Below are 57215 nucleotides of genomic sequence, written 5' to 3'. Positions count from 1 at the left end.
CATTGATCTGACGACCCAGGAACAGAACCCGGTCTTCTATACCAAGCCGCTTCACTAACTGGCACATTTCGGAATATTCGGGACCGTCGCCTACCAGCAGTAGTTTCGCCGGCACATTTTCCTGGATGATATGAAAAGCAGCAATCACGTCTGCCACACGCTTCACTTTCCTGAAATTAGAAACATGGATGATAACTTTTTCCTCGTCAGCAATGCCATAGTCCTGTCTAAGACGTTGATTATCCCGCTGATGATATTCTCGTTCATCGATAAAGTTGTAGATTACTTCTATTTCCCTCTCTACTCCGAGCATCTCTCTCGTCTGGGCGACAAGGCTCCGGGATACTGCTGTCACGGCATCGGATTGATCGATACCGTGTTTGATCATCTTGGTCAAACTATTATCGATCCCGAGGACCGTAATATCCGTCCCATGCAATGTAGTGACGATTTTAACATCGTGCTCTGCAATTTCTCTTGCCAATATAGCACAAATGGCATGTGGCATGGCGTAGTGAACATGAAGAATATCGAGTTTTTCCTGATCAATTACCTCTGCCATCTTATTAGCCAGCGCCAGGTCATATGGCGGGTATTGGAAGACGGGATAATGGTTCAGCTCTACTTCATGGAAATAAATATTAGAGTTAACTCCCTGTAAGCGGAACGGCAAACTGGAAGTGATAAAGTGTATTTCGTTCCCTTGCTTTGCCAGCAGTTTTCCTAATTCTGTCGCAATGACTCCTGATCCACCAACGGATGGATAACAGGTTATACCGATTTTTTTCATGATGGACTTCCTTAACTTATTATTTTCCTTTGACAATTTCTCTCCATTGAAAATCCCCGTGCTCCAAAGCCCGGACGACAATTTCCGCTGCTCCGAGATTAGTAGCCAAAGGAATTTGGTAAACGTCACACAGCCTCATCAAGGCACTGACATCTGGTTCATGGGGCTGAGCAGTAAGTGGATCACGAAAGAAAATGACGACATCCATGTCATTTTGCGCAATCATCGCTCCGATTTGCTGATCCCCGCCAAGCGGCCCCGATTGAAAACGGTGAATATCCATATTGGTTGCTTCAGCTATTTTGGAGCCAGTTGTTCCAGTTGCATACAGCTGATGTTTCTCCAGGATATGCGTATAAGCAATCGTGAATTCAATCATATCTGATTTCTTTTTATCATGTGCTATAAGAGCAATGTTCACCTAGATCCCCTCATTCCAATAGATTTTCCAAGCCGTACACCAACAAATCCAGTTTCATTACATGGTCAATCGCCAGCTTTACTCCTGACATAAAGGATTCTCTGTGAAAGGAATCATGTTTAATGGTAAGGTTTTGCCCGGAAGCTCCAAAAACGACTTCCTGATGAGCCACGAGTCCAGGAAGCCTGACACTGTGGATTTTCATGCCATCGACATCGGCCCCTCTCGCTCCTTCAATGGTTTCCTTTTCATCCGGGTGCCCTTGCCCCTTGCTCTCCCTCACTTCCTGGATTAACTGGGCGGTTTTCACTGCTGTTCCCGATGGAGCATCGAGCTTGTTATCATGATGACGTTCGATGATTTCCACGTCAGGAAAATACTTTGCCGCCCACTTGGAAAACTGCATCATTAATACAGCACCCAAGGCGAAGTTTGGAGCAATTACTACTCCTAATTGTTTATCTTCCGCCAATCTCGTTAACTCTTCAAGCTGCTCCTCCGTAAAACCGGTTGTCCCGACAACAGGACGGATGCCATGCTCCAAAGCCGCTTTTGTATGCTTGTATCCGTATTCAGGGGTGGTCAAATCCACCAGTACATCTGCATCCACATGCTGGAAACATTCTTCCACGTTTTCATAAATACGAGCGTCAAAAGCAGGCAATCCATCTATATCTTTTACGAGCATACCGTCGTTTTTCCAATCAAGACAAGCAGCTAATTCCAGATCATCTTGTCTGGCAATCATACGAAGCGCTTCACTCCCCATCTTCCCGCGCGGTCCTGCTACAATTACTTTGGTTTTAGTCATGGTCGTTCCCCTCTCCGTCTTTTCTTGTCCAACGATTTTTGTCTCTTGTTTCTATTTTGCTCATCGACCGCTCAAATGACTCTGACAGGTCGATATCCAATGAATTGGCAAAACATATGGCGACAAATAACAAATCACCTAATTCGTCTTCTATCGTTTTTTCCTGTTCAGATGCTTTTTTCGGTTTTTCTCCATGATAATGATTCACTTCCCGTGCCAGCTCCCCAACTTCTTCCGTGAGCCTTGCCATTAGGCTTAATGGAGAAAAATATCCTTCTTTGAATTGTCCTATGTAAGCATCCACTCTTTTTTGCATTTCAGCGGTGGTATATCCTTTTTCGTTATCCATCTCTCATACTCCTTTTTCCTGCAAACCCATGCGGAGGAAAGCTTGGCTTTTTATGTTCAATCAATTAACATGTTAGCTAAAAGGAGGTCGTTTGACAAATTTTTAATACAGGAACGGTAAGGATTGTTACCTAACCGGGGATTGTCTATAATGGTTAAGGTAATTCTATTAGAAGAGGTGATGGAATGAGTTTTTTTGGGATAAAATTAAAAAATACATTGTTCATCTTGTTCGGATCTGCAGTGTTTGCATTCGGAATTGTCCATTTTAATATGCAAAATGAATTGGGTGAAGGTGGTTTTACCGGGATAACCTTGCTATTTTATTTCTTATGGGGATGGGATCCGGCCATTATGAATATTGTACTGAATGTACCGGCATTCATCGTCGGCTGGCGATTTTTAAGCCGCAATACTTTTATTTATACGATTATTGGAACGCTGGCTGTATCCTTGTTTCTAAGCATCTTTCAAGCACACCAATTTTATCTCCATTTAGAATCGGACATGACCTTGGTTGCGCTATTCGCAGGTGTGTCTATCGGAATCGGGCTTGGCATCATTTTTCGTTATGGCGGAACAACAGGCGGTGTCGACATCATTGCCAGAATTGTGCACAAATATGTTGGCTGGAGCATGGGTAAGACCATGTTTTTATTTGACGCAATTGTCATCTCCACTTCGATTATCGCCTATTTAGAGCTTGTCGAAGGGATGTACACGCTTGTTGCTGTCTATGTCGCTGCGCGGGTTATCGATTTTATCCAGGAAGGGGCATATGCTGCTAGAGGAGCAACGATCATTTCCAATCGCAGCCATGAAGTTTCCGAAGAGATCATGCGCAGGATGGATAGAGGTGTCACGGTCCTACAAGGTAAAGGAAGATATACTGGAGAGAATCGGGAAGTCTTGTATTGTGTCGTAGGAAGAAATGAAATTGTACGATTGCAAAACATCATCAACAGTGTTGACCCACATGCTTTTGTGGCCGTTACTTCTGTACATGATGTTCTTGGTGAAGGATTCACCCTCGATGAAAACAAGCAACCATTACAGGATTGAGGCTGAGATCGCAATGGAGGTTTTTGTGTTTTCAGGGAAAGATTAAGCCCATGAATAGCACAGTATCAAGGTATAGCATTGAGAAGCACTTATCGTACAACAGAAGAACAGGAAGTCTATAAAGGAGTTTATCTTATAATGAAAAAAACCGAACGAGTTCGAATTCCTAAGAATTCGAGTCATCGTTCGGTTTTTAGCTTTGGCCGCTAAACTTTTGGCCCAGCCATACATTTTGTCTTAGCTTTTAGTCATCATTGGATACGACAAACATCAAGATAAAGCGGATCAATTCTGCCACAGCGACCATTGCCGCAGCAACATAAGTTAATGCAGCTGCATTTAACACTTTCTTCGTTTGTCGCTCTTCATTATTGCGGATGATACCACTGGAAACCAATTGGCCCATCGCCCGACTTGAAGCATTGAACTCAACCGGAAGTGTCACCAGCTGGAACAACACAGCGAACGACATGAATACGATACCGACAAGTACTAGGTTCATCATACCCATGATCGCTCCAGCAATAATCAGGATAAAGGACAAATTGGAACCAAGATTAGCCATCGGAAACAATGAATGACGGAAGCGTAGGAACGCATAGGATTCCGCATCCTGAATTGCATGCCCTACTTCGTGCGCTGCAATCGCTGAAGCTGCCATCGAATGCCCATGGTAGTTGTCAGTGGACAACCGCACAACTTTTTTCCTCGGATCATAGTGGTCGGAAAGTGTCCCGCGTGTCTCTTCAACCCTTACATCGAAAATGCCGTTGTCATCTAATACCTTCCGGGCTACCTGTGCTCCGGTCATATAGGATGAAGTTGCAACTTGTGAATATTTTTTATAGGTGCGTTTTACTTTTGATTGAGCCCATAATGGGATGATCATTAAGAGCGCGATATAAATTAAGTAGCCGCCTAACGAAGCGAACATGCTCATTCCTCCATTGATGAAAATTCAGTACTTTCATTAAGGTCAATTTTAGTCAAAAATGAGCAAATAGTCAACTATTTTCTCTTTTGTTCTCCTGCTTGTTTCTTTCCCCTTTATACTTTTTCCAAGCTACATAGGAAAGCGTGATAATAATAAAACCGCCGACAGCCGCCACCATAAAAATCAGCGTTAAACTCCGTTTCAATTTGTCATCGTTCCCTGCCTCAATTTGCTGCAATTGATCGGAAGCAGTGATCATCTGTTCTTGCCACCTTGGGCTGTCCATCGAAGCCAGCAAATAACGAATGGAAGCGCTCGTTTGTATATAATCTTCCTCATCAGCAGCCAGCTTCAATGCCGGCTCCAGTATATTCCAATGTGTTTTCAGACGATTTATATCTTGCATGGCAAGTTCTTTATTGCTTATAGACAAATGCTCTATTTCGTTCTGCAGTTCCTGCTTCCAGGTCATCCAAAGCGGCTCCTGCTCGTTTTTTAGAGCATCAAACACCAGAAGCAATGCCATTGCATGTGTGTACAGCTGGGAGTCTTTATCTTTCGGGATCGCGACAGCTTGCAGGTTGCGTTCCAAAACAGCAGCAACGACATTCGCCTCTTCTGCATCAGCATGTTCGGAAGCATATTCCGAAAATTCCTGTGAATGGTGTTGCAGCAATGTTTCGGCCTCTTTATATCTTTCCTCCTGTACAAAGCGGACATACTGGTAGATGGAGGAATGTACATCCTGGTGATGTGCCAAAACAGCCTTCCCTGGTAAAAATATTCCCACACCCAGCAAAAAACAAAGAAATAAGTGCGCGTAACTTGTCCTATTCATCGAGATCCCCTCTCTAACCTATTCCTTTTTCAATGTATGAGAAGGAGGACAAGTTTAGACCATAAAGATAGTGATTTCTTAATGAGAGATGTTTTATGTTCCGTTGCCATAATGCGCTATCTTCAATCAATAAAAACCGAGTACCTTCATCTCCAAAAAAACAGCTCCATGCCGTTGGTATATAGCAGAGAACCAAGCGAAAATAAAGCGAACCATCACGATAAGAGATGGCTTTTTCTTTTCAGGTGAATAGTTAAGTAATAAGCGATGGCAATCGAAACGATACTCAGCCAAAAAGTGAAATAACCGATTTCATTCATGTAATCAGTTAACGAAGAATAAAACGGCATCATACCGAATACGTAGTCGATAATATCATTATGTAAAGTCCAGACGGCTGCAACCATGATGTGCCGCAGCTTTATTTTATAAAAAGGGGCATACAGCAAACCCTGAATAGCCATCGCACCATGTGAAGCCATCAGCATATACCCCTGCCAGACTAAATCGCCAGTGGTATATAAAGTAAGCAGGTTCATGATTACTGCCCATACACCATACTTAAATAACGTGATGATAGCAAGTGCTTCTATATAAGGGGCTTGCCTTCCAGCTAAATAGAATGCCAGAAACAAGCAAAAGAACAGACTTGCTGTCGGACTATCCGGTACAAACGGAAGAAAAATCGCTGGCGTGACCGCCAACTGGCTGCCATACCAATAGTATCCGTAAATCGTCCCCAATATATTGATCCCAAGCAATGTCCAAAGAAACTGTTTGTTGGTTAATAGATAGTTATACATTTCTTCCTTCCCTTCATCCCTCAATCAACAAGAATGCCAATTCAGCCTTCACTGAAAAACCCCCGCCTGCAAATGTCGGCGAGGGTTTTGTAGATGGAATTATTCTCCGCTTTCATTGACTTCAACAATAAACTCAGCCAATTGCTGCAGCTCTTCATCGGTTCCTTCAAATTGCCCTGGAGGCATATCCCCGATACCGTTTTGAGCGATATCTTTGATTTCATCTACTGTATGGTCAATGTCTGTTAATGGAGGAGCCGCTGCTCCGCCTTCCAGGCTTTCGCCGTGACATTGAATACAACTATTGTTTTGGTAAACTTCGTAGCCTGGATGATCTTCGTCAATTTCCACTTCGGTTGGTAGTTCAGGCGTGTTTTCCTCTGCTCTTTGTTCCCAATCCACGTGTTCTGCAGCTTCATATGTAAGCCAGAAAACACTTGCCATACCTAATAACATCAATGATACAGCAATTGGACGCTGAGATACCTTCCGGCCCGGCCTGTTGTCCAGAAACGGAGCCAGCAAGAGTCCGCCAAAAGCTAAACCTGGTGCGATGATGGCGCCTATGACAAAATACGGGCCACTGGCAAATTCATACTTTAAGAATTGGTATAAAAATAAGAAATACCAGTCTGGCAATGGTATATAACCTGCAGTAGTCGGATCGGCGATCCCTTCAAGAGGTGCCGGGTGAGCGGCAGTCAAACATAAGAAACCAACAAGAAATACCGCCCCAACCAACCATTCTTTTAATAGGAAGTTCGGCCAAAACGCTTCTGTTCTCCCAGGATACTCTGAATAGTCCTTCGGTATATTAGGCTTTCGTTCAGCAGTGATTCGAGAATCACCGACAAACTTCATCCCTTTCCCTTTATGCACAGCTTTCCCTCCTTTTTACGATGTCATCGTTGCTTATAGTGGTCCGGAAATACCTTGCTTTCGAATCAAGATAAAGTGGACGGCCATTAGGGCAAATAACGCAGCCGGCAGGAAAAACACATGGATAGCAAAGAAACGGGTCAACGTTTGTGCGCCAACGATATTTGGATCCCCTGCCATCAATGTCTTCGTGGCTTCCCCAATAAATGGCACTTTCTCGGCAATTTCCAGCGTTACCTGGGTTGCGAAATAAGCTTTGTTATCCCATGGAAGCAAATAACCGGTCAAACCGAGGCCGAGCATGATGAAGAACAACAATACACCGACCATCCAATTCAATTCACGCGGCTTTTTATATGCTCCCTGGAAAAATACACGTAAAGTATGTAGGAACAGCATGACAATCACGACACTGGCGCCCCAGTGATGCATTCCTCTAACGATTTGTCCATGGGCAACTTCTGTTTGTAGATAGTATACAGATCTCCACGCGTTTTCGATGTCTGGTACATAATACATGGTCAAAAACATACCCGACAAGATTTGGATGACTGTCACAAAGAAAGTCAATCCGCCAAAACAATATACAAACGCCGAAAAGTGATGCGCGGGATTAACATGTTCCGGCACCTCATGGTCGGCAATATCCCGCCACAAAGGCGTAATGTCAACGCGCTCGTCTACCCAATCATAAAGTTTTTGCAGCATAGATTACGCCTCCCCTCTCGGTTTTGTAGGGCCAAGCAATAAGGTCCCATCTTCAATTTTATATTCGTAGAAATCCAAGCCTTCTGGCGGCGGTGTGTTTGGTACATTTTCACCGCTCTTGTAATAACGGCCGTCATGGCACGGGCAATAGAATTGATCTGGATAATCATCATTACCGGCCCATGTGACCATACAGCCAAGGTGCTTACAAATCGGAGACAGTGCCACAATATCACCATTTTCATCTTTGTAGACCCAGGCAGTTTTTGTTACGGTTGACTCATACCAGGCATCGACCTGATCAATTTCCCAGTCAATCCTTGTCGGTTCTTCTGTAATGTTTTCCACATCTTCCACAGCTTTAAAATCACCTTTTGATGAAGCCTGCAATGCTGGATCGATGGCGAAACGCACCATCGGCGCAAGCATTCCGGCAGCCATAAACCCACCCACGCCTGTAAGCGTATAATTCAAAAACTGGCGACGGGACACTTGTTGTCTCTTTTCACTCATGGTTTACCCCCCTCTATGCTAAAATCCAACACATGATAATATCAAGTTTACTAGGACATATCCATGATAGCGCAATCTGTTTGTCCGGTCAATAAATTATAAGCAGGCGGACAAAGTTTCTATAAGTATGAGCTGAGTGGCTATGTGCCGGAAATCACACTGGCCATTCCCTTTTGATTCACCCAGCAATAACTTCCGACCACCATAGTCGATGTTACCAATACGTTTTAATCAAGCCGGTTAACTGGTTGACCTGATCTTTGATGATGGACTGTGTTTCTTTTGACTGTGTATCCTCTGTCTGGATGGCCGGCATCCATAACAAGGTTCCGTTCAAGTTCCGCTCCTGTTTCTTCCAATGCGGATCAAAACTGAAGAAGAACACATGCTTGAACGGCCGTTCGTTTGCTTTAGCCGCCCATTCATTCAGTCGGGAAACCTCTGCGCCCAAGTCCCCTGAAGCAAGATAATGATAGGCTGGCAATAAAAAGATTCTTCCCTTAAAGTGCTTTTCCATTTCTCTTACAAAAATCATTCCCGTTTCCTGCTGGGCCGCACTTTTTTCCATTTCCTTCTGATTTGTAAATGTAATGGGTATCAGCGGAATGAGCAACGTATCAATATACTCTTCTGCGGTAAAATACTGATCCAAGTCTTGTTTGTTCCATTGCATGGTCTGTCACCTTTCCTATTCTTTGTCACTTTACTAAAAATATCATAAAAAAGAGCGGATTTCATCTATTAAAAATGAAATCCGCCCTTTCTATCTGCATACCAGTTGTACGGAACCTACTTTACCTGCGCAAATCTATCCTCGAGTTCCCTCAATTCTTTAATCAACCGGTCAAAGCTTGATTGATCCCGGTTATCCAATGCCAAGTCAATCCCCTCTTGCAGTCTTTGTTTCTGTGTGTGATAAATGGATTTTTCCAGCATATCCTTCGCTGCCAGACGGTCTTTCTTTGTAATGAAGTAGTCATCCGGGAGGTATGGATTATCTTCCAAAACTGCTACATAAGAGGCTGATTGATTCGCATTTTTGAAATTGAGTTGAATATATACCGGATCCTTTCGGTTCAACCGTATGTCATGAAACGATTTTTCGGCATCGGTCGTGACAATATGGTTTTTATAAAAGCGAAAAGGAGCTTCCTCCGAGCAGAAGGTAGAGATGACAATTCCCCGCGGACAATACCTGGCTTCCCTGATAAAATGGACGCGCTCTAATAGGTTTTCATGATTGATTAAATAGTTCAAAATCCAGACACTTTCTCTTCTTTTCAACTGATAATTTCGCAAAAACCAACGAATAAATTCTTTTTTATCCTTAATTGAAATAGGCGTGTTCAACGCAATTGCTCCCTCCTTCTTAAAGAGAGTTAAAAATCCTCCGTCTCGGTCAAACGGCTGAGATATTCCTCGACCTCTGTATCGCTCGGCTCCAATTTTAAATACTTGGCAAACACCTCTTTTGCTTCCCGGATCCTCCCCTCTTCTACAAGAAAATATCCGAATTCTTTTAAGAAATCAGGGTCTTCTGTAAAGTTATTATATGCGGTTTGATATTGAATTAATGCATCTTGATAGGATTCCGTCTCCTGATATGCCCGGGCGAGTTCCCACCTGTAATTAGCATCCTCTTCCCCGTTCTCCAGCAGCCTTGATAGTAGTTCAATAATTGCTTCGTAATCACTGTTCCCTTTGTATGTTTCAATTAAAAACAAAACCGCTTCTTTGAAGCCTGGATCCATTGCCACTGCTTCTTCAACAAGTTTATAGCTTTCTTCCTGGTGACCCAATTTAAGTGCAAGGACACCCGCCAGATGATAAAGCTCCTTATTGAATTCATCAGCTTTCAAGCCTTTCTTCGCTGTTTCGTAAGCTTCTTCAACCATCCCTTCGGACTCATAGGTTTGGGCTAAATATAAATAAACAGACTGATAGTAAGGATCGCTTTTGATTACCTGTTCCCATATATTGATGGCAATGTCCGGCCTTTGAGCCCGGTATGCAGTGAAACCGTATTTAAATAAGTTGTCAGGATTCTCACTTTCCATTTCCTGATAGTGCTCTATCGCCTTTTCAAACTCTCCTGTGGCGGCATAGGCCTCTGCCAGTCTTGCTGCAATTTCGATATCACTGATGACAGGTTGTACCTCTGCCACTTTTTCATAATAAGGAATTGATTTCTGGTACTCTCCAGTAGAAAAAGCCAGTTCTCCCAAGGCGAAGTCGATTACCGGCTCAGTGGGATCGAAATTTTTGGCCTCCAGCAGTTTTTGCTCGGACACCTCAAATAGTCCTTGTGCCTGGTACAAATCCGCCAGTTGAACGAGTGCTTCCATATATTCTTCGTCTTCAGGAGAAAAACGGTTCAAGACATCAATTGCCTCTTCATCTTCATCAAGATCGATATGGATTTCCGCCAGCAAGATTTTTAGTTCAGCTTCCTTAGGATACTGTTCGGAAAGGGCTTGAAAAATAAATTTCGCCTCCTCCAGCATTCCCCATTGCATATAGAGTTCGCCGATGGTGTATTTTTCTTCTTCGTTCGCCAGAGGAAGATATGTTTCCAGTCTATCGATCGCTTCCTCTGTTTTATTTTGTTCCATCAATTTTATCGCTTCATGAATTTCCTGCATGCTAGGACATCCTTTCTCATTACCGCACAACGCTTTAAACAAAGTGACCAGGTATGGACACTTTCTTGTACATGCCGTTACCTTTCCGGCATTTAACGATATGGTTTACTTTGATTACTTTTCCTTTGGCGACTGTAACCTCCGGAATAGCTTTATGATATCGGAAATTGTGCGGTTCATCAATGGATTGGTTTTCTTGGAAGAGGAACAAATTATAGTCAGCACTGGCATGCGGTATTAATTCGCCTTTATACGGAGAAATTCCTGTCTTTCTTAACAGTTTTTTTGGCAAGGGCAGTTCTAACTCTGACGGATTGACGAGGGTGAGATCAAGCTCAGGAGCAACAGACGGCCAGCATGTGGATTGCTGCCTGTGATTCCGTTTGGAGGAAGAGAGCATGAAGAGCGGTATTTTGGTCAAACTTTGCGCCTGATGAATCCATTCCCATTTTATCTTTTGCACTTCCTTGACAGGATCCTGCTCGACAAGGATAAACGGTACTTTCTGCCTTCCGAAAAAACGAACCATTTCCGGACGTATTTGAGACAAGGGAATCCTTGGCACAATCATGTAATCGATTGGAGATTCTGTCAGCTTCTTCTGGAATGAGGCGAAATTTCTTTTATAATTACTATGACTGCGAATCGGCAGTTGGCACAACAGCAAGGTGCACCCACGATAAATAAACTTTCTTAGATTTACTTCCAGTGATGCCTGTTGATAAAAAGGCTCTTCTATATCTAAATACACCTTTCCAGGGCCAACCCAGAACTGTTTGGTATTCATTTCCCTTGCTGGAGCTTTGTCGTTAATCCGGCGGGTGAATTTCCCGTCTTCCACGATCATGCTTTTTGACTGCCATCCATCTTCGTCATACACATACTCATTGTAAAAATAATAAGCCCCCATGCTTGTACACCTCCTAACAGGATTTATACAAACTATGAAGGCAGTTGGACAACTATGAATGATCTTTTGTGACTTTTTCCAGGTGATCAAAAAAAGATGGATAAGAGATATTGATACATTCCGGATTTTTCAATGCGACAGCCCCATCTGTCACGAAGGAGGCTATTCCAGCCATCATACCGATCCGGTGATCTCCATATGAATCCACTGTTCCACCGTGCAGGGGGGTTTTTCCTTTAATAACCATGCCGTCTTCGGTCACTTCCACTTTAGCTCCCAATGCCTGAAGTGTTTGGGCAACAGCGACAATTCTGTCCGTTTCTTTGTAACGAAGTTCTTCCGCGTCGCGGATATGTGTTTCACCTTCCGCCTGGGTAGCCAACAAAGCCACAATTGGCAATTCATCAATTAAACGCGGGATTAATTCGCCGCCAATCGTGGTGCCTTTCAACGGAGCATAGTCGATCCGGATATCACCAATTGCCTCTCCGCCATTTACTTTTTCATCAAGAATCGTGATTTCTGCTCCCATGCTTGTAAGGACATCGAGTATCCCTGTTCTCGTCGGATTTAGACCAACCCGCTTGAGTATGAGTGAACTACCTGGCACTAAAGCTGCCGCAACAGCAAAAAAAGCAGCAGAAGAAATGTCGCCAGGAACTTCCACGTTTGCGCCTTTCAGCTTTTGGCCACCGTCAATGGAAATCCGTTCATCTTTAATATCAAGCATTGCACCGAATCCTTTTAGCATGGTTTCTGTATGGTCTCTGGTTGGAGTCTTTTCGATAACGGTGGTTCTTCCATCTGCCAATAAGCCCGCTAACAAAACACAAGACTTCACCTGGGCACTTTTTACAGGCGGTTCATAGTCAATAGACTGAAGCTTTCCTCCCCTAATTGCCAGGGGCAATAATCTGCCGCCTGTCCTCCCGTCAATTTCGGCTCCCATTTTTTTTAATGGAACCGTCACCCGATTCATCGGCCGGCCAGACAAAGAATCATCTCCATATAAAACAAAATGATAAGGTAATCCAGCCAGTACTCCTATCAGGAGGCGGGCAGTAGTTCCCGAGTTTCCTAAGTTGATAGGCTGAGAAGGTTCTTTGAGTGCATCCTTCCCCTTTCCATACACAGTTATTTTTTCTTCGTTCACCTCAATGTGTACACCCATCGCTCGAAAGGCATCGATCGTCCTTAAACAATCTTCTCCACGTAAGAAATTGGTAATCTCTGTAACTCCTTCAGCTAGTGAGCCGAAAATCACAGCACGGTGAGAGATTGATTTATCTCCTGGAACCGCCAATTCTCCAGTCAGCGGAGAGTGGGCAGCATGGAAAGTGCGCTTAGCCATTTTCTCTTCTCCTTTTACTCTTGTATAGTGGTTTCGTAACCTTTTCCTGATAAGATCCGATCACTGTCCTGCTGAGATTTTTTATCAGGGAAACTTAAGCGAAGAGCCCCTGTTATTCCTTCGCGAATCTCCAATATCTCAATATTGTTTATACTTATTTGACTGGAAGCCAACAGTTCTACTACCTTTAGCAAAGCTCCCGGTTGATCTCGAATAGCGACATAGAGATCGTAAAAAGCAGGGATTGCTCCTTTTTTCTTCGGCGCTAGTCCATCACGGTACTCCTTGGCTTGTGCTAAGTAATCATACATCGTTCCCCGATCACCATTTACCAGCAGTTCCTTTAATGAGCTCATTTCTGTAATCCAATCCTCCAGCAATTTGGCCATACCTTGACGATTGTGAAAAAAAATGTCCTGCCACATCTCAGGATTGCTGGATGCAATCCTTGTGATATCCCGGAAACCGCCGGCAGCAAGTTTCGGTATATACGGATGGGTTTCCTGCCAGTTCTTTGCCTGATGGACAAGAGAAGATGCGATCAAGTGAGGGAAATGCGAAATAACACTGGTCATTTCGTCATGTTCCACTGGATTCAATATCATGAATTTGCTTTTTGTTCCCTGCAACAAGGCTTGCAGTTCTTCCACCGCATCATCTGTAAAGTTATACATTGGCGACAATACGTATATAGCATTTTCAAATAGATGGACTCTGGCAGCCTCGATCCCCTTCTTATGCGAACCGGCCATCGGATGGCCCCCAATGAATCGAATGAACGGAGAAGTCAGTGACTCGGCAGCATCCATAATCGGCTGTTTGACAGAAGAAACGTCTGAAACAATCACTTGTTTGTCCAATGGAAAAGTGTTTAGACGCTGAATAAGATCGACCGTTTTCGAAACGGGAGCTGCCAAAATAATATAATCGGCTATTTGGGCAGCCTTTTCAAAATCCTCCAGCCCTTCCTCTATAATTCCATGCAGGATGCAATATTCTAAAACAGAAGAGTCGATATCATAGCCGATTATACGGTGCTTGCCAGCCTGTTTAATAGATAATGCAATAGAACCACCGATCAATCCGAGACCGGCGACCAGGACTGTTTTGTTCACTGTATCTTCCCTTCCTTTAAGAAAGTCAGATATTCACTGATATGTGACTCGATTTTTGTCATATCGTCCAGATTGCCGATAGTCACCCGGATTCCATTAGGATGGCCAAGAGCTTCACCGGAACGGACGATGAATCCTTTCTTCAATAAATATTCAAACATCTCATCACCGCTTACAGGCAGCTTGACGAAAAGAAAATTGGTCTCTGAATCATAATATTCCAGCCCCTTTTGGTCACAAAACGTCATAAACTGCTGCTTATTTTCTATATTTTTTTCGACAGACTCCCGTAAAAATTGGTCATCTTCCAAGGCAAGCAAGGCTGCTTTCTGAGCCGTGGAAGTTGTATTGAACGGCCCTCGGGTAATATTGAGCAGCATGGCAATCTCCTTGCTGGCAACACCATAACCAATTCGTAATCCTGCTAGCCCATACGCCTTGGAAAAAGTTCTCAGCACAATCAGATTAGCGTATGTTTCCAGTGCCTTGACGGAATCAGGAGCATCTTCTGTTTCGATATATTCATAGTAGGCTTCATCCACTACGACAAGGACATGGTCTGGACAATTCTCCATTACAAAACGGAAACCTTCCTTATTAATTAATGAACCTGTGGGATTATTCGGAGAACAAAGCCATAAAATCCTGGTCTTATCATCAATTTGGTTCAGCATTTCCTGCAGATCATGATACCCATTCGCTAACGGTACCTCCCGAACTTCAGCACCCTCAATCAAGGCATTGTGCTTATATTGCGGAAAAGTCGGATGAGCCATCACTGTATTGGTACCTTCGTCCAGGTAGGTTCGACAAATAATTTCCACTACTTCATCAGAACCGCAACCAAAAATCAGCTGTTCACCATCGATTCCGAGTCTTTCTGCCAATCTGGCACGCAAAACAGTGGAGTAACCATCCGGGTATATTTCCAGACTTTTGATCAGTTCGGGTAAGGCCTGTTCGACTTTTGGCGAGAAACCAAATGGATTCTCATTGGAAGCAAGCTTGGTTATTTTTTCGAGTCCATATTCCGATTTCACATCTTCTATTTGTTTACCTGGTTTGTAGGGTGCCATCCCTTTAAATACCTTTTTTGCTAACATTACTCCGTCTCCTCTCTAACGCGACAAATCTGGTCTCAGCTGCACTGCCTGATTATGGTAGATATGCTGAACTTCTTCCTGACGTGCGTGACTGTTAACAGTCATCATAACACGAATGCATTTTGGAAGACTATTTGGGACTTCCATTTCTTTCATACACATGACCGGTACATACTTCCATCCGTTTATTTCACGAAGTGCTTTAGCAGGGAAGCCTGCATTGATATCCGCTGTAGCAGATATTAGCACAGTCGCAATCTCATCGGGTGAAATTTGATTGACCTCCGCCATCTCCATGACCAGCTTCTTAGTATTAGCGACAATCTCATTTGCGTCATTTTCCACTACGGTTGTAGCTCCCCTGATTCCTCTGATCAATTCATCACCAACTCTCTAAAAAAATCTTTTACGATCTTGAGCAACAATTCATCATTTACTTCCCTTACCTCAAGCTGCCCTATTTTTTTCAACAATACCATTTGTATTTGTTGGTTTTTTGATTTTTTATCTATTTTCATGCGATTAACGAGTCTCACCGTGTCAATATCTTGAAATTCCATTGGGTAGCGATTTTTCTTCAGCCAGCCGTGCAGTTTGTTTATCGGCGAAGTGTTACCAAAAACAACCTCACTCACTTTCATTGCAAACAGCATTCCGACGGCGACTGCTTCACCATGGGTAATGCGGCCATAACCGAGTTCTGCCTCCAGTGCGTGACCGAGTGTGTGGCCAAAATTCAAATATTGCCTGATTCCGTGTTCTTTCTCATCTTTTTCGACAATTTCTGCTTTTACTTTTATTCCTTTAAGCAGATGTTCGGTCAATATGGAATTGGAAAGCTTGTGGATACCCCCTTGAGACAGGACACTCTCGAAATAGGCCTCATCGCTGATCAATCCATGCTTGACGACCTCTGCATAACCTGAACGGATTTCCTGTTCCGGGAGAGTATACAGCGTTTCGACATCATAGATGACTGCTACAGGGGGATAAAAGCTTCCGATCAAATTTTTTCCTTCCGGGTGATTGATAGCAACCTTTCCTCCGACACTGCTGTCGTGTGCCAGTATCGTGGTCGGTACCTGGACATAATCAATCCCTCTCATATAGGTGGCAGCAACGAAACCAGCCAGGTCGCCAACAACCCCACCACCAAGTGCGATGATTAAAGAATGGCGATCCAGTTGACGTTGAATGCAATCGGTTATCAAGTCAAAATAAGCATCTTTACTTTTTGATACTTCACCAGCGGGAACAATGGAAGTGAAAACTCTTTGTTCCGACGGAAAAGCCTCTTTTACATCTTCCAAGTAAAGATTAGCAACAGAGCTATCCGTCACAATCATGATGGTCTGGTAATCCTTCGGGAGAAAGGAAGGAAGTTTATGCCTGATTTTTTCTCCGATGTGAACATCATATTGATTGGTGTTAGTTTCAATGGTAATTGAATTCATTTAAAATTCCCTGATTTCTTTCCGGTAAGATTCCAGTGCTTCTTTCAATTTAGGAAACTGATCGTGAGGAAACTGTTCCAGCAACCCTTTTGCCAGCTCAAATGCGACGACATGTTCCATTACAACAGAAGCAGCAGGCACAGCACACGCGTCCGACCGCTCGATACTTGCTGAAAAAGGCTCTTTTGAATCGATGTCCACACTTTGCAACGGCTTATAAAGCGTAGGAATCGGCTTCATTACTCCTTTTACGACGATTGGCATGCCAGTCGTCATGCCACCTTCAAAACCTCCCAAACGGTTTGTTTTGCGGTAGTAGCCTCTTTCTTTCTCCCACGCAATTTCATCGTGTACTTCACTTCCGTTTTTTCGTGCAGCCTCAAATCCAATTCCAAATTCGACGCCTTTGAATGCATTGATGCTGGCAACGCTACCGGCGATTCGTCCATCGAGTTTGCGATCATAATGTACATAGGAACCGACACCTGCCGGCATTCCTTCCACGTATACTTCACATACCCCGCCAATGGAATCTCCTTCTTTTTTCGCCTGGTCAATTGCCTCCATCATTTGTCGGCCGGCATTTTCATCCAGACAGTGAACAGGTGATTGTTCTGAAATTCGCTTACGTTCATCCATGGTCAGGTTTGGTTTTTCGCCGGCTTTGATCCCTGCTATTTCTCGTACATAACCGACCACATGGATATCCAACTGGGCAAGAAGCGTTTTTGCCACGGCACCCGCTGCCACTCTAGCCGCTGTTTCCCTGGCAGAAGACCGCTCCAGTACATTCCTGATATCCCGGTGGCCATATTTCATCGCGCCGTTTAAATCTGCATGCCCGGGTCTGGGTCTTGTTACTGTCCGGCGTATTTTCTGTCCTTCCGGAAAAGGATCTTCACCCATAATATCTTCCCAGTGCTTAAAATCATCATTATGTATTACCATTGCTATCGGGGAACCAAGGGTATACCCGTGGCGCACACCGCCTGCTATTTCAACCAGGTCTTTTTCAATTTGCATCCGCTTTCCTCTTCCATGCCCTTTTTGTCTGCGCAACAAGGATTCATTAATATTTTCTTTCGTTAAAGGAAGCTGGGCAGGCAGCCCTTCGATAATGGTGGTCAATTGTTTGCCATGTGATTCTCCAGCGGTTAAATAGCGCATGAATATACCTCCATATACAATTAATTTTGTACTACTATATCATACCTTGTAATCATTGTGGGCAGAAAAATATTCAGAAAACGCTTACAATTCTGTATTTATTCTCCCCTATTCATATAAAAAGGCACCTCCCTGAGGAGACGCCTTTTCGTAGGAACCATTATTGCTTTTGATAAAAGAAATTGTCGATTACGCGCAAATCGTAATGTTGAGGCTGGAAAATCTGCTCTGTACTGCCGACAAAAAACACGCCGTCCTTGTTTAAAGAGTTACTGAAATTTTGATAGACCGTTTGCTTTGCTTCCTCGGTGAAATAGATTAACACATTTCTGCAAACTATCAAGTCTAGATTTTGTTCAAATCGATCGGACAACAGATTATGTTTTTTAAATTGAACCAATCGCTTTATTGAATCATCCACACGAAACAAAGGTCCATCCTGATGGAAGTATTGTTTCTTCACTGCTGGGGGAACTTCCTTTAACGATCGCTCCGGATAAATGCCTTTTCTCGCCCTTTCCAATACCGCTTCGTCTAAGTCCGTGGCAATAATGGTAATATTTGCAGGGTCCATGTATTGACGGAGAATCATGGCAATCGTGTAGGGCTCCTCTCCCGTTGAACAAGCAGCACTCCAAACCTTAAGCTTTTTTTTCTTTTTTAATAGGGAAGGAAGTATTTTTTTCTCCAACACTTCCCACCTTGGATAATTCCTGTAAAATTCCGAAACGTTAATCGTGACCCTGTCCAAAAATTCCTTAAAAATCGTATTGTCAGCGGACATGGCGTGATAATAGGAGATAAAATCCTTAAAACCGCGTTTCTCCCTTAAAGTATTCAAACGTCTTTTCATCTGCACTTCTTTATATAACTCTAAATTCAAACCCGTTTTCTTATGTATCAAAGCAGTGAATTCCTGATAGTCTGTCATTCAACTTTCTCCTCTTCTTCCACTCATGATAATTATTATCCTAATGAAATTTAATAGATAAGTAAACAAAAATCAGTACATTATGTAGAAAAAATGTAAAAATAGATGTTTTTTGATTAAGCAGCTTTCCTAAATTGTATATATGTATATGAACAATCTAAAAAAGTTGCGAAAGGACAAAGGACTAAGATGCGAATGACTATCAGCCCTTCCAAAACAAAATTGAAGGGGCCACATGACAATTCCTGCCTAGTATATAGATTCTATGGATGGGGTTTAACCCGGTTTTTCATCCTGCTTTGTTACTATGATACTGAAGGAAAAGTACTCACTAGAATCGAAGTGTTCCAACCTTACGGTAACAAGCCGCTGAGTGGCGTTTTGCCGTACAAAAATTGGAATATGCCCTCTGAAGGGGGTAAGCTCTATAGCAAGACATCATCCCATCAGAAGTTAATAAGTAGTTACGAGACAGAAAAGGAAAAACCGAACGAATTCGCAATATCGCCCGGTTTTTCTTACAGCCGCTATTCTTTTATACCAGCCACTTTAAAAACTAGTACAACCAGTTTTTATTAATTTTGTCATATTGCAATAGTTCCTGTTCATCGAAAAATAAATTAATTTCACGCTCCGCACTTTCCGAAGAATCAGATCCGTGAATAATATTCTTTCCGACCGAAATACCGAAATCTCCCCTTATCGTACCAGGTGAAGCTTCTTGAGGATTCGTTTTGCCCATCATTTGCCTGGCCGCAGCGATTACATTATCGCCTTCCCACACCATTGCAAAGACCGGGGATGACGTGATGAAGGAAACCAGTTCATCATAAAACGGTTTTCCCTTGTGTTCGCCATAATGTTCTCCGGCTAGCTCGTCACTAATGTGCATTAATTTTGCAGCCTTTAACTGATATCCTTTCTTTTCAAACCTTTCGACAATGGTGCCGATTAAATTTCGCTGTACGCCATCAGGTTTAATCATAACAAAAGTTTTTTCCATTACTTCCACCTCTTCGCGATAATTTGGTATGTATGAAAGCGCTAACCTAGTAAAGTCTATCAAATTATTGCAATAATTACAATCGGTATTAAGATTTTCGTTTGCCGATATATTTTGCTATATCCTTCAGCGTCTGTTTCGCCTTGATATCTGGAAGTTCATCAAGTGATTGATAAGCCTTCAGTAAATATTTCTCACTCAAATCAAAAGATTTGTCAATGGCTCCAGAAGCTTTAATTCTATCGATAAACGGGCGGATATCATGGTTGGTCAATCGTGAAGGGTCTTCAAACAGTTTTTCTAATTCAGACCTAAAAACCGGATCTTCCATCGCATAAAACACCGGCAGAGTAAGGTTACCCTGAAGTAAATCACTGCCAGCCGGTTTTCCAAGCTCTTTCTCCGTAGCGGTAAAATCAAGAATGTCGTCGATAATCTGATAGGACATTCCGATGTTGTAACCATAATGGTATAGAGCTTTTTCATAAGGTTCCGGTACCTCTGCCGCAATAGCCCCGAGTCGGCAGCTCGACGAAATCAACAGCGCGGTCTTTCGCTTGATCCTGCGCAAATAATTTCGAACGTTTTGGTTTACAACATACTTATCACGTATCTGTTCGACTTCTCCTATGCACAGTTCCACGATTGTTTCGGATAACTGTTTATGAGCCCGAGGCTTCTCCAAAGAGGTCAAATATTCAAGCGAGCGGGCGAATATGTAATCGCCAGTGTACATTGCCACGCGGTTATCCCATTTTGCTTTGACGGTTGGCTCGCCACGACGCAGTTCGGATTCATCGATCACATCATCATGGACAAGGGAAGCCATATGTATTAATTCCATCGAAACAGCTATTGTCTTCATTCGCTCGATATCATAATGCCCGAATTTTGCAGCTAACAATACGAATACAGGGCGGAGACGTTTTCCCCCGGCCTGTAGCAGTTGCTGGGAAGCATCCCTCAGAACCGGGTGTTTTGCATGGATAGTCTCATCAAGGGCTTTTTCGATTTGATCTAAATCTTGTTTTAAATAAGAATAGGTCATTGCTAATTTCATGTTGGTCACCTTTGCATTAAGTTTGAGATGGCTTTTCTCCCATATGCATAGCGGCTACTCCACCTGTATAGCCTTTCATTTGCACATTTGTCATTCCAGCATCCAGAAACATGGTACGCAATTCTTGTTTTCCTGGAAAATCTTTTGCTGACTCATGAAGCCAAGAGTACTCATCATAGCTTTTAGCAAACATCCTGCCGAACAAAGGCATGATAAAGCGGAAATAAAAGTAATAGACTTGCCGGAAACCAGGGGCAGTGGGCTGGGATGTTTCCAGGCAAACCACCTTACCGCCGGGCTTCACTACTCTCGTCATCTCTTTTAACACTTGCATATAATCCGGTACATTGCGCAGCCCAAAACCAATGGTTACAAAATCAAAGCTGTTATCATCAAATGGAAGTTCCATGGCATTTCCATGAACAAATTCCAAATGATCTATCTGATGTTCCTGTTGTTTAGCCATGCCGACCGAAAGCATATTTTCACTGAAATCCAGACCGACAACTTTTCCTGTTTCCCCTACCGCTTCAGCTAAAGCCAAAGACCAGTCTCCCGTGCCGCAACAGACATCAAGCGCCGAATCCCCTTCTTGGACATCCATTCGCTTCATAACATCCTTCCGCCATGCCTTGTGCCTTTGAAAAGAGATGATGGAATTCATGACATCATATCGGTTATATATTTTCTCAAAAACGTGGTGGACACGTTCTTCTTTTGTTTGTTGATTCATAGCGGTCAACCTTCCTCCACTATTTTGGAATTGTTCCCCAAATATTCATAAATGATAGTATTCGTATAAGTTTTCAAGGATTGAAAGTGGACAGGAAGCTGCGATACGGTCTCTTCCACTTTTGAAAAACTATGCTGAATAAACTGCTCGACTGTATTGACGATTTGATTATAGTGAATATTATGTGCTGGTCCTTTTGTCAACAAGTCGAAAACAGGCGAATGTTCTTGTTGAAGGTAACTATGTTTTTCCTTTATCAATTTTCTCGTCAAGAGCCAATTGCTCGTAAATTCATTGACGGCGGAGCGTTCAAAAAACTCGGCAACACGCCGGATCAGTAACGACTCAATTTGCTTCAAAGCATCCATGAATTCCTCGATTGACTCGAATTCTTTATAATAAACTGTCATCTTTAGTTCATTGATTTCCTTTATTGCGGATGCCAGTGTATGAATCATTGCTATGTCATCAAGCTGGGATAAAAAGTAATAATATAATCCACTGAAATAATCGCCGGCTAGCACTGTAAGCTGTCTTTGCTTCTTCGTCTGGTCCGTTTCATTTTTTTCCTCATGCTTAGCTACTAAATCATGGGTGTCCAACGCGATTTGTACTAACATGACAGTTATAATGTAATTTTTCTTTTTTGTCTCTGAATATGTAGTGTTTTTGATGATAGAGGACAGAATATATAATTTATCTTCATCGATGACGGGCTTTTGAATATACTTCTCCAAATAGGAATGCTGTATCTTCTTTTCAATCGCTTTTTTCAATTCCCCAAGCGGTAAATTCGATGTTTTCAACGTAATCACCCCAAGCCCTTTCATGCATATTCCCAATCTTGTCTAATCTATATTATAACATAACTCCCCCAGGTTATCGCCTAAAGCACCTCAACAATTAGATAGTCAGGAAAGCAACTCAAATTGAGCAAAAATAAAAAGGGTGCTTTAAATCGCACCCTTTTTGCCCTTATGTAAATTATTTTACATTATCTTTCAGGGCTTTACCCGGTTTGAAAGCAGGAACCTTGCTTGCAGGGATTTCAATTTCATCTCCTGTTTGAGGGTTACGTCCTTTACGAGCAGCACGTTCGCGCACCTCAAAGTTTCCGAAACCAATCAATTGTACTTTCTCACCGTCTTTAAGTGAATCCATGATAGATTCAAAAACTGCGTCTACAGCTTTAGTAGCATCTTTTTTAGAAAGATCGCTTCTTTCTGCGACTGTGTTAATTAGTTCAGTTTTGTTCATGACATTCACCTCCTCCCAATCTTTGCTTACCTGTTTCGAACAATGAAGTCATACTTCCATTTGTTCACATTTATTAAGTATTTTATACCTCCGTCACCTGTTAAAAAGATGACATGGCTTATAATAACCGAGTTTTTAAGGAATTTCAACAAAAATCAGCAACTTTATTCATTTTTTGTTTCGATTTCCTATAATTATTAAGCCCGGGCATATTTGGATAGTATCACAGTTGAATACTGGCGGCAAGCAGTTTCGGCGCTTTGATAGAAAAAAATCTACATATTCGTTAAATTAATTGCTTTTTTTGGCATAATTCATCCAATTAGTCCATTGAAAGGTGCGTGGTCATTATTTTTCATACTGCTCTGCGATTCAAAAGTTTTATGGAGATAAGTAACATAACCTTAGGTGTAGATCGAGTATTTGGAACCCCTAAGGTAATAGAAGGATTGTATCCTTATGGATTTTTTCCGTAAAAACAAAAAAGCGGCCTTGAGCAAGCCGCTAAAGAATAATTGCTATTAATCCACCGGAACCTTCATTGATGATACGTTCCAGTGTTTCTTTTAATTTATATCGGGCATTTTCCGGCATCAAGGATAATTTCGCTTGTATTCCCTCTCGCACAATGGAGCTTAATGATCTTCCAAAGATGTCCGATTCCCAAATGGACAAAGGATCTTCTTCAAAATCCTGCATGAGATATCGTACCAATTCCTCGCTTTGTTTCTCCGTCCCGATAATCGGAGCAAATTCTGATTCTACATCCACTTTAATCATGTGTATCGACGGTGCTACAGCTTTCAGTCGTACACCGAAACGAGAGCCCTGTCGGATAATTTCCGGTTCATCAAGCACCATATCCTGCAAGGTTGGAGCAGCAACGCCATAACCAGTTTGTTTGACCATTTGCAGTGCTTCTGCAACCTGATCATATTCTCGCTTGGCATTTGCAAAGTCCTGCATCAGTTCAAGGAGATGGTCTTTCCCCCTGATCTCCTCTCCAACAATTTCTTTTAACACTTGATCGTATAAGTGATCGGGTGCCTGTAAGTCAATTTCTGCTACCCCTTCACCCATTTCCATTCCAGCTAGCTTGGCATCGTCGATATAGTCATAATCACTGAAGTTCCCGACTACTCGATCGACGTCTCTCAACCTTTTTATGTCTCTGACTGTTTCCTGTATGGCAGATTGGTAATTTTCGCGAAGCCAATGATCTTCGTTCAAAACCATTACCCAGCTTGGGAGGTTGACATTGACCTCAAGAACTGGGAATTCATACAGTGCTTCCCGTAACACGTTATAAACGTCGTGTTCTTCCATGCTTTCCACACTCATGGCCAAAACCGGTATATCATATTTTTCGGTTAACTCCAACCGCAATAGTTCTGTATCCTGTTTATAAGGCTGGACAGAGTTGATCACCATGATAAATGGTTTGCCTACTTCTTTTAATTCTTCTACTACTCTGGCTTCGGACTCTAAATAATCTTCTCGGGGAATTTCACCAATCGATCCGTCAGTGGTGACGACCACTCCGATGGTTGAATGTTCTTGAATGACTTTCCTGGTACCAATTTCAGCTGCATCATGAAATGGGATTGGTTCTTCATACCAAGGTGTGTTGATCATTCGCGGACCGTTTTCATCTTCAAAACCTTTGGCACCCTTCACCGTATAACCGACGCAATCGACGACCCTTACATTCACATCAAGACCCTCATCCACTTGAATTGAAACAGCTTGATTCGGTACAAACTTAGGCTCGGTAGTCATAATAGTTTTTCCAGCTGCGCTTTGCGGCAATTCATCCTGTGCTCTTGCTCTTTCTCCTTCATCCTGAATGTTTGGCAAAACTACGAGTTCCATAAACTTTTTAATGAAGGTCGACTTACCCGTACGGACAGCACCCACTACTCCCAGGTAAATATCTCCATTGGTCCGTTTCGAGATATCTTTAAAAATATCTACTCTTTCCAAAAAATCCCCTCCCGGTCTACTTCGCCATAGAACGTTACGAATCTTTGACATTTAAATTCTATGACGTTGTCCTATCAAAATATGACTTGTTTAATTGAAAAAGTTGAAAATAAAAAGAAAGAAAGACATAAGGTTTTTGTTACGGGTATTTCTTCCGGCAATTCCAAAGTTGATATGGAATGAAAACGCCTTGCCCACAACCCCGTCAGGCAGCTTTATTCCGCCTCCGCGTGGACACTAAAGACTTGAATTGCTGCAAGAGCAGAGCATGACACGCTGGTAAACTGTTAGCTCATGTCACGAGCCAGGAGAATGCAGCTTACTTTATGTAACATACAAAATCCCTTGCCACATTATATGCAGCAAGGGATAAATTATTCGAAGTCAATTTCATTCCGCAGTCGTTAATTCAGGTCGGAATACCGGCTCTTCCCCTTCAATTGTGTAAGGCAGCGAATAAGCCGGAACGAAAGGTGTGTTCTCAGGAAGAATATATCGGATATCATCGCCGTTTTCAAAGCTATGTTCATACGACTTAATCGCTTCATACAGGTCCGGACTGTAATCGACATAAACTTCCCCGTTCACGTCCATCACTAGTGACAGATTCTTCTGCGAATACGGGCTTTGAATCTGAGGTTTTTCATCCATGTCCATCTTATCATAGTTGATTTGGTAAACCCCATCGGCTATTTGTTCACCAAAAGGGGGATAAAGATGTTCATCCCGATACAAATCAACCTGCCTCCTGACCGTCCGCACTTGTTGCGAGATCCGCAAATCGATCAATTTGACCTTGGGGTTTTCTTCCGGATTAATCAACACATACTGATAAATGCCGCCATTTTCGAAAGCAGTTCCAGGAATACTGGAAATATAGCCACCTTGTTTGAGGGCTGTGAAATCAAGCAAGTATTTTTGGAAAATCGGGGTATCGCTAGGTTTTGTTTTTATCGGGACAAGACCCTGATTATCTTCCTTGTACTGCGTGACAGCCTGCTGAATCGTTTGCAGTTGCACCTCGTTGGGCACCTGGTTTTTCGTTAATTGATCATTCGGGTACAAGCAGCCACTTAGCAAAAGCGCCATAACCATTAAGCCTACAGCCATGAACCATTTCATTCCTAAATCCTCCTAAACAGCAAAGCGTTAAAACAACAGATACGCTCTGTTTCCTATATATTCAATCAGCCTGTCGGCCCGCTAAAGACAATATAAAAAATAATCAATCCGCCGACAACTAAAAAGATGTAAGCAAGAAATGCCACTATGCCGGCAAAAACACCTTTTAATTTGTATCTGCTAAGTAAAATTAAGCCAATAGCCAAGAACAAAAAAATAATTCCCCCGAAGGAAATATACATATTCAACATGGATTCTGACATGTTTTTCACTCCTCTACATACAATCGGACAAGACAAATATGCTTTAGATATTATAACATAATCCATTTTTGGCAGTTATGTAAAAAAGCAATTTTTTTATACAGAGATAAAGCACCTACACCTTACAAATATAAAAAACCGAGGTAGAAGGGGCAGAATCTACCTCGGTGCGACTAAATAATACCCATTGCGGCTCTAAAATGAATGCTTGTGCGATTTATATTATGCGAGCCTTATCCACTTTGTATCATCACTTTGCCCAGTCTCTGCTACTTTTTAAACAGCTTTCCCAGCGAATTCATATCTGCTGGCATTTTATTGCCTACAATCGACTTGACGATTTTATCCTCTTTTTCTTTCGAAATAGGCTTATCTGCCATTTTGGCTAATTGCTTGACCAGCCTTCTTACCGTTTTTTCATCTGAAAAGTCTGCGTTTTTTACAGACTCTGCTACTTTGAAAATTTGATCGGGCTTGATATTGGAGTTCTTTTGGATCTGGTCAAACATATTTTTCTGAAAGTCGCTCACGTGCATTCCTCCTTGCCTTCGTCTTCCCAACATTATATGCAAGGGGAGTAGCAGCGTGTTAATCAGAAATACGATTATTAAGAATTGCCGATAGGTCTTCCATTTCCTGACGTCTTACCCGTGTCATCAATTGGTCCACTACATCTCTTGGAGCAGCGTCTTCAAACAAAATACGGAACAAACCATCCGTTATCGGCATGTCGATCTCTTGAGATTCTGCAAGCTGATGTGCAGCTTGTGTGGTCCGTACTCCTTCCACCACCATACCCATATGTTCCAACACGTCATCAAGCTTTTTCCCTTTCCCTAACAGGTTTCCGGCTTTCCAATTCCTACTGTGTACGCTCGTACAAGTGACAATCAAATCTCCTACACCTGTTAATCCTAGAAATGTAAGCGGGTTTGCTCCCATCGATGTACCGAGTCTGGCGATTTCTGCCAAACCACGGGTGATCAAAGCAGCTTTAGCATTATCCCCGTATCCCAGCCCGTCCGATATCCCTGCGCCGAGAGCGATAATATTTTTCAGGGCTCCACCTAATTCCACTCCAATCATATCCGGACTCGTGTACACGCGCAAATTGCCATTAATGAATAAATCCTGAACCTTTTTCGCCTCTTCAAGATTCTCAGATGATGCTGTCAGTGTCGTCGGTTGTCTTTGACTTACTTCTTCTGCGTGACTAGGTCCTGACAATACGACGACTTTATCATATAACTGATTAGATAACTCCTCGTCGATCATTTCTGAAACCCGTTTAAAAGATCCCGGTTCTATACCTTTTGTTCCATGAGCAAGGGTGATCTTCCGATCGAGAACCTTGTTCAATTGACGGCAAACGTCTCTTATTGCTTTGGTTGGAACAACCAAAATGACGGTGGAAACATCTTGTACGGCTTCAGCTAAATCATGAAAAGCTGTAATTCCTGATGGCAGCTGCACTCCTGGTAAGTAACGTTCATTTTGCCTGGTATCATTGATGGCAGCTGCATGGTCTTTTTTATGGGACCACAAGCGTACATCATGTTGATTATCTGCCAGTACCATGGCAAGGGCTGTCCCCCAGCTTCCCGCTCCTAATACAGCAACTTTTTCCACGGAATCTCCTCCTTATTTTCTACGTCTTGCGAAAATCTTTATTGGTGTGCCTTCAAATCCAAAGGCTTCTCTAATTCTGTTTTCCAAAAACCGTTCGTAAGAGAAGTGCATCAATTCCGGGTCGTTTACAAATACAACAAAACTGGGCGGTTTGACAGCGACCTGAGTCGCATACAAAATCTTCAATCGCTGTCCTTTCACAGTCGGAGTAGGATTCATTGCCAGAGCATCCATGATGACATCATTTAATACATTGGTCTCCACACGTTTGGCATGATTTTCACTGGCTTCAAGAACGCGAGGAAGCAAAGTATGAATTCGTTTTTTTGTTTTTGCAGACAAGAATACGATCGGTGCATAGTCGAGAAATTGGAAATGGGCTCTGATTTGATCTTCAAATTCTTTCATCGCCTTTTCACTTTTCTCTACGGTGTCCCACTTGTTGACGACGATGACGACGGCTTTTCCAGCTTCATGCGCATATCCGGCTATTTTTTTATCCTGTTCGATGATGCCTGTTTCCGCATCGATTAAAGTTAACACAACATCCGAACGTTCAATTGCCTTTAAAGCCCGTAAGATACTGTATTTCTCAGTAGTCTCGTAAATTTTCCCGCGTTTTCGCATTCCTGCAGTGTCGATGATTACGTAATCCCTGCCATCCTTAGTAAACGGGGTATCGACAGCATCCCGTGTGGTGCCAGCTATATCACTGACAATAACACGCTCTTGGTTGAGCAGTGCATTCACCAAGGAGGACTTGCCGACATTCGGGCGGCCAATAAGACTGAAGTGGATAGTTAAATCATCTTCATCCGCCTGTTCAAGCTCTGGGAAGTGTTTTACGACTTCATCCAGCAAATCTCCTAAACCCAAACCATGTGTTCCGGAAATTGGGAAGGGTTCACCGAATCCAAGCGAATAAAATTCATAAATCTGATCGCGCATTTCCGGGTTATCTACTTTATTAACTGCCAGTACGACAGGTTTATTCGATTTAAACAACAACTTGGCCACTTCCTCATCGGCCGCTGTCATTCCTTCTCGACCGTTCACCATAAAGATGATCACGTCAGCTTCATTGATGGCCACTTCTGCCTGCTCGCGCATTTGTACAAGCAGTGGTTCATCACCGATTTCGATTCCTCCGGTATCAATCAGGTTAAAGTTGGTGGTCAGCCACTCTGCCTGCGAATAAATACGATCTCTGGTTACTCCGGGTATATCTTCGACTATGGAAATTCTTTCACCGACCAACCGGTTGAAAATGGTTGATTTTCCGACATTCGGACGGCCGACTATTGCTACAATTGATTTCCTCATGAAAGGTTCATCCTTTCTTTCTACTATTACTTCTATCATTCCATGTAAAACCGAAGGCTCTAACTTTTCTATTTTAGCAAATGAGGAATTTTTAAACAACGCTTTTTGATACGGCATGGCCTTAAGCCAATTCCCAGTATGTAAAAAAGCTGTATATCAATGTTTGACAATGATATACAACTGATCACTGAGTGCATGACTTATCCCGTCCAGTATCGCTTCTAAATTAGCGGCCACTTTTTCCATCTCTTCCTGTGTATCACACAAAAAGATAGGGGCTCCGCCGTCAATTTTTTCTTTGTTAAGGGTGATGACCGCTAATATCGCCTTTTCCATTTTCATCCTTTATCTTCCCCCTTTTTATTTGCTTTTGATTCAGAGGGCATGCGGATTGCATTTTCCAAGACCGGAACTGCACCGATTATTCGTTTTGCCTTGTCGATATCCTTATCCTGAGGCAAAATGAAAACACCAATACGGCCATCATCCAAATCCCGCTTGATCAAAGGAACCAGTGCTGGTGTGCCGGAATCCCGAAAGACCCCCAGAGAAACAGAGGCATCATGAAGAATGGCTTGCCGCTGTCCCAGATTGGCTATCGTCGAACGGACATTGAAATTTTTTGGAGTGAGGATAAATCCCATTCCATATTTCATAATTTCTTCCTGCCGCTTTGGTAGCCCAATATTCATAATATAAATATTATCGACATACAGACCAGCACCTTCGAAGTGAAGTTCATGATGCGCGATGTCGACCAGTTCTTTTAAAGTGGCTCCGCTCATGAATTTTCTAATGATGAGATAGCAGACAAGCGAGGCAATGATGGCAAACCAGATATTCCATACTAAATAAGTTAGCGTTGCAATAAAGGATGTGAAAATGACCAAATAGTTTCTACCTTCAAATGCCACAGCTATTCCTTCTATGTATGTATTTCCCCTGGGAACCAGTTCGTAAGCATCTAATTCAGTCAACGTATTCCGCTCCATATTTCGAACTTCCCTGAACTGGGATGCAGCAATAGTCAGAAAAGTGACGGCCGTGAATTCTTTCTCCATTATGGCAGGTACTGCTACTGTACCAAGCGAAGCCGCAATGAATCCTAACGAAATGTGGATGACCTTACCATGCAAGTAGGTCGGGTATTGCCGGTAATCTGTTCGTAACATGACAAGCCTGGCAATCGTTCCGATCACTACTCCAAATAAAATCGGGTAGGTATATTCATTCATGATTCCACCTCATTTTAAGCTTTCGTTCAATGGTTTGTGCAACTACGTCTATCTTTTGTTTCGTAGCTACAGTTAGTCTGAGTAGAATGATAAAAGCTATACCTACAAACAACAAATCAAAAAATGATCGTTCTCCGATTGTAAGTTGAAAACCATAACTAGTCATTATCAACCCATGAAGAATTTCACCACTGGTGATGCCGAGGGACCAAACCATGCACCTCTCGATCAGAGTTTCTCCCAAGAATAAAAGCAAGACAAGTCCTATAAGCGGGATCATTAACAAACGGGGAACAAATAGCCAAATCGGACTGATCAATTCCCAAAGAAGAATACCGACATAACAAAAAGTCATGCACAAGCTTCCAAACAATAACCAAATCCAATCCTTTTTCCTTGCAAGATAAAGAACTCCAGAGAGGAAAGAAACAACTAGTGCAAGATTCAACTGACATTCCCATATAGTTATCCTTGTATTTGAACAGCTTAAAAGCAAAAGAACCACAAAAGAAAGATAAAATCTAGTGGTATTCTTTTTAAGTAAAAAAGTAGCGACTATCCATAACAACCAGCAAATCCAATAAAACAACAGACCTTCCACGGGCTTCACCTTCCATTAGCATTATAGCTTTCCGAACGTGTTTTTAAACCCCTCAATTTATCGCTTCTAAAAGAAAAATGTAAGGCGTCTTCTTACCCTCTTAATGCTTAAATTTCTGCATAGAGAGTTGCTTTAATGCTTAGGTGAAAGATAAGTACGGGAGCCAGACAGTCTGATAAACACAAAACAAAAGCCGAACGAGTTCGAATGGATATCGAATTATCGTCCGGCTTTGATTTTTAAGCTTCTATTATTTTGTCCAAGTGACTTTACTTCGCTCTTTGATCAAACCATTCTTTTAAATAACCAGTTACGACATATGGCTTGCCCGCCAATTGTCTCGGCTCTCTGCATTCCAATAGCATCATGATGATTTTCAATTCCTGGTGGACGGAGGCAATGCGATTCAACAACGAATCCATCCCCTCCTCCATTAGCACTTTTAACAGGCTACCGGCCATGCCGAACGCTTCAGCTCCAAGTATCAAAGATTTAGCCCCATCCACACCGTTGCGGATACCTCCTGAAGCTAGTAAATGAGCTTCAGGTAAGACTTCTCTGATCTCTTTGACCGATGCTAGTGTTGGAATGCCCCAATTATCAAAAGCGGATAAGGGGTCTTTCCTTCGACGATTCTCCACCTTTGAAAAATTGGTTCCTCCCAATCCTGCCGCATCTAAAAATTGAACCCCTAATTCTTGCAAGTGCTTGGCAGTCTCTTTTGATAAACCGTGCCCTACCTCTTTTACAATAACTGGAACAGGGATACTTTGAACAATTGCCTCAATTCTTCTATCCATCTGACGAAAATCCCGGTCACCTTCTGGCATAATCAGTTCCTGCAAAACATTCAAATGGATCTGTAATGCATCCGCTTCCACCATATCCACGGCTCGCTGAGCCTGTTCTACTGATGACTCACTTCCTATGTTTGCAAAAATAATACCCTTTGGGTTCTCTTTCCGGACAATACGGTAAGAAGGCTCTTCTGTAGGATCTTTCAAAGCCGACATTTGAGAACCGACAGACATGCCAATACCTGTTTGTGCTGCAGCAGCTGCTAACTGGGCATTAATTTTTTCCGTTTTGCTGCCACCTCCACCAGTCATCGCATTAACAAAAAGGGGCGAACTTAAAGCAAGTCCGCCCACTTTTGTATGGAGAACGATATCTTCCCACCGGAGAGAAGTAACACTTTGATGGACAATCTCCATATCATCAAAAGGGCTCCAGCCCTCTTGATTAGATTCTATCGCATATTTAATATGCTCTAATTTTCTTTGTTGTCTGGACATCCATATTCACCATCACTTATACTTGTCGAGCTTATCTCCGATCATATCGCCTAATTGAAAGCCAGAGTGATCTTCCTCTTTTTCATACTGCTTAAGTTCAGCTTGATCCTGTTCTCGCTCCAATTCTTTGATACTTAAGGACATGCGTTGATCCTGTTCGTTCACATCGAGAACTTTCACTTGTACTTCTTGCCCTACATCGAGTACTTCCTGTGGAGTCCCGATATGCTGGTTAGAAATTTGAGAAATATGGACAAGTCCTTCTACCCCCGGGAATACTTCGACGAATGCGCCAAAGTTCACCAGGCGCTTAACAGTTCCTGTAACTACAGAACCTGGCTGTACCTTCTCTTCAACTCCATCCCAAGGTCCCGGCAATGTTTCTTTTAACGATAAAGAGATACGCTCATTGTCCCTGTCGACAGAAAGTACTTTCACGTTGATTTTTTGTCCTTCCTCTACGACATCGGACGCTTTTTCCACATGTTGATAAGATAATTGAGAAATATGGACAAGCCCATCAATACCGCCGATATCAACGAACACACCAAAGTCAGTCAGTCGCTGAACCGTGCCATCCAGTACTTGCCCTTCTTCAAGAGACTGAAGAATTTCCTGTTTCCGGTTGGCTTGTTCTGCTTCGGAAACAGCTCGGTGGGAAAGGATTACCCTGTTTTGCTCTCGATCCAGCTCTACCACTTTTAAGCTTAATGGTTTATTTTTGTAATCAGAAAAATCTTCTACATAGTGCGTTTCTACAAGAGAGGCCGGGATAAAACCACGCAGTCCCACATCGACTACTAAGCCGCCCTTAACCACATCTTTCACTTCTGCTTCGAATACTTCTCCGCTGTTAAATTTTTCTTCTAGGTCTTCCCATGCTTTATCAGCATCGACTGCGCGTTTGGAAAGTACGACTTCATCGTCTTCTACTTTTTTCACTTGAAGTGTCAGCTCATCACCTTCATTCACTACATCGGAAGCTGTTTCCACATGCAGACTGGAGAGCTCACTGATAGGTACAATCCCTTCCACTTTATAACCGATGTCAACGAGCACTTGTTTTTCTTCTACTTTAACTACCTTTCCTGTCACCTGATCACCGGTAGATAGCTGTTGTAAATCTGAAAATTCATTGTTCATTTCATCCATAAAGAGACCTCCTTCAATTTCCGACACAACCAATCTTATGAAATGCCTTTTTTCTAACTTCTAATATTTACCCATTTTTGTCAAGCGATAGGCAGGGAACGTTCATCGATTTTCATCGATCAGTTTTTGAATTTCCTGCATGATCACTTGGGTAACATCCTTTGCTGATACTTTATTTTCCCGATATTGTTCCATTTCAATCGGTTTTCCGTAAACAACTTTTAATTGTTTGAACGGTTTGTAGGGTCCGATTATGGCACAGGGCACGATATATGCCTGCGAACGGAGGGCGAAAAACCCGGCGCCTGCCAAGCCTTTCCCGACTTCGCCGGTCTTGTTCCTCGTTCCTTCAGGAAAAAGGCCGAGGGTATTCCCTTCTTCCAGTATGTTCAAAGCCTGACGTAAAGCATTCCGGTCTTTCATACCCCGCTTGATCGGGAATGCATGCAGCCTGGTCAACAATCCTCTTAAAAAGGTATTATTGAATAACTCCTCTTTAGCCATAAAGTAAATATCACGCGGTGCCGTAATCCCAACCACTGGTGGATCAAAATTAGAAATATGATTAGAACAAATGATAACCGGGCCATTGTCGGGAACATTTTCCGTACCAACTACTTTAATGCGGTATACGGGGTATAGTATAGCAGCTACGACATTCTTAGCAAAAGTATATAAGCTCATATCCCAAATCCCCTCTAACTTTTTCTTGCACTTTTCACTACTTCCAAGATCCGGTCCGCCACACCTTGGATAGAAAGCGAAGTAGTATCAATTTCCACGGCATCCTCCGCTTTGATCAATGGAGATGCTTCACGCTCTGAATCAAGTTGATCTCTTTTTTCGATTTCTCTCTTTAGTTCCTCCAGGTCGGAAGCAAACCCTTTTTCCCGATTTTCTTTGTGCCGTCTTTCCGCTCTCTCTTGTACAGAAGCCACTAAAAATATTTTCACTTCCGCATCGGGAAGTACGTGGGTGCCGATGTCTCTTCCATCCATCACTACTCCGCGTTTGGCTGCGAGTGCTTTCTGCCTTGCAACCATTTCATTCCGTACAGCCGGGTGCTTCGCCACGACAGAAACTTGGCCGGTCACCTGCTGTCCCCTTATTTCATGGGTGACGTTTTCGCCATTTACAAGAACGCTTTGACCATTGCTTGATTGCTGTAAATCAATCGTTGTTTGTTGCAACAGCTTTAACAGGGCATCTTCATCTTCCAGATCAGTGTCTTTCTGGAGTGCCTTATAAGTAAGTGCTCGATACATTGCACCTGTATCAATATATATATAAGATAGTTCCTCAGCAATTAATTTAGCAACCGTACTTTTCCCTGCTGCTGCCGGCCCGTCGATCGCTATGGCTAGTTGATTTTGTTCCATATGTTTCTACATTCCTCTCTTGCTATGAAATATGTAATGTGCGGGAATAACAATGAACGCTCGTTGATCCATTTAATTTCGTATTCCCTTTCTTGTGTCCAGTCCCCGTCTTCTCGCTTCAAGCTGTTTCTCGAAACAATATCGAATAATTGACTGGCGATTTTGTTCCTCTATTTCTTCAAATTTAACAGATAGGAGCGGCCGTTGTCCTTCCGGCCGGTCATGGGTACGAATAGTTTCTGCTTCTACCTTAACATAAGAAATTTCCGATGAATTCATTGGTAAGACGATCAATAATTCTAACCGTTTTCCCGGAAGGATCTCTCGTCCAGGCGGAAGTACAAGTGACAGTCCGCCTCCACTTATATTTTGCGTGATCGTCGTAAATGGACGCATTTCCTTTTCTACATCGTGGACAGAAACATCTACAGCTGTCTCAATACGCACATATTCCCTACGTTGAACCTTCTTCAACTGACCTGCTCCTGGATAGTTTAACACAAGTGTTGGGATTTTTAATTTTTTCTTATCTTTTAATTCCGTTTCAAAACTGTAAACCGTATGATCCTCTCCGACAAAACTTGCCGTAAAGCTGGTTCCTCGTTCAAAAAGGTTCGTTCTTCCGGAAACTTGATGAACCGGATAATCCACGAATAAATAACTCCCTTGTTGCTCTACTACTTTACATCGATAACGCTCTACTTGATGATCCTTCTCTATCTCTAATGTGAGCGGTGTGCCGATTTTTATCAAAGGTTCCGCCTCTCTCTATCTTTTATTTAGTCCTTTTTATTATCTCAAAAAACAAGAAAAAGGGAAAGGAGTAAAATCCCTTCCCTAAACTGCATCATCGAATTTTGCTTCTGCATCTTGTAATTTTTCCACTTTTTCTTCCGCACCGTTTAGAGCATTGATAAAGATTCGGTACGTATCATTTCCCAGTACACCTAAAAATTCATGGGTAAGTACTTCTTCACCCGAATCGTTTTCCATGACCGCTAATCTATTTTCCTGTATCTTCACATTTTGGTTAACCTTATCCTTTGCCTCCTCCACTGTCAGCTCAGGCTCCGGCAGATCGCGCTCCTGGTGGTTCATGTAATAATCGCGAGACGTAAAGCCAAGAATATCCCCATTATCCAGCGCCACTTTCACTTGAACTGAGTCAGGGTACATACGTACATCCCCCTGCGTATACAAGAAATTGTAAACTCCGACATTGTTGTATTGACTGCTTTGGAAGAGTTCCATGTCTTCCATCTCAAGGCTTTTTAAATAATCCTCTGCTTTTTGCATGCCTTCATTGAGACTAATCCCAGAATCTTTTACTTCCCTATTGATGATCAACGATAACGGATGGCCTCCTTTTACTGACATGTCCATATAACCATCTCTGCCATCTTTGTGGAAGGAAGCACTATAGGTTGCTACTTTCGCACCATCCCCTGACTTGGTTATCTTGATGTCCGAAACATTTTCTACCTCAAACAACTTTTGTGCTTTTTTCAAAGCTTGTTTCTCATTGATGTTTTCTCCGGTTAGGAACTGGTATTCGTGTTTCTTGTTCGAAGTCCCGGTCATGCTGATACCTAGATTTCCCTCTGAATACCCTTCTACGGTTTTTTCCACCGTTTCAAATCCATCAATGATAGTATTGTCTGCTTGTTTATCATTGGTGGCCAGTGCCAGCTGCACATCCATCCAACGCAAGTTATTCTCCAGAACAAGATGTTGAACCTTGCGCAGTTCGTCTCTTATTTCCCCGGATGTTTCATAGAGTGATTCCAGGTTATTCACTTCTCCGTCAGTCAATGGATCCTTTTCCAAGTCTCTGATGGCTGTATTATAACTGAAATCCCCAATATCAGATAAGAACTCTTCTGTTTTGTTGAATGGAAGCAATGCCAACGGAAGCTGTCCCACATCATTATGAGCCTCGGATGTAAGCCGCCATATGTCTGCCAATTGCGGAGATAAGCGCTCCTTTGTATTCATCGCAAGTGTTGTACCAATTTGATCATGCAGCAAGTCCATATGATAGGACAAATCATGGAACGAGCGCTGGTACGTATTTTCCGCCTGAACAAGAATAGCGTTTTTCTCCTGATGTTCCTGATAGCCCCAAATCCCTGTCGCTCCTACTGCCACAGCCAGTACTGCGACCAAAATCCATCTTATCATTTTCCGCGCCACCTTCCTTACATACAAAATATGTGCTTGCCGATTTGTTTAATTTGCGGTCTTGACCAAATCCAGTCTGATGTAGCTGTATTCGGGTTAAAATAATAAGTGGCCTCGCCGGTTGGATCCCAGCCGTTTATCGCATCGAGCACAGCCTGTTCGGCAGATTCATTCGGTGTCAGCCAAATTTGCCCATCTGCCACAGCTGTAAAAGCCCGCGGCTCAAATATTACTCCTGATACAGTATTCGGAAATGTAGGACTTTCAACCCGATTGAGAATGACTGCTGCTACAGCAACTTTTCCTTCATACGGTTCTCCTCTAGCTTCTCCATGTACGGCATTGGCCATTAAACGAATATCATTTTGCGAAAAGCCTCCCGGTACATTGACAGCTGTCGGCTCAGCAGGTGTACCTCCCCCCTCTTGCTGATTTTCTCCTCCCTGATTTTCTTTATTTCCAGCCTGCTGGTTATCACCCTGTTTCACTTGTTGTTCTTTTGGCGTACCACCATAATGGGTGAACTTTTTCCCTTTTCTGATTTGTTCCTGAACAAACCCCTTATCATACTCGCTCGCTTTTTCAAGTTTCTGTTTTGTTTTCGATCCAGCCATTCCGTCTATGTCTAATCCAAATTCATACTGAAAATTACGGAGCGCCCAATACGTACCCCAACCGAAAACGCCATCAATCTTCCCATTATAAAAACCTAAATATTGTAATCTTGCTTGTAACTCAATAACATCTTCCCCCGATGCACCATGCTGGATGACTTGCGGGCTGAAGGCCTCTACAGGTCGAAGTCCATCCGCAGCTGGCATTCCAGCCATCAAGAGTACCGCAAAAAACAAGAGAATAACTGTTCTTTTGAACCGCATACCATTTCCTCCTAAGAGTATCAAAGTCTTCGTTGTTGGCTTATTTTTTGAAAGCATGCTATTTTTATACATGGGAAGCAGGAGAATAAAATTCGGTTATTCAATTGATGAGGATTTTCAGTACTCGTCGCAAAATCTTGGGTAGTTTAATTGCTCGGGCTAAACAGCCTCTCATCAGCATGATCTTACTTGCATTGTAAGTAACATCGAGCAACATCCATCCGCTCCTTCATAGACGCCGCAGGAGTCGCCAATAAAAAAAGCTACCCGTGCCTAAGCATGGATAGCTTTAATTCGTTTATTGAATTTGTGACTTTTTTTCAGCCAAGATGACAACTTTTTTAAATTCTTGCTGGTTGGCTAATTTGACTTTTCGTAGAGCAAACATCCACAAAAGAACCATAAAAGGCGTCATGACATAAATCCAGGAGGGTACCGTTTCTAAGATGAAGTCATAAAAACCATGAAGGGTTACCGGAATCAACAACGCTGAAACCTGTGATTTTTTTACGTTTTTCGTCAAAAACTTTGCCTTCCCTAGATAATAGCCCATTATTACACCGAACAAGGCATGCGATGATACTGGAAAAATCGCTCTGCTAAATGCATATTCTACACCATGGGCAAGTAAATAAAGCAGATTCTCCACTGTCGCAAAGCCAAGGCTGATGGCGACACCATATATAATCCCATCGTAAAGGGAATCAAAATCAGTATATTTATATACCGTATAAAGAAAGATAAACCATTTAAAAAACTCTTCCATTAGTCCGGTTAGTAAAAAAGATCGAATCAACGGCGTCTGACCGATTCCTTCTTCCATAAAAGCATACTGGATGAACATGATAGGAAACACCAAAAGAGCTCCGTACAAAAACGTCCGGAACACTGTAGTCAGAGGCTCTGAATCGAATCGGTCTTTTAAATAAAAAAATGACATGAGCGCCAGTGTCGGTGCAATCCCGGCAGAGAGGACAGCAAACATATCGACACCCTCTTTCAATCTAATATCATTCATCGTATCATGAAGTTGAAACAAATAAAATAGTCCTAGTAAAAGTAGGTGAAAAACTTGAAAAAAATTCTTATTATCCATACGGGTGGTACTATTTCCATGCAAGAAGACAAAAGAAGCGGCACCGTTTCGACATCTAGCGAGCACCCATTATCAAACTCAGCATCGTTGTTTAATCATGATGCACATATTGAAGAAGATTTTTTATTCAACTTACCGTCTCCTCATATTACACCTGCGCATATGCTCGAACTAGGCAGGCGGATTCATGACAAGCTTGCCGCCGGAAATTTTGACGGAGTCGTGGTGACGCACGGAACCGACACATTGGAGGAAACAGCTTACTTTCTCGATTTATTTTTACAAACCAGAAAACCGATTGTTGTCACAGGGGCCATGCGCTCCAGCAACGAAATCGGTTCAGATGGATTATATAATTTAATCAGTTCCGTCCGGGTTGCCAACACAGATGAGGCCCAGGATAAAGGTGTACTAGTTGTGATGAACGATGAAATCCATACAGCAAAAAATGTCACCAAAACATCTACAAGCAATGTAGCAACGTTTCAGAGTCCTCAGTACGGGCCAATCGGAATCATTACAAAGCAGGAAATTTTATTCCACCAAAAGCTTATCTCCTATGAATCCTATCCGATCCAGCAGTTGACCAAAAATGTTGCATTAGTAAAAGCTTACGCCGGGATGGAAGGCAGTCTTATCAGAGCCATTCACAGCACAGGGATTTCCGGCATGATCATCGAAGCGCTCGGCCAAGGCAATGTTCCAAAAGACATCCTCCCCGCCCTTCAAGAAATACTGGATGACGATATACCGATCATTCTTGTTTCCAGATGCTATCAGGGGATTGTTCAGGCAACATATATGTATGATGGAGGCGGCAGACAATTACGAGATATGGGAATCATCTTCGCAAACGGGCTTACCGGACCAAAGGCCAGGATCAAATTGATGGTAGCATTGGAACTAACAAATAATTTGACAGAACTTGCCCCGATGTTTGAATGATTTACCGAATTGGAAGACAGAAAAAAACTATTGTATTGTTATAAAAATAAAAACAGCTATCACTCTTTACTATAAGAATGGTAGCTGTTTTATATTAAGATTATTTATTTTTCCTTTTAAGAAAAATGAAACGTCTCTTCAAAACTCCCCTTCCAAAAACCACACAGAAAACTTCTAACCGTAACCTATTATCTCCCTGAAGCTTTTTATCACTAATGTTTAGCGGTTATAGCTTCGGCAATCAATCCGCCATGATATCGCCCGTTCTCTATAAAAATCTTGTTATTGTTGAATCCAGCTGCAATCACACCAGCAATATAAATATCAGAGACATTCGTTTCCATCGTCTCTTCATCATATTCGGGTTCTCCCGTTTCCTTATTGATCTCAATTCCCATTTCCTGAAGGAATTGATTATCCGGCTGGTAGCCAGTCATGGCAAACACATAGTCATTATCAATTACTCTTTGCTTACCGTCCACCTGATAGTGTATTTCATTTTCGGTAATACGATTGATTTCTGCATTAAATTCCATATTGACGATTTCTTTTCGAACAAGGGACGCAAACTCAGGTAAAATCCATGGTTTAATACTTGGCGAATATTCACTGCCCCGATATAACACGGTTATATTCGCTCCCGCTTTATGTAGCTCCAGAGCAGCATCGACAGCTGAGTTTTTCCCTCCGATAATGGCGACATTCTGGCCAAAGAAAGGATGAGCCTCTTTAAAATAATGCATTACTTTCGGAAGTTCTTCTCCCGGAATACCCATATATCGTGGCTGGTCATAATAGCCTGTTGCAACGACTACGTGGTCTGCCTGGTAAAATCGTTCTTCCCCCTTGGCAGTTCGTGTACGTAGTTGAAATCCCTTTTCCTGTTTAGTCACTTTTACTACCCGCTCAAAACTATTTATCCGGAGCTGACTTCGCTCTGCAACGGTGCGATAATATGCCATTGCCTGGTTCCGCACTGGTTTTTTCTTTTCCGTAATGAACGGGATCTCACCAATTTCCAACCGATCGCTGGAACTGAAAAATGTTTGATGGGTGGGATAGTGATAAATGGAATTCACAACATTCCCTTTTTCAATCAGTAATGGTTTCACTCCGCGTTTTTGCAATTCCAAAGCGGCAGACATACCACACGGTCCCGCTCCAATAATGATCGTATTCTCTTCTTGCATCTCTTCCACTCCTTTTTGCCAAACCAAAAGACTGCTCAGAAGCAGTCTTCATCTCTTTAACCTGGACAGAGATGGAAAACAGAAACGGTACTTATCAAACTTACACTGATAAGTACCGCGTACCATTAAATCCAACCTCTGAACCTTGCTGCTTCAGCCATTTTTCTGACTCCGACCATATATGCAGCCAGACGCATGTCTATTTTTCTGGTTTCAGCCGTGTTATAGACATTGTTAAAGCCCTTCACCATGACTTTATACAATTTCTCTTCAATTTCTTCTTCCGTCCAGTAGTAGCCCTGATTATTCTGTACCCATTCAAAATAAGAAACGGTGACACCACCAGCAGAAGCCAAGACATCTGGGACCAGCAGAATACCACGCTCAGATAAAATCCTTGTCGCTTCCAGTGTGGTCGGTCCGTTGGCTGCTTCTACTATAATAGAAGCATTGATCTTATCGGCATTTTCCTCGGTTATTTGGTTTTCTACTGCGGCAGGCACTAAGATATCGCAATCCAGTTCCAATAGTTCTTCGTTACTAATCGTGTCCTCGAATAGTTTGGTCACCGTACCGAAACTGTCTCTTCTATCTAGTAAATAATCGATATCCAAGCCGTCTGGATCATGTAGTCCTCCGTATGCATCAGAGATCCCGACGATTTTCGCTCCCTGATCGTTCAAAAACTTCGCTAAAAAGCTTCCTGCATTCCCAAAGCCCTGAATGACCACTTTTGAATCTTTTACAGATATGCCTTTTTTCTTGACCGCTTCATCAATACAAATAGTTACGCCTTTGGCTGTGGCGGATTCACGCCCGTGTGAACCACCAAGAACTATAGGTTTACCTGTAATAAAACCAGGATTATTGAATTCGTCTATTCGACTGTATTCATCCATCATCCATGCCATGATTTGCGGATTTGTAAACACATCCGGCGCCGGGATATCCTTTGTCGGGCCAACTATTTGGCTGATCGCCCGCACATATCCACGGCTGAGCCCTTCCAGCTCACGGAAAGACATTTCCCGCGGATCACAAACAATACCGCCTTTTCCACCGCCATAAGGCAAATCGACAATGCCCGCTTTCAGACTCATCCATATCGATAGTGCCTTTACTTCTTTTTCTGTTACATTCGGGTGAAACCTTACCCCGCCTTTTGTTGGTCCTACTGCATCATTATGCTGTGCTCGGTATCCTGTAAATATCTTGATGGAATCATCATCCATTCGTACAGGTATCCGGACAGTCATCATCCTCACCGGTTCTTTTAGTAAATCAAAGACTTCTTCTGGATAGCCCAATTTATCGAGTGCTGTTTGTACTACCGTTTGGGTTGATTTCAATACGTCCAGTTTGTCTTCCTTTTGTTCATTTGGAGAATCTGATGCTTTATCGGCTACCATGAACTTACCTCCCAATCGTATTCAGTTCATCATTTTAAAGTTTTAGCAATTTCTTTCAGACAATAGTATACACGCTAGATAGCAATATGCAATACGTTATCGGCATTTGATAAATAAATAATTTCTATTGCTTGTTTTTCAATGAAAGGGTCACAAACTGTTCGACCATTTGTTCATAGGACCAGCCGACTACTTTTGCTGCATCCGGAAACAAGCTGGTCGGTGTCATCCCGGGTAATGTATTTACTTCTAAAACTACCGGTTCACCTGTCTCGGTAACGATAAAATCAACTCTTGAATATACATCACACCCCAAAAGTTGATGGGCGCGGACAGCGTACGTTTGCAATTGTCCGGTTAACGAGTCACTAATCCGTGCCGGGATGATATGTTCACTTCCCCCGGGCTTATACTTAGAATCAAAGTCATAATAATCGTTCTTAGGAATAATTTCAATAACCGGCAATGCTTGTTCTTCCCCTTGTGAACCGATCACTGCGACAGTGAATTCTCGACCGGATATAAATTCCTCCACCAGCAGCATATCGTCACTATGCACAGCATTTTTCACCGCTTCGGGCAGCTGTTCAGCCTTTTTGACTATCGTTAAGCCAAGTGTTGAACCTTCTTGATTCGGTTTCACTACGTACGGAGGAGTGAATTTGCCCTGTACCAAATCAATGATTTCCTGTTGAGTATGTCTCTTAACAGGTATGGCTATACCCTTGGCAACCGGCAATTGATTCTTTTCAAAAATTTGCTTGGCCTTTGCCTTATCCATCGCTAATGCAGAAGCCAAGACTCCTGACCCTACATAGGGGATATCCAGTATATCCAGCAGCCCTTGTATTTTTCCATCCTCTCCGAATTTTCCGTGAAGCCCAATAAAAACCAAGTCAACGTTAAGCTTCAACAATTCGTCAAGTCGTTCTGGATGGAAATCGATACCTGTCACCTCATGTCCGTTTTCCTTCAATGCTTGGATGATTCCCTTTCCTGTTGAGAGGGAAACTTCCCTCTCACCGGATGTTCCTCCGTAAAGGACCGCTATTTTCAATCCATTCACTCCCTAAGCCAAAACTCTGTTATCCTTCTTGTTTTCTGTTTCTTCATTTATTTTACTACGTACATATAGTAACATGTTCCCATTACATCATCTACAAAAACGAACAAGAAAAGCGCAATTCGACTTGAACAACCCCGAAGTAAAGAGTCATTGATTGCAAGCTTAAGGTAAGGAAAGTACCTCATTAAAGGATTCCTTCATTCCTCAACGTTTGACCAGCCCCTTTTGTAAAAGGAATACCTGCAGTTTTAGCCATAAAAAAAGGAGTTGGTGTATAATCGACCAACTCCTTTTTCCTACTATTTCATTGTAGAAAATACTTATTCACTTGTCCAGTAGCATTCTGTGAGAAGATCTGTTTTCCATACTCTTTCAATTTATGGGATGTAACGATGCTTGGAGAAGAAAATTCCGACATGATGGCAATCACATGCTCACGATTTTGTCCATCTACTTCTTCATCATCAAACTGCATATAATAAAAACCATCCATATGGTATACTGTTCCTCCGTTTATTCCCAAGTCGGCAAAATGTGCACAAACCTGAATTATATTTTCAAAATCAGTAAATGCAAAAATGAGTTCCCTGCTTTCATCCAGGGTAACCTTCATTTCTACATAATCTTCTTCGTCTTCCTCATCATCTATCCAATGGTTATTCTGTGTTACAATCACCAGCATCCCTTGTGCCTGCATAAGATGAACCTGGACAAGCAGCATTCCTTCCAACTCAATTCCCAGCTCGTCGCTGGCTTCATACATCATATCATGGAACAGTTGATGGACTCTTGGTAAATCATGCCATAAGTCTTCCTTTGTCAGACCTCTTTCAATCAAGTCGTCGAAAGTTAGGAAAATCTTAAATTGGTTGGTCGATAATCGTTCTAAACGCATTCACTTATCCCCCCTTGAATGCCTCATCTAATTGTATATTATATGAGGATATCGGATTAATGGTACCTAGACAGTAACACAGATTTAGCCAGCAGAAAACTGTTTAACATCCTTTTAGTGTTACAATATGGCATTCGGCAGTTGTTCCCAGCCTGAATGGCAAACTGGTATAACCGTAGCCTTCGCTAATCAGAACAGGTGTGTCATGGATCGTTTTAATCCCTCCGCGTGTATATGGCCCAATACCAAAGATACGTATTTGTCCCCCATGCGTATGCCCGCTTAAAACTAGATCAATCATACCTGCTATGCTCTCCCCCATTTCCTCAAACACACTCGGACGATGGCTTAGTAGCAGCACAGGCATGTCTTCATCCGGCTTTTCCAACAGCTCGACAATGGGAGAACTGTTATCCGGATCATCGAATCCGATAAGATACAGTGGTTGACCAGTGGGCAATTCCACCATTTCTGATTCATTTTTGAGGCAGGTGACACTTTCAGCTTCTAACAGTTCTTCCAGCTTCCTGTAATTCAATTCATAATCATTGTTTCCCCAGACAAAATAAATCGGTGCTTCGAGTTTATGGAGCAAGCGAATATTTTCTTTGATTCTGCTTAGAGGTACATTGCGTTCTGCCAGATCGCCACCGATAACGACCAGGTCAATCCGCTCTTCAATCGCCGAGATACTGGATCCCTGTATAATTCGACGGTGGATGTCGGAGATGAAAAATACCCGGATTGTTTCGTCATTCTTCCTTAACGATACAGGAATATGATGGTGTCGAATATAATCATGGTGGGCCAGGTAAGTCATTCTTCCGAACAAAAGCAACCCGCTAATACAAACAACTCCAAAGATAATAGCAACCAATCAGTTTCTCCTTTTCCCGTTGTTAAACGTCGACGAAAATTTTATACTTCCTTGATATCCAATACGCGGAATCCAGATTTTTCTAACTTACTTGACAATTTATCAATGTTGTCGTTTTTTTCCACCTTCAAAACAATCCTTCTCGCCAATTTATCGGTCTCATCAAAGGTAGTTACTGAAATAACATTTGCATGGTTTTGTTTGATAATATCGGCCAGGCGGGATAAACGGCCCGTCGATTCTTCAGAAGTAAATGCAATTCTTACACCAGGTTTTTTCATCCCAAAAACACTTTCAAACTGCTCAATCATATCAAACCTGGTGACGATACCGAGAAATTGCTTTTCTGGCCCGACCACTGCCAAAATGGGATAACCTTTAAAAGTCGTTAACGTTTTTTCGAAAACGGCTTGCTCATCAATATATAAATCACCATGTGAAGCTATGTCTCCGACAAGCGTACTACTCAGGAATTCATCTCGCGGTTGGCCGCTCTGAAAATAAGCCTGGTATATATCCTGTTTCGAAATCATTCCTTTAAAGTTGCCGTTTTCCACTACTGGCATGGCTTCAATATCCTTGGTTTCCAACTGATTTATAGTAGCCTTTAGTGTATCCTTTTCTTTGGCTATAATACACTGGTAGCTTGGTTTTAAAATGCTTTTCACAAACAACTGAATCAGCCTCCTTTTGAAGATACTATATATTTATTTCTACATTCGCTATTCCATTCCCTGCATAATTATTTCTTAACATGAATCAAGTAGAATGAGACAAACAGTTATATTCATACACTGTATCATTACTTTCGCCCTTTAGAAAGGAGTAAGTCATGTTCAGCCAACGAAAATTTTATACACCTTATACGAGTCCCACTGATCCATGCCCGCCTATTGAAGTAAAAAGCTATGAGACGCCTCCGCAGTTATACCTCGGTTTCCAGCCTCCATGTCTTCCTCAGTATGCCTCGGCAAAAGAAGCATTGCACCGAGGTACATTGTGGCCGGCTTTATACAGTCCGTATGAATCTCCATATAAAAGGGGGGATACAGGTGAATGAACCGCTGACAAATGCCTATTACGAACTGTTGGAAGAAATCCAAGCGGTCGACTTTGTATTATGTGAATTGACTTTGTATCTAGACACCCATCCCTGGGACAATGAAGCTGTCCAGCAATTCAACCACCATGCCCACCAGAGCCGGCAGTTGAAGAAACAATATGAAAAACAATATGGACCATTATTTCAATATGGTATGAGTTACTCGGGTTATCCTTGGAATTGGAAAGAAGCTCCTTGGCCCTGGCAAGTCTGAACATAAGGGCAGATAGCATAACAGCGCTGCCCTTCTTTTCTCTGAACACCTACTATCTACACAACAAGAAAGGAAGATGTTCATGTGGTATTATGAAAAGAAACTCCAATACCCTGTACGTGTCCGGGAATGCAATCCTCGTTTAGCAAAGTTCTTAATTGAACAGTATGGAGGTGCAGATGGAGAATTGGCAGCAGCACTTCGCTATTTAAATCAACGCTATTCCATTCCCGATAAAGTTATCGGACTGCTTACCGATATCGGAACCGAAGAATTTGCTCATTTAGAAATGATCGCAACGATGGTCTATAAATTAACAAAAGATGCCACACCTGAACAAATGAAGGAAGCTGGTTTGGGGGCGCATTACGTCAACCATGACAATGCCCTATTTTACGAGAATGCTTCCGGTACCCCTTGGACTGCATCCTACATACAAGCAAAAGGAGACCCGATTGCCGATATATATGAAGATATTGCTGCAGAAGAAAAAGCGAGAGCGACTTATCAATGGATCATCAACATGTCTGATGATCCGGAATTGAACGATGGACTGAAGTATCTGCGGGAACGGGAAGTCGTCCATTCCCAACGTTTCCGGGAAGCTGCTGAAATACTAAAAGAAGAAAGAGGAAAGAAAGTTTTCTTTTAATAACCTTTTCACCTGTACACTAAACACCATTGTTAACCGGCATTATGGTTGGATATAACGAAAGCCGATCGATAACAGCATGGGAAGTATGTAAAATACCTCTTTATGGATTCTCTTGACGATGCAATTTTATAAATTTGTTTTTTTTAAAAAAGAATAACCGAACGAGTTCGAAGATTGAGGATTTCGAATTATCGTTCGGTTTTACTTGGCCACTTTGTCGTTTTCCAGAGCCAATTCATTTTCCATTCGTTATTACCCTGACCTGCTCCCAGCCCGGCAGAATGTTGTCCATTCCCTGTTTGCCATCCAAATCGAACAGCTGGTTGCCACCCCAAATCTGAAACGATACAATTACAGCAATAATAAGAAGAAAAAGAATAACAAGCAACCGGATCAGCGACAGGCTCACTTTCCACTTCACTTTTGTTTTTTTGTTCTGATGGACTTCCTTGCGAGGTGGAAGATTCAAAACATTTACTTCCTCCTGTTCCGCACTGTAAGTCGTTTCTGTTTCCTCGTCCAATTCACCCACCATGCTCCGGAGCTGCCTGGCCTGATCCTTGTTGCTTCCCTCTGTCATTCTTCCTTCCCCCTCTCATGATGCTGCCATTCCTGAGTAAAATTCCTAGTATAAAATCTACGACAAAATGTGCTGCAATAGTAACTAATAAATTTCCAGTCAGTTCGTATAACCATCCAAAATAAAAACTGATCAGCACAATCGATAACAATAAATATGGCTTTGTTAAATACCTGACATGAACAAGTGCAAAAATGATACTGGCAGTCAGGTAACCTAATTCTGTTTGCAGAACTCCTCGGAAAAGAGCCTCTTCCGAAACCGCCACAATCAATGCAATTAGAAGGATTTCGGCTATACTGCTATTAGTGAAAATCTTCTTGTTTAGCCCACCGTCATCAAAAGCCTGCTCCGGCAGCCATTTCATTAACATAACATCTATCATTACGATGATCAGACCAGGAATTATTCCATAAAAAAGGAAGTCACCCTCATTCCATGAAACTAATGCCAGCCAATAATGAATGGAAGGAAATAACCACAAGCTCAATCCACAAGCAAGTAATAAAAAAAGCAACTGTGAAAGGTATAATTGTGTCTTCAATTGGCTGCTGGTAAGCTGTTTCACAGCCTCAACCTGACTTAATCTTTTCATCTCTGTCCCCTTGAAGCATTATCTGTTTAAATGCCTGTTTCCAATTAAAAGATTCCAACTGACTTGTAACTTTCGTGACCGGTGACCATTCTGAAAATTTAAAATCACACTTATCACAGCAACGATAAGTCGGCTGCTTGATTGTATCCTGAAACGGAGCAAACAACGCTTTCCTTCTGCATTCACTTTGTTCTGCCCACCAAAGCAATTCATTTACCTTGGAAAGTTTATATCTAGTTCTTCTAGCAGCTACACGACTGATCTTTTTCTCTATGTTTTCCCATTCTAAGGAAGAAACAATCTGATTATTATCCATCATACCATGATATTCAAAATGATAGCGCATGAATCTCCATTTTGTTTCACTAATTTGCAAACTTTCCAGGAGTATGTCTAGTTCAGGTAAATGATAAACTCCTTGCTGTATTTTTGATTTTATATAATGGATGACTCGATGGATTTCTTTACTGTCAGGTAACTCAGACTGGATTAACTTTCTTGGAAGTAAGTCATCGTTCGGTGACAAAAGGACAAGACTGATACTTGACAAACCGTCCCTTCCCGCTCTGCCGACCTCCTGGATGAACGACTCAACTTGCGGTGGTAAATGAAAATGAATAACCAACCTGATATTTTGTTTATTGATTCCCATTCCAAAAGCGCTGGTGCAGCATATGACGTCAAGCTGATCATTCATAAATTGCTGCTGAATCAATATACGGTCAGATTGTTCCATTCCACCATGATAGAAAGCAATATTCATATTTGGCAATGCTGCAGATAGTTCAGCCGCAGCTTTCTCTGTCCAGTTCCGACTTGAAAAGTAAACCATTGTCGGTACCGGATGGGCTTTTAATACACTTGAAATCCGCTTCATTTTCTCAGAAGGGTCTTCTAGTTTATCTACTTGAAAAGCGATGTTTTCCCTGTCCATTGGATATACATGTCTTACCATTGCGGGTTTACGTAACTGAAAGGAAATATCCTTCTGCACTTCCGGTGTCGCTGTAGCGCTCAAGGCGAGTACCGGAGGGTGTTTTAAGGCTTCTATCGTTTGATGCAATTTTAAATAATCCGGACGGAACTCATGCCCCCATTGCGAAATGCAATGTGCTTCATCCACCACAAATAAGGAGATGTTTAGTTCACACAGCTTTTTGACAAACCCTTTTTTTTGCAGCATTTCTGGTGAGGCATATATCAATTTATAAGCTGATAAATTCTGATAAGCCTTTTGCTTTTTTTGCAAACTCAAAAAACTGTTGAATGCAATGACATCTTTATACCCGGCAGCTGCCAACTGCTTTTCTTGATCCATCATCAAAGAAATCAACGGTGAAATAACCAGCACTGCACCAGGCATCATCCTGGCAGGAAGCTGATAACATACCGATTTTCCCGATCCCGTCGGCAAAATACCAAGCACATCTTTCCCAAGAAGGACATCTTCGATAATTTCCCGTTGCCCCTCCCGGAAAGTTTGGTGGCCAAAATAATTTTCTAATGCACTTTTCAAATTATCGGTCATTGTTCCACTCCTTTTTGCCATCCCGCCCGGTAGACTGCCATTACGAGACGTATTTGCAAGTAACTGTAACGGTCATCTAACGCCTGCTTAATGTCCTTTAATTTCCTGGATTCCAACCGCTCAATTTGTTTGCCTATTTCGCTGACGGCTTCCGAGGATACATAATCGCTCAAAGGAAAACGAGGATTGGCATAAGCGATTTCAATCAGGTGATCATGGACAGTACTTTCTTTTAATTTTCTTATCCTGCATATCTCTTCGACATTTCTTCCCTGTTTAAGCAGGTCGTTCGTTTTACGTGCCGAATCAGTCAGAAATACCTCTTTTACGAGTCCTCTTGCAAAAAAAGAGAGGGTTGGAGTGGGTGTGCTGTCATAAATCACATAATTTAGCAGCCGGTGTAAAATCAGCTGGTATAATACTAAAAAATCATACTTATCTAAGTCATATAACGCTGCTAGTTGTACTTTGCTCATGCCAAAATGGGAATAGCCGCTTAATCTTTTTACAAATATTTCGGCATGCTGCTCGGGCAATCTATTCAAGAAAACAAGCATTTCATCATACAACTGGTCCAGAGGCTCTTGTAGTCGGCGGCGGTACACCGCATAGTAATTTTTCATCCAACGCAAGACTTCCTGATTATCGCTAACAGGTATGAATCGATGATTGCCGCGTTCAATATTTGCTGCAGTTTGAATAAATAGGGAGAGTCTTTCATAGAAAAGATCCGATGCTCGGTCATAAACGAGACCGTTATAATGCTGCAATAGTTTCTTGGACTCACTATCTTTCAAAAAATCCATACCCTTTTGAGTAACAACCGCTTTATCCCCTATTTGAAGTAAGAAACCCTTACTCACCAACTTTTCAATTTCTTTATCAAACACTTGTTTTTCCATTCCCTTTGCAATTCCGAAATAGCCAGTCAAATGGTATAAATGGGCATCCTGCAGTGTTTGAGAAGATCGCTTGCCGACCAGCAAGTGATAAACCGCTGCACTGGTGCGCTCCTGTTTTAGCTTTTTAAGACTGTCTAATATGATTTCCGTTAGCATCGCGATATTCCCTTTCTATTACTTTAGCTTAACATTTGCCGAGAAATCCAAACCGTTTTACAATAGAAGATAGTGATTTGGTGGTTTTGCAGAGAGCAAAGCCTTAGGAGGAACTCTATCATGGCGAAGTTTACATTAGTTGATCCGGAAACCTGTATCGCTTGTGGGGCTTGCGGAGCAGCCGCCCCGGACATATTTGACTATGATGATGAAGGGATTGCTTTTTCTCGACTGGATAATAACCAGGGGATCACACCTGTTTCCTTCCAACTTAAAGATGACCTGGAAGACGCCTGCGAAGGCTGCCCTACTGAGTCTATCAAGATAGCAGAACAGCCGTTCGAAGGAGATCCGGATAAATTTCTATAAAATCCCCAAAAAGAGATGCTTTCATAGCCATCTCTTTTTATCTTTTTCAAGACCTCCTATTTGGGGGCCACTAATCCGTTTACCTGGCCGAACTTGGCAAATGCCGCCTCCTTATCTGTTGAACTGTACCACCGCTGCTTGTCCGGGTTCACGATGCGGTAATGTTGGCTTTGAACATTTTGTTGCAGGGTATAACCGTTTCGCTCTGAAAGATTGTTCCACCAAACCTTATCCTCTGTATGTATTTCCAACGGTTCTTCTATGGAAGTGTGGGCAATCGTTTCGATTACTTCCAGAACATCTCCGCCGAGCATGTTGCGAATAACTTCACTGTTACGAAACAATGCACAAATTGCTGTTGTTGTAGTCCAGTTGGCAACCGTTCTTCCCTTTTCAATTTGAACAAGTGTTTTCTTCGAGATTCCAAGAATTGCAGCCATTTTATCCTGTGTATAATTTCTTTCTACTCTAATTAACTTGATTTTACTTGATATTTGGTTACTAAGTATTGTTTTGTCCATTATTTTTTACCGTCCTGTTGCTGATTTTTTCATGTGTAAGGTTTTTATACGTTTCTTTTATATTCTAACATGTTCTCTGCTTTCTTTCCTTATTAAAAATTGATATAATATGTTACCGAAGCTGATTACATAATTATTAATAATGAAAAAAAGCTGGCAGGTGACGGTTTTCAGCTACTCTTGCCAAGCAAAGAAGGAGGCAATATTAATGGCAGATAATAAAGTGATTGATGTATTTGTCGAAATTCCGACAGGCAATCAGAACAAATATGAATACGATAAGGAAAAAGGGGTATTTAAGCTGGACAGAGTACTTTTTTCTCCGCAATTTTACCCTGCTGAATACGGCTATATCGATGAAACGTTAGCGTTAGACGGAGACCCACTGGACGCACTCGTGCTAGTGACCAATCCAACTTTCCCTGGTTGTGTCATTGAGTCCCGGGTCATCGGATTTTTAAATATGATTGACAGCGGCGAAGAAGATCAGAAGCTCTTGGCAGTGCCTGTAGAAGATCCGCGTTTTAAAGATGTCTACAGCTTGGAAGATGTTCCATCACATAAACTGGATGAAATTTCTCACTTCTTCAAAACTTACAAAGACCTGCAAAACAAAAAGACCGAAATCGGGGAATGGGAAGGCGTAGAGGCTGCCAATAAACTGATTGACGATTGTCTTGCAAGATATAAAGACCAAAAATAAGCAATGAAAAAAGCTGTCCTTTGCCACAATTGGCTGAAGGGCAGCTTTTTTGAATAGAATTCAAGAAAAGTATTGGATTGTTTTGTCTCTAAAAATTCAAACCGCCCAGCAACTGTAATGGGAAGTGCCATCGCCTATTTCAGAAAGAGTGTTAACCACCGCTTCAGCTAACTTGGTAAAGAAATGCAGTGTCTGTTTATTGCCCGTTAATACCATCAGGGACTTCAAGCGGCTCTTCCAAATTATCATAAGGCCCAATTCTGCTTTCAGGGACATGAAACTTGATTTTTTGGTATCCGAAACTTTTGGCGGTCATCATCATTGCTTCTAACATATCCAGTGTCTTCTGGTCATTTGCTACAGGGCCGGATAGATTCACCGAAACCTGCTTTTCAGACTTTTGAACACGGAATGAAACACCTGAAGGTATTGTCGCTTTCAAATTATTGTCGGGTTCTTCTTTTCGCATTTCATAAAACGCTGCTTCAATGTCATTGTCAATGGCCACAGGTACAGCTGCTAAAAAAGGAGTGGTGTCCTCCTGCTTTTGATAGACCTTATAAACATAGCTACCAGGCTGTTTTAGCGGAAGACTATCTATTACTTCCCCTTTTGTTGCAATTGGGATACCCGGATTTCCGTTAATTTGAAGTTTTACTTGGTTAATTTCCAGAGGTAGAAATAATCTGGATAATACCGTTCCCACATTCCCGGTAAACGCTTCGTCTTCAAAGTTAAAATCAGCAGGAAAATCAACTATTGCAATCCCGTTGCTTTTATCAATCTCAAAGGTTACCCCTTGTAAAAGATTCGATGGGAGACCGATAGCTTGAGGATCGAGCAGATCATCCAACTGGTTTAACGTGCTTTCGATCCTTTCACTTGTGTTTTCTGTTTGATAAGTCAATGGCACAAGATAACCATTTCCTTCAATCGGTATGGAAACATCGAATGCCGTTTTCTTGTCGCTATCGGTATAGACAGCTTTACTGACGGGTTCTTCTGCTTCCTTTACTATTGCTTCCTCATCAGCAGATTCGGACTGTTCAGCAGGGAGACTGGTAGCGGATTGTGATTCCTCTTCCATTACTTCGGCCTGTTCACTCTTCTTAGCTTCATTCGAGTAAGTATCAGCGACGTCTTCCTGCGTAGTAAAATAATCGATACGCAATGCACTTTGACCTATTACTGCAATTAACAAAAGTACCGCCAAAGTAGCCAGGGAGGGAATCAACCATGATTTCCAGGACCTTTTGTTTTTTCTGTCTGTTTCTTCCTCTAAACCTTTCACAACCTTTTGATACAATTCATTTTCCGGTCGCTTATCCTGGATAACAGGCAATTTTCTCAAGTTATCCTCTACACGTTGATTCGTCCATCCTTTTTTCACTGGATATCTCCCTCCTCTCCGTATTCCTGCTGCAGTAGCTGTCTCAATGCTTTGATGGCTCTATGTTGGGTTGTCTTCACTTTGCTAATACTCCAACCGAGCGTTTCTGCTGTTTCCTTTAAAGAAAAAGATTGAATATACCGTAAAATAATAACACTCTTTTGATCAAGACTACATTTATCAAGACAGCGATAAATCTGTCTCATTTCTTCATTTTGCTCGGCTATTTCTTCTGGAAGGATCGATTGATCTTCCAATTGTTCTCCTCGCTCTCCCCAATCAAAAAAATCAAGGATCCGCTTCCGTTTATTAGACTGTTTTCGGAAGTAGTCGATTGCTACGTGCCTGGCAATGGAAAAAAGCCACGTTTTTTCACTGCTTTCACCTTTGAAGGTGTGAATAGACTTCAATACTTTTATATAAACTTCCTGGACGAGGTCTTCTGCTTGCTCCTTATCCTTTGTCATATAAATTAAAAATTGGTATAAATCCTGATGATATTTTTTATACAAATCCTGAAAAACGGCTTTCATGCCAGATCCCCCGTTCACTATATTGTCGGAGCGCGAAGCAAAAAGGTTACAATGAAGGAACATTTTTGTCAATCGTTTCTATTATAACTTTATTTATTTATTCCTTTTAGGGGTAAATCAAAAAAAATACCAGCTATTTACTAGCTGGTATTTTTCCATAGCCGGAATTACGGAAGTATTTTGCGAATATCCTGGAGAATACCGGAAATAAAATCGTCATAAATATTCCATTTCCAACTGCATGATAGGTATCAAACGGCAAACCCAAAAGATAATAGGAAAGAAAATTTCCCGCCACTGAAAATGTTGCCAGTGAAACAACCAGTCCATAAAGATAGCCGCAAAAAACCGCAAAAACAACCATCACTGCCAATGGAACGGCTCTCCAGTATTTCCCGATTAATCCGCTCATCCATCCGATTAACGCCCAGCCAATTATTTGCCATATGGTCCAAAGTCCCATGCCGAGGAATAAATTGGAAAGATAAGTAGTCAATCCAGCAAGCAAAACTCCGGACACAGGACCTAAAAAGAAACCACAAATAATGATCAGGGCAGTTACTGGCTGTACATTGGGAAGAAACTGAAAGGTATACCTTCCCACGACAGCCAATGCTGCAAGAACTGCAATCAAAGTCAACTTATAGGTACTCACTCAAATCATTCCATGGCATGCAAATCAAACGTGATTTCATCATCCGGGTTTAGTTCATACTCGTTCGCCCCAACCTCTGCCATTTCTCCATTGACGGAGTACATCCAGTATTTCCCTTCCTCTTCGTTTTGACTAACACCCTCAATGGAAGTAATGAAACCATCCGATTCTTCTACTTCAAAGTTTTCCTTCATCACATCAAGTAAAATAGCCCCATCTTCGATTTCAACTTCCTTTTCAGCGATGACATTTTCTCCTTCATCCTCTGAAATGGTTACCGTCACTACCTCTTGACTTTCAGATTCACCGGATTGCTCCGTTGTCTCAGCCGTCTCATTGTTCGAGGTATCCTGATTCTGTTCAGCACAGCCAGTCACGATACCAGCGGCAAATAACAAACTTAATAACACGAATAAAAACTTCTTCATTTCCTCCAACCTCCCACTCATAATTTTCAGGGACAGGCAAAGTGCTATTTATGTACAAAAATAAAAAGCTTATCCTCTGAGAAGATAAGCTAAAGAGACAAACCAGCAGTAATGGATAACGAGCCACATACCGGCAGTCTCAAACACTCAATCCCCGAAGGTTTGAAACAGGCAACAACGGCAGGTCTACTGGCTCGTACATCTTTCTACTTAGGAACCTTCCCATGAGTAAAAGCTCACAGTGGTTTATCCTTTTCGTCCGTACTTACAGTTGCGAGGACAGCTCTGGTTTTTCACCAGATTCCCTTTTCAGCCCGCCAGACGGTCAAACCGACTGAAAGGCACCGTAGTATTCTATTTGATTTCCAAAAATTATTTTATCACAGTTCCCTATAATTAGGAAGCTGTAATGTTACATAAGGAACAAGATTATTCCTCAAGTTTAACGGTTATTCGATGTTTTTCGGAATCCGGAAGGTGAAGGTTGTCCCTTCTTCAACTTTACTTTGGACAGTCAGTGATCCCTGGTGCGCTTCCATGATATTTTTTGCAATTGCCAGTCCTAAACCGGTTCCCGTCTTGCTGTTTTCTCTTTTTCTTGATTTGTCTGCTTTATAGAAACGCTCAAATACAAAGGGCAAGTCGTCGGCAGGAATACCTGCTCCTTCATCCATGACCGAGCAAACCACTTCTTTTTCTTCCTCGGAGAGAATAATTCTAACTTTTCCCCCTGAAAAAGAATGCTTAATCGCATTGTCAATTAGATTCGTAAAAACTTGTTCAATTTTGTCTGAATCGAATGTGAGTTTTGTTATCTGCAGATTATTTTCCAAAGACAGTGAAACAGCTTTGTCATGTGCCATGCCGCTGAATTTTTTTACAATCCGATCTAAAAAAGGCTCCATATCCACCAATTCCATCTCCAATTGTATATGGCCTGACTCCATTCTGGCCAAGTCGAGCAATTCATTTACCAGCCGGCCGATTCGAAGCGATTCCTCATGGATGATTCCCGCAAGCTCATTTTTTTCTTCCTTGCTTTCCGCAATATTGTCGACTATTGCTTCACTATAACCCTGTAAAAGAGAAATCGGCGTTCGCAGTTCATGAGAAACATTGGCAATAAAATCTTCGCGCAGTTTGTCAAGACGTCGTTCATCTGTCACATCCCGAAATACTGCTACTGCTCCCCTAACATAGGACTGGTCGTATAAAGGCGTCATGATCATCGCCCAATTTCTTCCCTGTATCGAAATTTCCCGCATGACTTCCTTCTCAGTGGCGACAACTTCATCCAACGTCTCCATTAATTCCGTTGGCAAGTTTACTTCCTCTTCAGCAGAATCATTTTCAAAATGCCAGTCTTCGAGAAATTTTTCGGCAGGTGGATTGGAAACCATGATATTCCCTTTACGGTTAAGTGTCAAAACGCCATCCGCCATGGAACTTAAAATGCTGGATACTTGTTCTTTTTCTTGCCTTAAAGCGTTGATATGAAACTTGAGCTGCCTTCCCATCCGGTTGAACGCCAT

The 57215-nt window shown here is 42.1% G+C and carries 66 protein-coding genes and 1 riboswitch (2 of these 67 cut by a window edge); of the genes, 7 read left to right on the top strand and 59 right to left on the bottom strand.

Translation table 11 applies throughout. From position 1 onward, the window contains the following. The 4 genes in view from bshA to BLR82_RS00925 are tightly spaced (at most 19 nt apart) and all read right to left on the bottom strand, a layout consistent with a single transcriptional unit that may run on beyond the window. On the bottom strand, nucleotides 1-790 hold the 5' portion of the coding sequence (gene bshA / locus BLR82_RS00940; RefSeq protein WP_074597154.1) for an N-acetyl-alpha-D-glucosaminyl L-malate synthase BshA. 341 nt of this gene lie to the left of the window's left edge; 790 of the gene's 1131 nt are visible here — the first part of the coding sequence; it begins with the start codon at nucleotides 788-790; the stop codon falls past the left edge of the window. 19 nt (nucleotides 791-809) lie between these two features. Beyond that, nucleotides 810-1211, bottom strand: a complete 402-nt coding sequence (gene mgsA, locus BLR82_RS00935; RefSeq protein ID WP_026570142.1) for a methylglyoxal synthase — start codon at nucleotides 1209-1211, stop codon at nucleotides 810-812. Between the two features lie 10 nt (nucleotides 1212-1221). Continuing rightward, a complete protein-coding gene (gene dapB, locus BLR82_RS00930; RefSeq protein ID WP_074597153.1) occupies nucleotides 1222-2022 on the bottom strand; it encodes a 4-hydroxy-tetrahydrodipicolinate reductase in 801 nt (266 codons plus the stop codon). Then, a complete protein-coding gene (locus BLR82_RS00925; protein WP_074597152.1) occupies nucleotides 2015-2371 on the bottom strand; it encodes a nucleotide pyrophosphohydrolase in 357 nt (118 codons plus the stop codon). Before BLR82_RS00925 ends, dapB begins: the two co-directional genes overlap by 8 nt. A 185-nt stretch (nucleotides 2372-2556) precedes the next feature. On the opposite strand from BLR82_RS00925, the gene BLR82_RS00920 reads away from it, so the two are divergent. Further along, nucleotides 2557-3432 (top strand): YitT family protein, encoded by an 876-nt coding sequence (locus BLR82_RS00920; RefSeq protein ID WP_074597151.1) that lies wholly within the window; start codon nucleotides 2557-2559, stop codon nucleotides 3430-3432. A gap of 244 nt (nucleotides 3433-3676) precedes the next feature. On the opposite strand, the gene BLR82_RS00915 is transcribed toward BLR82_RS00920, so the two are convergent. From BLR82_RS00915 to prsW, 39 genes are all read right to left on the bottom strand, one after another. Beyond that, nucleotides 3677-4366, bottom strand: a complete 690-nt coding sequence (locus BLR82_RS00915) for a zinc metallopeptidase (protein ID WP_074597150.1) — start codon at nucleotides 4364-4366, stop codon at nucleotides 3677-3679. 70 nt (nucleotides 4367-4436) lie between these two features. Beyond that, complete coding sequence (locus BLR82_RS00910) at nucleotides 4437-5204, bottom strand: sporulation protein YpjB (RefSeq protein WP_074597149.1); 768 nt, start codon at nucleotides 5202-5204, stop codon at nucleotides 4437-4439. A gap of 215 nt (nucleotides 5205-5419) precedes the next feature. Continuing rightward, nucleotides 5420-6007: a lipoprotein heptaprenylglyceryl N-acetyltransferase LhaT gene (lhaT, locus tag BLR82_RS00905; protein WP_074597148.1), complete on the bottom strand. Its 588-nt coding sequence runs from the start codon at nucleotides 6005-6007 to the stop codon at nucleotides 5420-5422. A 99-nt stretch (nucleotides 6008-6106) separates the two neighbouring features. After that, nucleotides 6107-6886: a menaquinol-cytochrome c reductase cytochrome b/c subunit gene (locus BLR82_RS00900; protein ID WP_074597147.1), complete on the bottom strand. Its 780-nt coding sequence runs from the start codon at nucleotides 6884-6886 to the stop codon at nucleotides 6107-6109. Nucleotides 6887-6919: 33 nt separating this feature from the next. Beyond that, on the bottom strand, nucleotides 6920-7594 hold the full coding sequence (gene qcrB, locus BLR82_RS00895) for a menaquinol-cytochrome c reductase cytochrome b subunit (protein WP_074597146.1): 675 nt from the start codon (nucleotides 7592-7594) through the stop codon (nucleotides 6920-6922). Nucleotides 7595-7597: 3 nt separating this feature from the next. Beyond that, on the bottom strand, nucleotides 7598-8107 hold the full coding sequence (locus tag BLR82_RS00890; protein ID WP_074597145.1) for a QcrA and Rieske domain-containing protein: 510 nt from the start codon (nucleotides 8105-8107) through the stop codon (nucleotides 7598-7600). A 214-nt stretch (nucleotides 8108-8321) separates the two neighbouring features. Further along, a complete protein-coding gene (locus BLR82_RS00885) occupies nucleotides 8322-8780 on the bottom strand; it encodes a DUF2487 family protein (protein ID WP_074597144.1) in 459 nt (152 codons plus the stop codon). A gap of 116 nt (nucleotides 8781-8896) precedes the next feature. Next, nucleotides 8897-9457 (bottom strand): ReoY family proteolytic degradation factor, encoded by a 561-nt coding sequence (locus BLR82_RS00880; RefSeq protein ID WP_074597143.1) that lies wholly within the window; start codon nucleotides 9455-9457, stop codon nucleotides 8897-8899. 29 nt (nucleotides 9458-9486) lie between these two features. Continuing rightward, nucleotides 9487-10749: a tetratricopeptide repeat protein gene (locus BLR82_RS00875; protein WP_074597142.1), complete on the bottom strand. Its 1263-nt coding sequence runs from the start codon at nucleotides 10747-10749 to the stop codon at nucleotides 9487-9489. A 34-nt stretch (nucleotides 10750-10783) separates the two neighbouring features. Beyond that, the gene (locus tag BLR82_RS00870) at nucleotides 10784-11659 is read right to left on the bottom strand and encodes a hypothetical protein (RefSeq protein WP_074597141.1); all 876 of its coding nucleotides are present in this window, start codon (nucleotides 11657-11659) and stop codon (nucleotides 10784-10786) included. A 52-nt stretch (nucleotides 11660-11711) separates the two neighbouring features. Continuing rightward, the gene (gene aroA, locus BLR82_RS00865; protein WP_074597140.1) at nucleotides 11712-13010 is read right to left on the bottom strand and encodes a 3-phosphoshikimate 1-carboxyvinyltransferase; all 1299 of its coding nucleotides are present in this window, start codon (nucleotides 13008-13010) and stop codon (nucleotides 11712-11714) included. Nucleotides 13011-13024: 14 nt separating this feature from the next. Beyond that, the gene (locus BLR82_RS00860) at nucleotides 13025-14125 is read right to left on the bottom strand and encodes a prephenate dehydrogenase (RefSeq protein WP_074597139.1); all 1101 of its coding nucleotides are present in this window, start codon (nucleotides 14123-14125) and stop codon (nucleotides 13025-13027) included. Further along, complete coding sequence (gene hisC, locus BLR82_RS00855; protein WP_074597138.1) at nucleotides 14122-15228, bottom strand: histidinol-phosphate transaminase; 1107 nt, start codon at nucleotides 15226-15228, stop codon at nucleotides 14122-14124. The genes BLR82_RS00860 and hisC overlap by 4 nt, the downstream gene beginning before the upstream one ends. Before the next feature lie 15 nt (nucleotides 15229-15243). Further along, nucleotides 15244-15606 carry a chorismate mutase gene (aroH, locus tag BLR82_RS00850; RefSeq protein ID WP_074597137.1) on the bottom strand — a complete coding sequence of 121 codons (363 nt, stop codon included), beginning with the start codon at nucleotides 15604-15606 and terminating at the stop codon, nucleotides 15244-15246. Next, nucleotides 15603-16682 (bottom strand): 3-dehydroquinate synthase, encoded by a 1080-nt coding sequence (gene aroB / locus BLR82_RS00845; RefSeq protein WP_074597136.1) that lies wholly within the window; start codon nucleotides 16680-16682, stop codon nucleotides 15603-15605. The genes aroH and aroB overlap by 4 nt, the downstream gene beginning before the upstream one ends. Beyond that, nucleotides 16683-17849, bottom strand: coding sequence for a chorismate synthase (aroC, locus tag BLR82_RS00840; RefSeq protein WP_074597135.1), 1167 nt, complete (start codon nucleotides 17847-17849; stop codon nucleotides 16683-16685). It abuts the gene before it with no gap. 160 nt (nucleotides 17850-18009) lie between these two features. After that, nucleotides 18010-18780, bottom strand: coding sequence for a CheR family methyltransferase (locus tag BLR82_RS00835; RefSeq protein ID WP_074597134.1), 771 nt, complete (start codon nucleotides 18778-18780; stop codon nucleotides 18010-18012). A gap of 556 nt (nucleotides 18781-19336) precedes the next feature. Next, nucleotides 19337-19783: a nucleoside-diphosphate kinase gene (gene ndk, locus BLR82_RS00830; protein WP_074597133.1), complete on the bottom strand. Its 447-nt coding sequence runs from the start codon at nucleotides 19781-19783 to the stop codon at nucleotides 19337-19339. 88 nt (nucleotides 19784-19871) lie between these two features. Continuing rightward, complete coding sequence (hepT, locus tag BLR82_RS00825; protein ID WP_074597132.1) at nucleotides 19872-20843, bottom strand: heptaprenyl diphosphate synthase component II; 972 nt, start codon at nucleotides 20841-20843, stop codon at nucleotides 19872-19874. A 16-nt stretch (nucleotides 20844-20859) separates the two neighbouring features. Further along, nucleotides 20860-21576 (bottom strand): demethylmenaquinone methyltransferase, encoded by a 717-nt coding sequence (gene menG / locus BLR82_RS00820; RefSeq protein WP_074597131.1) that lies wholly within the window; start codon nucleotides 21574-21576, stop codon nucleotides 20860-20862. Nucleotides 21577-21581: 5 nt separating this feature from the next. After that, nucleotides 21582-22391: a heptaprenyl diphosphate synthase component 1 gene (locus BLR82_RS00815; protein ID WP_074598211.1), complete on the bottom strand. Its 810-nt coding sequence runs from the start codon at nucleotides 22389-22391 to the stop codon at nucleotides 21582-21584. A gap of 169 nt (nucleotides 22392-22560) precedes the next feature. Then, entirely contained in the window at nucleotides 22561-22833 is a 273-nt protein-coding gene (locus BLR82_RS00810; RefSeq protein ID WP_074597130.1) for an HU family DNA-binding protein, read from the bottom strand. 504 nt (nucleotides 22834-23337) lie between these two features. Continuing rightward, nucleotides 23338-24816, bottom strand: coding sequence for a stage IV sporulation protein A (gene spoIVA, locus BLR82_RS00805; RefSeq protein WP_074597129.1), 1479 nt, complete (start codon nucleotides 24814-24816; stop codon nucleotides 23338-23340). A 390-nt stretch (nucleotides 24817-25206) separates the two neighbouring features. Next, the gene (locus BLR82_RS00800; protein WP_074597128.1) at nucleotides 25207-25938 is read right to left on the bottom strand and encodes a hypothetical protein; all 732 of its coding nucleotides are present in this window, start codon (nucleotides 25936-25938) and stop codon (nucleotides 25207-25209) included. A gap of 65 nt (nucleotides 25939-26003) precedes the next feature. Then, a complete protein-coding gene (locus BLR82_RS00795; protein ID WP_074597127.1) occupies nucleotides 26004-26201 on the bottom strand; it encodes a DUF2768 domain-containing protein in 198 nt (65 codons plus the stop codon). A 269-nt stretch (nucleotides 26202-26470) separates the two neighbouring features. After that, complete coding sequence (locus BLR82_RS00790) at nucleotides 26471-26731, bottom strand: stage VI sporulation protein F (RefSeq protein WP_074597126.1); 261 nt, start codon at nucleotides 26729-26731, stop codon at nucleotides 26471-26473. A 58-nt stretch (nucleotides 26732-26789) separates the two neighbouring features. Further along, nucleotides 26790-27830: an NAD(P)H-dependent glycerol-3-phosphate dehydrogenase gene (locus BLR82_RS00785; protein WP_074597125.1), complete on the bottom strand. Its 1041-nt coding sequence runs from the start codon at nucleotides 27828-27830 to the stop codon at nucleotides 26790-26792. A 12-nt stretch (nucleotides 27831-27842) separates the two neighbouring features. After that, nucleotides 27843-29153: a ribosome biogenesis GTPase Der gene (gene der / locus BLR82_RS00780; protein ID WP_074598210.1), complete on the bottom strand. Its 1311-nt coding sequence runs from the start codon at nucleotides 29151-29153 to the stop codon at nucleotides 27843-27845. A 156-nt stretch (nucleotides 29154-29309) separates the two neighbouring features. Then, the gene (locus tag BLR82_RS00775) at nucleotides 29310-29495 is read right to left on the bottom strand and encodes a capping complex subunit for YIEGIA (protein WP_026570113.1); all 186 of its coding nucleotides are present in this window, start codon (nucleotides 29493-29495) and stop codon (nucleotides 29310-29312) included. Continuing rightward, nucleotides 29492-30388, bottom strand: coding sequence for a YIEGIA family protein (locus tag BLR82_RS00770; RefSeq protein ID WP_074597124.1), 897 nt, complete (start codon nucleotides 30386-30388; stop codon nucleotides 29492-29494). The genes BLR82_RS00775 and BLR82_RS00770 overlap by 4 nt, the downstream gene beginning before the upstream one ends. Then, nucleotides 30381-30989, bottom strand: coding sequence for a YphA family membrane protein (locus tag BLR82_RS21580; protein WP_074597123.1), 609 nt, complete (start codon nucleotides 30987-30989; stop codon nucleotides 30381-30383). Before BLR82_RS21580 ends, BLR82_RS00770 begins: the two co-directional genes overlap by 8 nt. Nucleotides 30990-31258: 269 nt before the next feature. After that, nucleotides 31259-32284 carry a type 2 isopentenyl-diphosphate Delta-isomerase gene (fni, locus tag BLR82_RS00760; RefSeq protein ID WP_074597122.1) on the bottom strand — a complete coding sequence of 342 codons (1026 nt, stop codon included), beginning with the start codon at nucleotides 32282-32284 and terminating at the stop codon, nucleotides 31259-31261. A 12-nt stretch (nucleotides 32285-32296) separates the two neighbouring features. After that, nucleotides 32297-33436 carry a 30S ribosomal protein S1 gene (gene rpsA / locus BLR82_RS00755; protein WP_074597121.1) on the bottom strand — a complete coding sequence of 380 codons (1140 nt, stop codon included), beginning with the start codon at nucleotides 33434-33436 and terminating at the stop codon, nucleotides 32297-32299. 102 nt (nucleotides 33437-33538) lie between these two features. Further along, the gene (locus tag BLR82_RS00750) at nucleotides 33539-34120 is read right to left on the bottom strand and encodes a lysophospholipid acyltransferase family protein (protein ID WP_074597120.1); all 582 of its coding nucleotides are present in this window, start codon (nucleotides 34118-34120) and stop codon (nucleotides 33539-33541) included. Nucleotides 34121-34134: 14 nt separating this feature from the next. Beyond that, on the bottom strand, nucleotides 34135-34815 hold the full coding sequence (cmk, locus tag BLR82_RS00745) for a (d)CMP kinase (protein ID WP_074597119.1): 681 nt from the start codon (nucleotides 34813-34815) through the stop codon (nucleotides 34135-34137). Nucleotides 34816-34887: 72 nt separating this feature from the next. Continuing rightward, a complete protein-coding gene (locus BLR82_RS00740; RefSeq protein WP_074597118.1) occupies nucleotides 34888-35568 on the bottom strand; it encodes a flagellar brake protein in 681 nt (226 codons plus the stop codon). Between the two features lie 84 nt (nucleotides 35569-35652). Beyond that, entirely contained in the window at nucleotides 35653-36996 is a 1344-nt protein-coding gene (gene ypeB / locus BLR82_RS00735) for a germination protein YpeB (RefSeq protein ID WP_074597117.1), read from the bottom strand. 17 nt (nucleotides 36997-37013) lie between these two features. Next, entirely contained in the window at nucleotides 37014-37874 is an 861-nt protein-coding gene (gene sleB / locus BLR82_RS00730) for a spore cortex-lytic enzyme (RefSeq protein ID WP_074597116.1), read from the bottom strand. A gap of 298 nt (nucleotides 37875-38172) precedes the next feature. Next, nucleotides 38173-38859 carry a glutamic-type intramembrane protease PrsW gene (gene prsW / locus BLR82_RS00725; protein WP_074597115.1) on the bottom strand — a complete coding sequence of 229 codons (687 nt, stop codon included), beginning with the start codon at nucleotides 38857-38859 and terminating at the stop codon, nucleotides 38173-38175. Nucleotides 38860-38946: 87 nt separating this feature from the next. Between prsW and BLR82_RS00720 the strand changes: the two genes are divergently transcribed. Then, a complete protein-coding gene (locus BLR82_RS00720) occupies nucleotides 38947-39915 on the top strand; it encodes an asparaginase (protein WP_074597114.1) in 969 nt (322 codons plus the stop codon). A 212-nt stretch (nucleotides 39916-40127) separates the two neighbouring features. Here BLR82_RS00720 and BLR82_RS00715 read toward each other — a convergent pair whose 3' ends face one another. From BLR82_RS00715 to BLR82_RS00690, 6 genes are all read right to left on the bottom strand, one after another. Continuing rightward, nucleotides 40128-41105, bottom strand: a complete 978-nt coding sequence (locus tag BLR82_RS00715; RefSeq protein ID WP_074597113.1) for a YpdA family putative bacillithiol disulfide reductase — start codon at nucleotides 41103-41105, stop codon at nucleotides 40128-40130. Between the two features lie 125 nt (nucleotides 41106-41230). Further along, the gene (locus tag BLR82_RS00710; RefSeq protein WP_074597112.1) at nucleotides 41231-42514 is read right to left on the bottom strand and encodes a Glu/Leu/Phe/Val family dehydrogenase; all 1284 of its coding nucleotides are present in this window, start codon (nucleotides 42512-42514) and stop codon (nucleotides 41231-41233) included. Between the two features lie 124 nt (nucleotides 42515-42638). Beyond that, nucleotides 42639-43571: a D-alanine--D-alanine ligase family protein gene (locus BLR82_RS00705; RefSeq protein ID WP_074597111.1), complete on the bottom strand. Its 933-nt coding sequence runs from the start codon at nucleotides 43569-43571 to the stop codon at nucleotides 42639-42641. Between the two features lie 313 nt (nucleotides 43572-43884). Then, entirely contained in the window at nucleotides 43885-44475 is a 591-nt protein-coding gene (locus BLR82_RS00700; RefSeq protein WP_074597110.1) for a genetic competence negative regulator, read from the bottom strand. Between the two features lie 103 nt (nucleotides 44476-44578). Continuing rightward, complete coding sequence (locus BLR82_RS00695) at nucleotides 44579-45352, bottom strand: metallophosphoesterase (RefSeq protein ID WP_074597109.1); 774 nt, start codon at nucleotides 45350-45352, stop codon at nucleotides 44579-44581. A gap of 41 nt (nucleotides 45353-45393) precedes the next feature. After that, nucleotides 45394-46020 carry a CBS domain-containing protein gene (locus BLR82_RS00690; protein ID WP_245693661.1) on the bottom strand — a complete coding sequence of 209 codons (627 nt, stop codon included), beginning with the start codon at nucleotides 46018-46020 and terminating at the stop codon, nucleotides 45394-45396. A gap of 164 nt (nucleotides 46021-46184) precedes the next feature. Between BLR82_RS00690 and BLR82_RS00685 the strand changes: the two genes are divergently transcribed. From BLR82_RS00685 to BLR82_RS00675, 3 genes are all read left to right on the top strand, one after another. Continuing rightward, entirely contained in the window at nucleotides 46185-46412 is a 228-nt protein-coding gene (locus BLR82_RS00685; RefSeq protein ID WP_074597107.1) for a spore coat associated protein CotJA, read from the top strand. Beyond that, a complete protein-coding gene (locus BLR82_RS00680; protein WP_425440882.1) occupies nucleotides 46405-46668 on the top strand; it encodes a spore coat protein CotJB in 264 nt (87 codons plus the stop codon). Before BLR82_RS00685 ends, BLR82_RS00680 begins: the two co-directional genes overlap by 8 nt. Nucleotides 46669-46750: 82 nt before the next feature. Then, on the top strand, nucleotides 46751-47320 hold the full coding sequence (locus BLR82_RS00675; RefSeq protein WP_074597105.1) for a manganese catalase family protein: 570 nt from the start codon (nucleotides 46751-46753) through the stop codon (nucleotides 47318-47320). Between the two features lie 238 nt (nucleotides 47321-47558). Here BLR82_RS00675 and BLR82_RS00670 read toward each other — a convergent pair whose 3' ends face one another. From BLR82_RS00670 to BLR82_RS00655, 4 genes are read right to left on the bottom strand one after another with little or no spacing between them, the layout of a single operon-like run. Continuing rightward, a complete protein-coding gene (locus BLR82_RS00670) occupies nucleotides 47559-47903 on the bottom strand; it encodes a hypothetical protein (RefSeq protein WP_139186865.1) in 345 nt (114 codons plus the stop codon). Continuing rightward, on the bottom strand, nucleotides 47848-48498 hold the full coding sequence (locus tag BLR82_RS00665; RefSeq protein WP_074597103.1) for a CPBP family intramembrane glutamic endopeptidase: 651 nt from the start codon (nucleotides 48496-48498) through the stop codon (nucleotides 47848-47850). Before BLR82_RS00665 ends, BLR82_RS00670 begins: the two co-directional genes overlap by 56 nt. Beyond that, complete coding sequence (locus BLR82_RS00660; RefSeq protein ID WP_074597102.1) at nucleotides 48476-50026, bottom strand: RecQ family ATP-dependent DNA helicase; 1551 nt, start codon at nucleotides 50024-50026, stop codon at nucleotides 48476-48478. The genes BLR82_RS00665 and BLR82_RS00660 overlap by 23 nt, the downstream gene beginning before the upstream one ends. Next, on the bottom strand, nucleotides 50023-51084 hold the full coding sequence (locus tag BLR82_RS00655; protein WP_074597101.1) for a YpbB family protein: 1062 nt from the start codon (nucleotides 51082-51084) through the stop codon (nucleotides 50023-50025). The genes BLR82_RS00660 and BLR82_RS00655 overlap by 4 nt, the downstream gene beginning before the upstream one ends. 120 nt (nucleotides 51085-51204) lie before the next feature. Between BLR82_RS00655 and BLR82_RS00650 the strand changes: the two genes are divergently transcribed. After that, entirely contained in the window at nucleotides 51205-51453 is a 249-nt protein-coding gene (locus BLR82_RS00650; protein WP_074597100.1) for a ferredoxin, read from the top strand. A gap of 56 nt (nucleotides 51454-51509) precedes the next feature. Here the strand turns inward: BLR82_RS00650 and BLR82_RS00645 are convergent, their stop codons facing one another. Beyond that, nucleotides 51510-51974 carry a helix-turn-helix transcriptional regulator gene (locus tag BLR82_RS00645; RefSeq protein WP_074597099.1) on the bottom strand — a complete coding sequence of 155 codons (465 nt, stop codon included), beginning with the start codon at nucleotides 51972-51974 and terminating at the stop codon, nucleotides 51510-51512. A 208-nt stretch (nucleotides 51975-52182) separates the two neighbouring features. Here BLR82_RS00645 and BLR82_RS00640 point away from each other — a divergent pair, with 208 nt between their 5' ends. Beyond that, the gene (locus BLR82_RS00640) at nucleotides 52183-52677 is read left to right on the top strand and encodes an inorganic diphosphatase (RefSeq protein WP_026570090.1); all 495 of its coding nucleotides are present in this window, start codon (nucleotides 52183-52185) and stop codon (nucleotides 52675-52677) included. Between the two features lie 196 nt (nucleotides 52678-52873). Here the strand turns inward: BLR82_RS00640 and BLR82_RS00635 are convergent, their stop codons facing one another. The 5 genes from BLR82_RS00635 to BLR82_RS00615 form a co-directional block, all read right to left on the bottom strand. Then, on the bottom strand, nucleotides 52874-54067 hold the full coding sequence (locus BLR82_RS00635) for a GerMN domain-containing protein (RefSeq protein ID WP_074597098.1): 1194 nt from the start codon (nucleotides 54065-54067) through the stop codon (nucleotides 52874-52876). Then, complete coding sequence (sigX, locus tag BLR82_RS00630) at nucleotides 54064-54600, bottom strand: RNA polymerase sigma factor SigX (RefSeq protein WP_074597097.1); 537 nt, start codon at nucleotides 54598-54600, stop codon at nucleotides 54064-54066. Before sigX ends, BLR82_RS00635 begins: the two co-directional genes overlap by 4 nt. A 133-nt stretch (nucleotides 54601-54733) precedes the next feature. Beyond that, the gene (locus tag BLR82_RS00625) at nucleotides 54734-55255 is read right to left on the bottom strand and encodes an ECF transporter S component (protein ID WP_074597096.1); all 522 of its coding nucleotides are present in this window, start codon (nucleotides 55253-55255) and stop codon (nucleotides 54734-54736) included. 5 nt (nucleotides 55256-55260) lie between these two features. Further along, complete coding sequence (locus tag BLR82_RS00620; protein ID WP_074597095.1) at nucleotides 55261-55683, bottom strand: DUF4430 domain-containing protein; 423 nt, start codon at nucleotides 55681-55683, stop codon at nucleotides 55261-55263. A 162-nt stretch (nucleotides 55684-55845) separates the two neighbouring features. Further along, a riboswitch (cobalamin riboswitch) is annotated at nucleotides 55846-56047 on the bottom strand. Nucleotides 56048-56132: 85 nt separating this feature from the next. After that, on the bottom strand, nucleotides 56133-57215 hold the 3' portion of the coding sequence (locus BLR82_RS00615) for an ATP-binding protein (RefSeq protein WP_074597094.1). 678 nt of this gene lie beyond the right edge of the window; only the last 1083 of its 1761 coding nucleotides appear in the window; the start codon falls outside the window, past its right edge; its stop codon occupies nucleotides 56133-56135.

Source organism: Sediminibacillus halophilus, assembly GCF_900103695.1.
Taxonomy (GTDB): Bacteria; Bacillota; Bacilli; order Bacillales; family Amphibacillaceae; genus Sediminibacillus; species Sediminibacillus halophilus.
The sequence above is the reverse complement of the archived record's forward strand: the minus strand, read 5'-3'. Positions and strand labels throughout refer to the sequence as shown.

Excerpts from the sequence above, each read along its gene's own strand:
- dapB (WP_074597153.1), bottom strand. The coding sequence starts at position 2,022 with ATGACTAAAACCAAAGTAATTGTAGCAGGACCGCGCGGGAAGATGGGG.
- BLR82_RS00925 (WP_074597152.1), bottom strand. The coding sequence starts at position 2,371 with ATGGATAACGAAAAAGGATATACCACCGCTGAAATGCAAAAAAGAGTG.
- BLR82_RS00920 (WP_074597151.1), top strand. The coding sequence starts at position 2,557 with ATGAGTTTTTTTGGGATAAAATTAAAAAATACATTGTTCATCTTGTTC.
- BLR82_RS00915 (WP_074597150.1), bottom strand. The coding sequence starts at position 4,366 with ATGTTCGCTTCGTTAGGCGGCTACTTAATTTATATCGCGCTCTTAATG.
- BLR82_RS00910 (WP_074597149.1), bottom strand. The coding sequence starts at position 5,204 with ATGAATAGGACAAGTTACGCGCACTTATTTCTTTGTTTTTTGCTGGGT.
- lhaT (WP_074597148.1), bottom strand. The coding sequence starts at position 6,007 with ATGTATAACTATCTATTAACCAACAAACAGTTTCTTTGGACATTGCTT.
- qcrB (WP_074597146.1), bottom strand. The coding sequence starts at position 7,594 with ATGCTGCAAAAACTTTATGATTGGGTAGACGAGCGCGTTGACATTACG.
- BLR82_RS00890 (WP_074597145.1), bottom strand. The coding sequence starts at position 8,107 with ATGAGTGAAAAGAGACAACAAGTGTCCCGTCGCCAGTTTTTGAATTAT.
- BLR82_RS00885 (WP_074597144.1), bottom strand. The coding sequence starts at position 8,780 with ATGCAATGGAACAAACAAGACTTGGATCAGTATTTTACCGCAGAAGAG.
- BLR82_RS00875 (WP_074597142.1), bottom strand. The coding sequence starts at position 10,749 with ATGCAGGAAATTCATGAAGCGATAAAATTGATGGAACAAAATAAAACA.
- BLR82_RS00870 (WP_074597141.1), bottom strand. The coding sequence starts at position 11,659 with ATGGGGGCTTATTATTTTTACAATGAGTATGTGTATGACGAAGATGGA.
- aroA (WP_074597140.1), bottom strand. The coding sequence starts at position 13,010 with ATGGCTAAGCGCACTTTCCATGCTGCCCACTCTCCGCTGACTGGAGAA.
- hisC (WP_074597138.1), bottom strand. The coding sequence starts at position 15,228 with ATGTTAGCAAAAAAGGTATTTAAAGGGATGGCACCCTACAAACCAGGT.
- aroB (WP_074597136.1), bottom strand. The coding sequence starts at position 16,682 with ATGAATTCAATTACCATTGAAACTAACACCAATCAATATGATGTTCAC.
- aroC (WP_074597135.1), bottom strand. The coding sequence starts at position 17,849 with ATGCGCTATTTAACCGCTGGAGAATCACATGGCAAACAATTGACCACC.
- BLR82_RS00835 (WP_074597134.1), bottom strand. The coding sequence starts at position 18,780 with ATGACAGACTATCAGGAATTCACTGCTTTGATACATAAGAAAACGGGT.
- ndk (WP_074597133.1), bottom strand. The coding sequence starts at position 19,783 with ATGGAAAAAACTTTTGTTATGATTAAACCTGATGGCGTACAGCGAAAT.
- hepT (WP_074597132.1), bottom strand. The coding sequence starts at position 20,843 with ATGAAATTAGCAATGACCTATTCTTATTTAAAACAAGATTTAGATCAA.
- menG (WP_074597131.1), bottom strand. The coding sequence starts at position 21,576 with ATGAATCAACAAACAAAAGAAGAACGTGTCCACCACGTTTTTGAGAAA.
- BLR82_RS00810 (WP_074597130.1), bottom strand. The coding sequence starts at position 22,833 with ATGAACAAAACTGAACTAATTAACACAGTCGCAGAAAGAAGCGATCTT.
- BLR82_RS00800 (WP_074597128.1), bottom strand. The coding sequence starts at position 25,938 with ATGAAATGGTTCATGGCTGTAGGCTTAATGGTTATGGCGCTTTTGCTA.
- BLR82_RS00795 (WP_074597127.1), bottom strand. The coding sequence starts at position 26,201 with ATGTCAGAATCCATGTTGAATATGTATATTTCCTTCGGGGGAATTATT.
- der (WP_074598210.1), bottom strand. The coding sequence starts at position 29,153 with ATGAGGAAATCAATTGTAGCAATAGTCGGCCGTCCGAATGTCGGAAAA.
- BLR82_RS00775 (WP_026570113.1), bottom strand. The coding sequence starts at position 29,495 with ATGAAAATGGAAAAGGCGATATTAGCGGTCATCACCCTTAACAAAGAA.
- BLR82_RS00770 (WP_074597124.1), bottom strand. The coding sequence starts at position 30,388 with ATGAATGAATATACCTACCCGATTTTATTTGGAGTAGTGATCGGAACG.
- fni (WP_074597122.1), bottom strand. The coding sequence starts at position 32,284 with ATGTCCAGACAACAAAGAAAATTAGAGCATATTAAATATGCGATAGAA.
- rpsA (WP_074597121.1), bottom strand. The coding sequence starts at position 33,436 with ATGGATGAAATGAACAATGAATTTTCAGATTTACAACAGCTATCTACC.
- BLR82_RS00750 (WP_074597120.1), bottom strand. The coding sequence starts at position 34,120 with ATGAGCTTATATACTTTTGCTAAGAATGTCGTAGCTGCTATACTATAC.
- cmk (WP_074597119.1), bottom strand. The coding sequence starts at position 34,815 with ATGGAACAAAATCAACTAGCCATAGCGATCGACGGGCCGGCAGCAGCA.
- ypeB (WP_074597117.1), bottom strand. The coding sequence starts at position 36,996 with ATGATAAGATGGATTTTGGTCGCAGTACTGGCTGTGGCAGTAGGAGCG.
- sleB (WP_074597116.1), bottom strand. The coding sequence starts at position 37,874 with ATGCGGTTCAAAAGAACAGTTATTCTCTTGTTTTTTGCGGTACTCTTG.
- prsW (WP_074597115.1), bottom strand. The coding sequence starts at position 38,859 with ATGTTTGCTGTCCTCTCTGCCGGGATTGCACCGACACTGGCGCTCATG.
- BLR82_RS00715 (WP_074597113.1), bottom strand. The coding sequence starts at position 41,105 with ATGCAAGAAGAGAATACGATCATTATTGGAGCGGGACCGTGTGGTATG.
- BLR82_RS00710 (WP_074597112.1), bottom strand. The coding sequence starts at position 42,514 with ATGGTAGCCGATAAAGCATCAGATTCTCCAAATGAACAAAAGGAAGAC.
- BLR82_RS00700 (WP_074597110.1), bottom strand. The coding sequence starts at position 44,475 with ATGCGTTTAGAACGATTATCGACCAACCAATTTAAGATTTTCCTAACT.
- BLR82_RS00685 (WP_074597107.1), top strand. The coding sequence starts at position 46,185 with ATGTTCAGCCAACGAAAATTTTATACACCTTATACGAGTCCCACTGAT.
- BLR82_RS00675 (WP_074597105.1), top strand. The coding sequence starts at position 46,751 with ATGTGGTATTATGAAAAGAAACTCCAATACCCTGTACGTGTCCGGGAA.
- BLR82_RS00670 (WP_139186865.1), bottom strand. The coding sequence starts at position 47,903 with ATGACAGAGGGAAGCAACAAGGATCAGGCCAGGCAGCTCCGGAGCATG.
- BLR82_RS00665 (WP_074597103.1), bottom strand. The coding sequence starts at position 48,498 with ATGAAAAGATTAAGTCAGGTTGAGGCTGTGAAACAGCTTACCAGCAGC.
- BLR82_RS00660 (WP_074597102.1), bottom strand. The coding sequence starts at position 50,026 with ATGACCGATAATTTGAAAAGTGCATTAGAAAATTATTTTGGCCACCAA.
- BLR82_RS00655 (WP_074597101.1), bottom strand. The coding sequence starts at position 51,084 with ATGCTAACGGAAATCATATTAGACAGTCTTAAAAAGCTAAAACAGGAG.
- BLR82_RS00650 (WP_074597100.1), top strand. The coding sequence starts at position 51,205 with ATGGCGAAGTTTACATTAGTTGATCCGGAAACCTGTATCGCTTGTGGG.
- BLR82_RS00645 (WP_074597099.1), bottom strand. The coding sequence starts at position 51,974 with ATGGACAAAACAATACTTAGTAACCAAATATCAAGTAAAATCAAGTTA.
- BLR82_RS00640 (WP_026570090.1), top strand. The coding sequence starts at position 52,183 with ATGGCAGATAATAAAGTGATTGATGTATTTGTCGAAATTCCGACAGGC.
- sigX (WP_074597097.1), bottom strand. The coding sequence starts at position 54,600 with ATGAAAGCCGTTTTTCAGGATTTGTATAAAAAATATCATCAGGATTTA.
- BLR82_RS00620 (WP_074597095.1), bottom strand. The coding sequence starts at position 55,683 with ATGAAGAAGTTTTTATTCGTGTTATTAAGTTTGTTATTTGCCGCTGGT.